This is a genomic window from Thermosynechococcus sp. NK55a (assembly GCF_000505665.1).
In the GTDB taxonomy this organism is placed as follows: domain Bacteria; phylum Cyanobacteriota; class Cyanobacteriia; order Thermosynechococcales; family Thermosynechococcaceae; genus Thermosynechococcus.
Window position 1 is genome coordinate 2,438,515 of the sequence record NC_023033.1, and the last position, 57,671, is coordinate 2,496,185.

Below are 57,671 nucleotides of genomic sequence, written 5' to 3' on the forward strand. Positions count from 1 at the left end.
ACATTATGGTGATGACTGTTCGGGTAATTGCGCCTGATAAAACTGTTTGGGATGCCCCTGCCGAGGAAGTGATTTTGCCTAGCACAACGGGCCAGTTGGGCATTCTCTCAAATCATGCCCCCCTCTTAACTGCTTTGGAAACGGGTGTCATGCGGGTGCGTCAAGACCGCGAATGGGTGGCGATCGCTCTGATGGGGGGTTTTGCCGAAGTTGAAAACAACGAAGTGACAATTCTCGTCAACGGTGCTGAGCGCGGGGACACAATTGACCTCGAAAAAGCCAAAGCTGAGTTTGCCGCAGCACAGGCCGCCCTCGCTCAAGCCGAACAGGGGGAATCCAAACAGGCTAAAATTCAAGCCACCCAAGCCTTTCGTCGTGCCCGTGCTCGCCTGCAGGCCGCAGGGGGCGTGGTCGAGATTTAGTTTTTTCTAATTTTTTCTCATTTGATTCTCATTTGATGAAGTTCAAGACCTCCCCAACGGCTGACGGGGAGGTTTTTTATTTAGCTGGCCTCCGCCGTTTGCTGCCGCAGGTAGGCGTGGATAAAAGGATCAAGGTCACCATCCATCACATCTTGAATGGCTGTCGTTTCCACCTCTGTGCGCAGGTCCTTGACCAGTTGATAGGGGTGGAAGACATAGTTGCGAATTTGGTTGCCCCAAGCCGCCTCAACAACATCGCCACGAATATCGGCAATTTCCTTGGCCTTTTGCTCTTGGGCAATCACCAATAGTTTCGCCTTGAGAATGGCAAGGGCTTTTTCCTTATTTTGCAGTTGCGATCGCTCCTGCGTGCAGCGGACGGCCAAGCCCGTTGGTTTATGGACAATGCGCACTGCCGTTTCCACCTTGTTCACGTTTTGCCCTCCCTTGCCACCACTGCGGGAAGTGGTAATTTCTAAATCGCTTTCGGGAATCTCAACCGTAACGGATTGATCCAGTTCAGGCATCACATCCACACCGGCGAAGCTAGTTTGTCGTTTGCCATTGGCATTGAAGGGAGAAATGCGCACCAGCCGATGGGTACCCTTTTCAGAACGCAGATAGCCATAGGCGTAGCGACCGCGAATTTCCAAGGTTGCCGACTTAATGCCCGCCTCCTCCCCTTCTGAAAGTTCTGCCAGATGGGTTTGGTAACCGTGGCGCTCCGCCCAGCGGGTGTACATCCGCAGCAACATTTCTGCCCAATCCTGGGCATCGGTACCCCCCGCCCCAGCATTGATTGTGAGAATGGCGTTGTTTTTGTCGTAGGGGCCACTGAGGAGTTGTTCTAGTTCCCAACGACTTAACTGGGTGTCTAACTCCCTAAGCAGCGTGGTTGCCTCTGTCACCAACCCTTCATCCGGTTCTAACTCCAGTAGTTCCAGGGCTGTTTCCACGTGTTCAATTGCTTTTTGCCACTGTTGGAGCTGGCTGAGGGTCTCCTTGGCTTCAGTGAGTTGTTGCAGCGTGGCTTGGGCTGTGGCCTGATCATTCCAGAGATCTGGCTGAGCGGCGGTGTGCTCAAGGTCATGAATCTTGGCCTTCAGTGCCGCTGGGTCAAAGATAGTCCTGGGTCTGACCCAGGCGATCGCGCAACAGGGAAAAATCGCGTTTGAGTGTGCTTAAATCAGTCATTTTGGGATGCAAAGAATGGGAATTCTATTGATATTTTACCAAAGCAGATCTACTGCAAATGCTGCTGCTATTGGCTGTGTCTAGGGCAGTTGAGGACGCCTAGGCAATAAATGTTAAAAGTTTCGCCCTTGCCCTAGGTCCCCTGCAAGTGTCACCATAATCCCTAGGTGAACTCTGGGGAAGCTAACCCATGGCCATCAAAAACTCGCCCGAAGTCCCGCGCAATCGTTGGATTGGCAATGCCTTACTCTTCCTCGGTTTGGGGTTTTTGCTCCTGAATATCTTCTTTCCCCAACTCTTTGCACCGCGCCCGCCCCAGGTTCCCTACAGTATGTTTATCCATCAGGTGCAAGAGGGGGAAGTGGCTCGCGTCTATCTAGGCCAAAATGAGATTCTCTATCAACTGAAGCCCGAAGGGAATAAACCACCCCAAGTTTTAGCAACCACTCCGATCTTTGATCTCGAGTTACCCAAGCGCCTCGAGGAAAAGGGAGTGGAATTTGCGGCTGCGCCGCCCCCCCGCAATAGCTGGTTGTTGAATATCTTGGGTTGGGTCATTCCGCCGATTGTTTTTGTCTTGATCCTTCAGTTCTTTGCCAGTCGCCAAGTAGGCGGTGGTCCCCAAGGGGTCCTCTCCATCAGTAAAAGTCGGGCCAAGGTCTATGTGGAGGGAGCAAACACCGGCATTCGCTTTGAGGATGTGGCTGGGGTTGAAGAAGCCAAAGCAGAACTGGTCGAGATTGTGGATTTCCTAAAAAATCCCCAACGCTATATCCAAATTGGGGCCCGCATTCCCAAGGGGGTGCTGCTGGTGGGGCCGCCGGGAACCGGCAAAACCCTGCTGGCCAAGGCCGTTGCTGGCGAAGCTAATGTACCCTTCTTCTCCATTTCGGGCTCGGAGTTTGTCGAGTTATTTGTGGGTGTCGGCTCTGCCCGGGTGCGGGATCTCTTTGAGCAGGCGAAAAAGCAAGCCCCCTGTATTGTCTTTATTGATGAATTGGATGCCATTGGTAAGTCCCGTTCCAGTGCCGGCTTCTATGGTGGCAATGATGAACGGGAGCAAACCCTGAACCAACTGCTCACGGAAATGGATGGCTTTGATGCTACGGGGGCAACGGTGATTGTCCTTGCTGCAACCAACCGCCCAGAAACCCTTGATCCGGCATTGCTGCGCCCCGGCCGCTTTGATCGTCAAGTCTTAGTGGATCGCCCCGATTTGAGTGGTCGTGAAGCTATTTTGAAAATCCATGCCAAAAAGGTGAAACTGGCCCCTGAGGTGGATCTGCACGCGATCGCTGCCCGCACACCGGGGTTTGCCGGTGCTGATTTGGCCAACTTAGTCAACGAAGCAGCTCTACTAGCGGCTCGTAATCAGCGGGAAATGGTGACCCAGCAGGACTTTGCCGAAGCCATTGAACGCATTGTGGCGGGTCTTGAGAAGAAAAGCCGCGTCCTCAACGACAAAGAGAAGAAAATTGTTGCTTACCACGAAGTCGGTCATGCCCTTGTGGGCTGTGCGCTGCCGGGCAGTGGTCGGGTAGAAAAGATTTCCATTGTACCCCGCGGCATGGCGGCGCTTGGTTATACGTTGCAGTTGCCGACGGAGGATCGCTTCCTCCTTGATGAGCAGGAACTGCGCGCCCAAATTGCCACGTTGTTGGGGGGGCGATCGGCAGAGGAGATTGTCTTTGGCACCATCACTACTGGAGCCGCCAATGATCTGCAACGGGCAACAGATTTGGCAGAGCGGATGGTGCGCAGCTACGGCATGAGCAAGGTTCTTGGCCCCCTTGCCTTTGAGCAACAACAGTCGAGCTTTTTGACAAATAATGGCATGATGCTACGGGCAGTGAGTGAGGAAACCGCTCAAGCCATTGATCGCGAAGTCAAAGAAATTGTTGAGTCAGCTCATCAACAGGCGCTCAGTATTCTTAAGGAAAACCGTGATCTTCTCGAAGCGATCGCCCAAAAACTCCTCGAAAAAGAAGTGATTGAGGGTGAAGAACTTCACGACCTACTGGCTCAAGTGAAAACCCCCGCCGCTGCCTGAGCAAGAGGGCTGCAAAAACCCAAAAAAAGACCAGCGAATTACTGGTCATTCAGTCCAATGTTTTTGTCTCAGAGGAGAAGTTAAGGCGTACACAAAACGTGAGGACGATCCGAAAGCGGCACTGCCTTAGCTTCCCTTCTTCTTTCTATGATAATGTAGCCAGAGTCACAAAAATTCACATATAAAATCTTTAGGTATTTCTACTCAAACCCATAACTGCAGGTAATTGGTTTAGCGGCCACCCACGGTAATGGCATCCACTTTGATGTGGGGTTGACCCACGGTGACGTAGATACTACCGCTAATCGAGCCACAGAAACCAGGGGCAAGGGCAAGATCGTTGGCAGACATGGAAATCCGCTGCATGATTTCTTTGGCTTCGCCAATCAGTGTGGCTCCTTTGAGGGGGTGTTTGATTTGGCCATTTTCAATCCAGTAGGCCTCCTCAACAGCAAAGTTAAATTGACCCGTGGCACCGACGCTGCCGCCCCCCATGCGTTTACAGTAAATACCGCGATCAACGGAGGCAATCAGATCCTCTACAGTGTACTTGCCAGGAGCAATGTAGGTGTTGCGCATCCGCGAAGCGGCAGCATAGGTATAGCTTTGACGTCGGCCACTACCGGTGCGGGGGTGTCCTGTGCGCATTGAACCTGCGCGATCGCTCAGAAAATTCTTGAGGATGCCATTTTCAATCAGTAATGTGCGCTGCGTTGGCATTCCTTCATCGTCCATATCAATACTGCCAAAGGCACCGCTGGTAATTCCCTCATCCCAAGCGGTCAAGTTTTCATGGGCAATTTTTTCACCTTTTTTATCGGCAAAGGGGGTCGTCCCCCGTTCAATTTGAGTGGTTTCCAAGAGATGACCACAGGCTTCATGGAAGATCACGCCCCCAAATTGGTTGGCCATGATCACTGGGTAAGTGCCCGATTCCACGTAGTTGGCATAGAGCATTTTGCCCGCCGCTTCGGCAACGGTATCGGCTAAGGTGGTGTAGTCCCACTGGCGCAAAAAGTCTGGATTACTGGTATCGCCATTGCGCTCACCAATGGAAGCGCGGTGCTCGCCATCAGCACAGAGCACAGAGCCCACTGCCGACTGAGTGAGGCGAATGTCCCGAGCAAAGGTACCATCACTGGCGGCCACCATCACCTCTTGCCAATCGCGAAAATAACTGAGGCGACGGGATTGCAGATGTTGGGTTTTCTGGCGCAGGCGATCGCTGCCTGCTAGGAGAATATCGGCCACCTCAGCAATGGAACTACAGGTGGCCAGCCAGCTTTCCTTCTGGCCTTGGGCATAGTCCCGCAGCAGTTCAAGGTGAATTTCAGGTACATAGGCTTGGGGACTGGGTAAGAGCAACCCCATTAAGCCCAGGGCCTTTTCGAGGGCAGTGCGCAGCCCGTTGAAGCTGAGGTCATTGGTGCTCACGTAGCAGTCACGAGTACCCCGAAAAACACGAATACCCGCCCCTAAGCTCAAGCGCGGAGAAACACTCGTCAGGCGATCCTCCTCGACAAGGGTACTGAGGTAATGACTGCGCTCAAGGAAAATCTCAACAAAATCAGCGCCAGCCGCTCGTCCAAGGCCAAGGAGTGTGGCAAGGGGAGCTTCCCAAGAGCCATCAAAGCGATCGCCTTCGGGGGAATAGCTAAGGTGGGCAAGATCCGCAGAACGAAGTAGCGTGGCTGGCATTGTTAACAATCACTTAACATATCCCCACTATAGCAAATTCCCCCTCGCAGCCTAGTTTTCAGCTTTGGCTAAAAAGGAGAGGTGGTAGAGGGTATCCTTGGCGGGGTGGGCTTGCACCTCTTGGAGTACCACCGTTCCCTGCCACGGCAGATCCGGGATCGAAAGCTGAATCGGAGTTTTCTGGGGACGGGCATCCCGCACCAACAATTCGGCGGCACGGGTATCCACCACCAGGGAAATCGAAGACTCGATGGTAGGGCCGTAGAGGACGGCAGGGATTTTGCCATTACGCCGCAGGGCATTGGGCTTGGCATCAGCAGGGCGTAGTTGCCCCTCAATCACTAAGGAACGAGACATCGCTGCAACTCCAATTAAGATAAAATCGGGTGGACTTGGGTGCCATCATCCTTGAGGAGTGCCCGTTTGGGGCCATGGATCGGATCCTCAACAATGATGGTTTGGCTGCGCTCTGCCCCCAGCGAAACAATGGCAATGGGAACAGACATAATTTCAGCCAAAAACTTAAGATAGTTCAATGCTGCCTTGGGCAGATCATCAAGGGAGCGACAATGACGGGTAGATTGCTGCCACCCGGGTAGGGTTTCATAGATGGGACGGCAGCGGGCAAATTTCAGGGCATTGCTGGGGAAATGTTCGCACCGCTCACCGTCAATATCGTAGGCCACACAAACTTTGATCTCTGGCAATTCATCCAAGACATCGAGCTTGGTAATTGCTAAGCAATCTAGACCATTAATGCGCACAGCGTAGCGGCCAATCACAGCATCAAACCAGCCACAGCGGCGCCGCCGTCCGGTTGTGGTACCGAATTCCGCACCGCGATCGCCCAAGAGTTCTCCCACCTCATCCAACAGTTCCGTTGGAAAAGGCCCTTCACCGACCCGCGTGGTATAGGCCTTGGCGACTCCAATGACGCGGTCAATCATCGTCGGACCAATGCCAGCTCCAACACAGGCACCCCCGGCCACAGGGTTTGAGGAGGTGACGTAGGGATACGTGCCGTGATCAAGGTCTAAGAGGGTACCTTGGGCCCCTTCAAAGAGAATGTTGCGCCGACGGCGGATGGCATCATCGAGGATGAGGGAACCGTCGACAATGTGCGATCGCAGCCGCTCACCGTAGGCAGAGTATTCTTCAATGATTGGCTGCGGTTCGAGGGGAGCCAGTCCGTAGAGCTTTTCGAGGATCAAATTCTTTTGGGCGATCGCCCACTCCAGCTTGGCAGCCAATTGATCCCGATCCAGCAGGTCCAGCATGCGGATCCCTGTCCGCTCCGATTTATCGGCATAGGTCGGGCCAATGCCACGTCCCGTGGTACCAATGCGCCGCGAGCCCCGCCGTTCCTCAGCAGCAATATCCAACTGGCGATGGTAGGGCATCGTCACATGGGCTGTTTCTGCAATCAGCAAATTCTCAGTGCTGACCCCCAACTGTTCCAGTTGTTCGAGTTCTTCAAGGAGCACCTTGGGATCCACCACCGTTCCTGCCCCAATGATGCACTGGGTATCGGGGTAGAGAATCCCTGACGGAATTAGGTGCAATTTCAGGGTCTGGTCTTTGACAACAATGGTGTGACCTGCATTGACCCCCCCCTGATAGCGGACTACCACATCGGCAGACTTACTCAGGAGATCGGTGATTTTACCCTTGCCTTCATCGCCCCACTGGGCACCAACAACGACGACGTTTGCCAAGTGATTTTCTTAACTCGTTAATTAACACAATCGTCTATTGTAACCCCTGCAGCAGATGCACACAAGCGCGCGATCGCAAAAATTTTCCCAGTGTCCTGCCCGTCCTAGGGGCGATCGTGCTACCATAAAAGATGCTTTGCATGCCGATGTAGCTCAGTGGTAGAGCACTCGATTCGTAATCGAGCGGTCATGAGTTCGAATCTCATCATCGGCTTGGTTAAGCTGTTTACAGCCGTCTGCCCGCGGGAACATACTGTGTTTGCCTACCTCAGAGGAACCGTTGTCGGCCATCAAGTGGAGGGTGGTCATCGTTCTGCCCTGATCCTAGAGGTGAATGGAGTCGGCTATCGCCTACTAGTGACGTCTCATCTTTTGCGGCAATACCCGCCGAGTGCTGAGGTGGTGCAGATTTTTACCCACCTCAGTATCCGTGAAGATCAGCTGCTCCTCTATGGCTTTGCCTCGGCAGCCGAGCGAGATCTCTTTCTCCGTTTGATCCGTGTCAATGGGGTTGGGCCGCAGATGGCACTATCGCTGCTGGATACACTACCCTTGCCAGAGCTTGTCCAAGCGATTGTTAGTGGCAATACTCGGCGTCTCAGCCGCGCACCGGGGGTGGGTCATAAAACCGCTGAGCGCATTGCCTTGGAACTCAAAGCTGCCCTGAGTGCTTGGCGACAGGAAACGGGATTGGCAACGACTCCCTCTGGCCTACCCACAGAGGCGATTCGTGAAGAACTGGAGTTAACGCTCTTGGCCTTGGGCTATAGCGATCGCGAGATTGAAGCCGCCCTCACTGCCGTCGGGCAAACGACCACCCTCCCTAAGAATAGTGATCCAGAGGCATGGCTACGGGAGGCAATTGCATGGCTAAGTGCCAATACATAGCTATTGCTGAGCCAATACCCCCCTTTAAACTAGCTGTAAAAAAGGGGGCAAGCAGCCCCCTATGAGTTGAATGAAAGATATTAATTTCCTAGGAAAACATGGGCAGGTGAGAATAGAGGGCTGCCCACAGGGGACTCCAAGGCCCAAGGTTGAGTACTAGAGCCGCAATCGCCACGGTGCTGCTGAGCCATGTCAGCCATTGGGAGTAGAGATTTGCCCCTTCCTTGCGTGTTTGCAGGTGTTCAACGGTTTGCTGAAGCTGCTCGACTTCTTGGTGGAGACCGGCAATTTCATGGTGTAACCCCTCAATTTCACAATCGCGATCGCTCACCGTGGCCTGGCAAGCCGCCAGCTCTGCTTCTTTTTCGCGGCAGGTGGCTTCCATTGTGGTTAAAGAAGCAATTAATCTCGACCTTTCACTGGCATATTCCTCTTCAAGGCTGCTGCTGCGCTGGTAGGCGGTTTCTAGCTCTTGGCGATAGCGATCGCAATTGTCCCGCAGGGCTTCGTTTTCCGCTTGGCTACTGTTGAGGGCATTCGTCAATTCTGCCACCTGCTGGCGATAGTCACTGACTTGAGTTTGCAGTTGCTGTTGCTGGTCCTCTAGCTCTTGACAGCGGTTTTGCAGCCATTCCACCTCTGAGCGCAATTGCTCAATTTCTTGGCGCTGGCGATCCCGCTCCTGTTCACTGCGGGTGACCCATTCCTTGAGCCCTTCGATACGCTGGGCCTGTTCGCCAACAATTCTGTGCAGGCGATCGCACTCTTCTTTCAAACGTTGGACAGAACCCTTGTACTGCCGCTGTACCCAAGCCCGCAAAAACGATAGGCCGGAGATGGTAAATCCAATCAGGGCATAGGTGCCCACCAGTGTATGACCCGTGGCCGACATCTGTAACATATTGAACCCCTGAACTTTAGTTGAATGTCAACGAAAAGCCGCAATTCAGAATATAGCCCTTTTCCCAAGGATGGAACCCGCCCAAAACAGCCAAAGCCGCTGTCGGACAGGTCTTTGTCTTTTTATCCTTTGGCGATCGCTCCCCTAGGCAGGCGCAGGGCGATAACTTTTGGGAATAAATGCAGAAACTTCTACTTCCTAGTCTAGCGAGGGAAAATGACTGCTGGGGTTAGCTTCTTGATAGCATTGGTAGAATAAGAATGCACTGGAATTTGCAAGGGGAAGACCAATGACTGAGGCAGCTGTATTGCCTATTCTGTTGATGGGGATTGCGAACTTTTTGCAGATCTACTTAATTATTCTGCTGATTCGCGTACTTCTGTCGTGGTTTCCTAATATCAACTGGTACAATTCGCCCTTCTCAATTCTGAGTCAGTTAACAGATCCTTACCTGAATATCTTTCGCGGTCTGATTCCTCCCATCGGGGGTCTTGACTTTTCGCCAATCATTGCCTTCTTCCTCTTGCAGTTTATCGTTCAACTGTTGGCGGGGTTCTCCAGTAGCGCCACGTTCTTTTAAACCACTTTCGGCTCATGAGGGTACAATCGCCATGTCAACGCTGCCTGCGTTTCAGGATGAATTTAATGTCATTGTTGTCGGTGCGGGTCATGCAGGCTGTGAAGCGGCCTTGGCAACGGCGCGGTTGGGCTGTCGTACCCTGTTGCTGACCCTCAACCTCGATAAGATTGCTTGGCAGCCCTGTAATCCTGCGGTGGGTGGTCCTGCAAAATCACAACTGGTGCACGAAGTGGATGCCCTAGGGGGCGAAATTGGGCGTGTCACCGATCGCACCTATCTGCAAAAGCGGCTCTTGAATGCCTCACGGGGGCCAGCGGTCTGGGCATTGCGGGCGCAAACGGATAAGCGCGAATACAGCGCCGTCATGAAACAGGTGCTGGAAAATCAGCCCAACTTGCTCCTGCGCGAGGGCATGGTCACGGATTTAGTCCTCGATGCCCATGACACAGTGATTGGGGTTGAAACCTACTTTGGCGTCGCCTTTCGCTGTCAAGCAGTGGTTCTGACAACGGGAACCTTCCTCGGTGGCCGTATCTGGGTAGGGAACAAATCCATGCCCGCTGGTCGTGCTGGCGAATTTGCCGCCGAGGGACTCTCCCAAACCTTAGCCCGCCTCGGCTTTGAGGTGGATCGTCTGAAAACAGGAACGCCTGCACGGGTCGACCGGCGATCGGTGGACTACAGCAAGATGGAACCCCAACCCCCGGATGAGCAGGTGCGCTGGTTTAGCTTTGATCCCACCGCATGGGTGGAAAGGCCACAAATGAACTGCTACTTGACCCGCACCACCCCTGAAACCCACCGGCTTATCCGTGAGAATCTCCACCTCACTCCTGTGTATGGTGGCTGGGTTGATGCCAAAGGCCCCCGCTACTGCCCCAGCATTGAGGATAAAATTGTCCGCTTTGCCGATAAAGAAAGCCATCAAATTTTCATTGAACCCGAAGGCCGCAATACGCCTGAACTCTACATCCAAGGCTTTTCTACGGGACTTCCAGAACCGCTGCAACTGCAACTGTTGCGCACACTGCCGGGGCTAGAAAACTGCATCATGCTGCGTCCGGCCTATGCGGTGGAGTATGACTACTTGCCGGCAACCCAGTGCTTTCCCACCCTGATGACCAAAAAATTCAGGGGCTGTTTTGTGCGGGGCAAATCAACGGCACCACCGGCTATGAGGAAGCGGCAGCCCAAGGGATTGTGGCCGGAATTAATGCCGCTCGCTTTGTTCAGGGGAAACCAATGATCACCTTGCCGCGCCAAGGGAGCTACATCGGTACTCTTATTGATGATCTGTGCACGAAGGAACTGCGGGAACCCTACCGCATGCTCACTAGCCGCTCGGAATATCGCTTGGTATTGCGATCCGACAATGCTGACCAGCGGCTTACCCCCTTGGGATACGAGATTGGCTTGGTGAGTGAAGCCCAGTGGCAGGTGTTTCAAGCAAAACAGCAACGCCTTGCGGCTGAGAGCCAACGCTTGCAAACCACGCGCATCAAAGCCCATGAACCCATGGGCGAAGCGATTGTGGTCGCGACGGGTCAAGGGATTAAAGGTGCCATTGCCCTTGCTGAGTTGCTGCGGCGATCGGGGATACACTACGAGCTATTGGATCGCCACGGCCTTGGCAATCCAGACTTGACGCCCCAAGAGAAAGAGGCGGTTGAAATTGCCATTAAGTACGCCGGCTACATTGAGCGACAACAGCGGGAAATTGAGCAGATTGCCCGTCAAGAACAGCGTCCTCTCCCTGCCGATTTGGATTACTTTGCTATCCCCACCCTTTCAATGGAGGCACGGGAAAAACTCAGCGCGATTCGCCCCCTCACCATTGGCCAGGCCAGCCGTATTGGTGGGGTGAATCCAGCGGACATCAATGCCCTTTTGGTCTATCTCCAGATGCAACAGCAGCGACGATCCCTAGTGGCGGTGGGGAGCTAAGACAAAGTGGCTGGCTGGTTAGGCAAATTGGCGCTGGCCTATGCTTGGCGACAGGGGCAAACGATTCCAGTGCGGTCTTATGCCTCGGCACCCCTGAAGCTACAACGCTCATTTTATCCTGAGGGAAAGCCGATTTGCCACAGTCTGATCCTGCATACGGCGGGGGGCTATGTGGGGGGCGATCGCCTGCACCAAAAGATTACCCTTGAACCCCAGTGCCGTGTCCTGTTGACAACGCCTGCCGCCGCCAAGGTCTACGGTCGTGCCCAAATCCCTGTGGAGCTAACGGTTAACTGCCATGTTGCCGATAATGCTGTTTTAGAATGGCTCCCCCAAGAAACGATTATCTTTGCGGGTGCTCAATTTCACCAACGCCTGCGCATTGATCTTACCCCTCAAGCACAGGTGGGCCTTTGGGAGATGACTCGCTTTGGCCGCACGGCTCGCGGTGAAGTCTTTAATCATGGGTATTGGCGTTCCCATACGGAGGTGTGGCAGGGGGGTGTGCCCCTGTGGATCGATCGCCAGCGGATTGAGGGTACGAAAACGATGCTAACAGCAATGAATGCCTTGCAGGGGTGTCCGCTCATGGGCACATTGGCTTGGGTCGGCAGGGAAGTGAGCAGCGAACAGATACAACGGCTGCGGGATTTAGCAATGGGGATTCAGGGGGAGATGGGTGTCAGTGCCCTGATTCGCGGGGTGGTTTGTCGCTATCGCGGTCACTCAATGGCGGAATTACGGCGGTGGTTTGTGGCGGCTTGGCAGTTGCTCCGGCAGGGGCAAGCTTCTCATCCTTCTGTTTGCTATCCCCGGGTGTGGCCACGATGACCCGCAATCTTCCTCTTTGGGATTACGAGCGGCAACAAAAGCGGCAACAAATTAGAAAAATCAGAAAAATCAGTGCTTGGCTGCGGGAAGAAACGCCCCTCTGCAACAGGTCCTGCAATCCGTCAATGCCACAGTTGAGCGCCATGTCGGTCGGATGTTGTCCCCTGAACACCTAGCGATTCTGCGCAAGGTGGGGGAGCTCGTGCTCGCCAATAGTGATCACGCTTGGCAACACCTGAAACAGCGATTGGGCAGCGGTCAGATTCCAGTCGATCCCTGGCAGCATCTTCAGGATCAACCCCTAATTGTTGAGTTTGCTGCATCCTTCTGAGGAAAACGAACGGGGGGCGATCGCCGGCCTCTTGGCGGATGGTGCCTTTCAGGTCTTTACCGACAACAGGGGGGCGGCGGTGTTGAGTCGTGCATGAGTGATGTTGAACAAGAATTGAGTGGCGAGTGAATCTCCATGCTTGGCATTGGTTTGGGGGTTCTCGAAAGGGGAGAATTTGCCCGCCGAGTGGCAACGACGGCCCGATATGTTGATATGTTAATCAGTTCCGCTGGCTCCTGCGTGCTCACGGTGGCAGCGGCGTTGATCGCGCTTGCAATTGATCGCCAATGCGCCGTAGGGCATCCATAGGGCCAGTGAGGAGGAGGCGATCGCCTGCCATTAAAGGACAATCGCTGCTAGGTTCAGAAAGAAGTGTTCCTTCTCGCCGCAGGGCACGAATCGTCACAGTCTCAGGCAGATGCAGATCCGCAATGGTGCGATGTTTTTCGCCAATCTCTTTGGGCAACATGATCCAAAGAAACAAGGTTTCCCCTTGGGGCACACTGACACGGCCATTGATCAGGGCTTCACAAGCCGCAAACTCCGCTGGCTGACCGACAATCAAGAGGCGATCGCCCCCTTGGAGGCGGGTTTGACCGCTGGGATAATCCACCTCAGTACCATCCGCCCGCACAATCGCCAAGAGCGTCACCCCCGTCAGCTGTCGCAGTTGGATTTCTGCTAAGCTCATGCCGCGAATGGGGGAATCCTCAGGGACACTCAGCCAGCGACTATTCATATCCTGAGCCGCTTGCCGCAGGAGACGGGCGGTTCCCTCCGGTGGAGTATCACCGCGCAAATTGGCGTAATGGCTGTCGCGCACCTGTTGTACCTGCTGTTGAATATGGCGCTCACCCATGCCGAGGCTAAAGAAGAGATGGGCAGCCAACTCTAAGCTGGCTTCAAACTCCGGTTGCACCACCTCCCGTGCCCCCAGTTGATAAAGCAATTCAATGTCGCGATCGCTGTTGGCGCGAACAATCACATCCAGTTCTGGGGCAAACTCGAGGGCGCGCTTGAGACAGAGGCGGGTACTCATACTATCGGGGAGAGCGATCGCCATGCCAAGAGCTTGATCGACCCCTGCTTTGGCCAGAATTGTTCTACTGGCGGCATTGCCATAAATGTAGGGCAGTTGAGCATCGCGTACTTCGTTAATGACCGTTTCACTTTGCTCAATCACCAACACGGGATAATTTTGTTTTTGGAGGAGTTTGACCAGACTCTTGCCGACACGACCATAGCCACAGACAATGACATGGTTTCGCTGGGGCAATCCCGTTAAATCCATGGCCAGGATGTCATCTTCCTTGAAGAGGCGGCGCAGTAGGGGCAGTTCCAATAGCACTGGCACTACCTTTAACAAAAAGGGCGTCACCAGCAAAGTGACTGCGGTGGTGCCCAGGGTGAGCAGGTAAACCTGTTGGGAAACCAACCCCAAACCCCGCCCTGCCGTCAGCAGCACAAAGGAAAATTCGCCAATCTGAGCAAGGCCAATCCCCACCAGCAACGACGTTTTCCATGAGTAGCCAAAGAACTTAACAATGGGGGTGGTGATCAAGAACTTACCGAGAATAACGAGGCTCACCAATTCAATAATGCGATCCAAGTGCTCCCACAGAAACACTGGGTCAATGAGCATGCCAATCGAGGCAAAAAAGAGCGTTGTAAAGATATCGCGGATCGATTCTACGTAATCGAGGGTTTGATCGGCATACTCCACCTCGGAGATCATCAGACCCGCAATAAAGGCCCCAATCTCAATTGAAAGCCCCAAATACTGGGTCAGCAGCGCAATTCCCAAGCAGAGGGCAACGACGCCTAAAAGGAAAAGCTCACGACTTTCGGTTTTGGCCAGTAGCCGTAGTAGGGGGGGCAGCAACCACATACCAGCAGCGATCGCCCCCACAGCAATCAAGGCAATGGTCAATACTGCTTGCCCGAGGGCGAGTCCCAACTCCTCTGCGGGTTTGTTCAGAGCTGGTAAGACGGCAATCATCAAGCCCACCGCCAAATCCTGCACTACCAAGATGCCCAGCATAATTTGCCCTTGGATCGACTCCAACTCATTGCGATCCATGAGGCTGCGCAGCACCACTGCCGTTGAAGAGAGGGAGAGAACAGCACCGAGGAAAACCCCCTGATTGGGGGAACTCACCCAGCCAACCCCCACGGCAATCAGTGTTGTGACTGCAATTGTAAGGAGAATTTGTAGGGCGCTGCCCCCCAAGCTAACCCCTTGGACCTTCCGAATTTCACCGAGGGAAAAGCTCACCCCTAGGGCAAAGAGCAAAAAGGCCACCCCCAGTTGTGCTAAACCTTCCACCTGAGGCACTTCCCTTAGGAGTCCCAGGCCCGTTGGCCCCACCAGCATACCGGCCAAAAGGTAGCCCAGCAGGATTGGTTGTCGCAGCAAAGCTGCCAACAGACCTCCCACTGCCGCTGCCCCCAGCACCACACTGAGATCAATGACAAGGCGAAAATCTTCCGTCATGGGATCTAATGCTAAGGCATGAGAGCTAGCAGCTGGGAAACAACAGCAAAGCTCTCACTGTAGAGAAAGTCCTGTCCCCAGCGCTGTAGCTCTTGACTTAGAAGGATCTCAGCGGTTTGATCACTCAGGGGTGTGACGTGGTAAGTGCGACACAACTGGGCACTGCCACCCGCTTCCATGCGCATACAGCCACGGGTTTCAGAGCAAATAATTGTACAGCAGTCTGCCTCTAGATTGGTGGAAGTGAGCTTCAAGTCAATGAGATCCCCGAGAACCTGTCCTGGATCCCCTGTTGGTACGCCCGCCAGTTCGGCGCGAATGTAGCGCTGATCAGCACTCACGAGTTCCACCTGGTAGAGGTCATAATCGCCACTTTCATAGACAACGTGTCGGGGCTGCCACTGCAGACGGGAGGCCAACCAGCCAAGGTACATTAAAGCTTGGGCGGGATTACCTTTTTCGTAGTCAATGACCACCTGGTCAATTTCCTGAATGGCCAAGCGGCGTTCGGGGGGATCAAAGGCTTCGGCAGCCAGTTCTTGCCAGGCCCCAAGACGTCGCCAGTTCAAATCCGTGAGGGGGAGGTTTTGTTCGAGTAAAGGAGCGATCGCCCGCAGACCCCGCAGCGGATCGAGAAATTCACTGGAATCCACAATCACGCGGCTAAATTGGGGGGCAAGGGTTTGAAACAACTCAAAGTTATGGAACAAATCCCCCTTCCACCACAAAAAGCGGGGTAACTCTTGAATGATCAGGGATTTCAAGAGGGGTTGGGCCCGCTGAAAAGCTTCATGGGTGCCCTTGAGCGTAATGTATTCACAGCAGACGAGGGAACTGCGTATCTTTTTGTTAATTGGACAATAGGCGGCCACTTGAGCGGTAATTCCTGTATCTTCGCCAAGGGTAGGACACAGGGCAATCACCCGACAGGGATTTTGGCTAGCGATCGCGTCAGCAATACCACTACCGCGCATATCCACCGCATAGCGATCGCTCCGAGGGATTCCCTGAGCATATTCTGCTTGCAAAGCCTGCCGCAATTGGGGCGTGACTCGACCCGTCAAGGGCAAGTTGTGATTCTTTTCAGCAGCACGAATTGCTGACTGCATCCGCGGACCAAGAATGCCATCAATGGGGCCAGTGTAATAGCCCAAGGCCGCTAGCAATTGTTGAGTATCATCCGCCTCATAGACAACTAGGGTAAAGGTGGTTGCCCGTACTGCTGCTGGAGCCGTGCCATCCCCGCCGTGGCTGAGCCAAATTTGCCGCAAACTTTGCTCAATATCATCAAGGGAGACATCCACGGGATCTTGGAGCGCTACGAGGGGAGTTGATTCAGTTGCCATACCTAGGTACCTAATCTGTTAATGGAGTTTGGCCTTGATTCCCATTTCTTCCCATGATGGGCAAAGATTACAGTCGCCGCCAGCGCCGGCCATCGGCATTAATCATCACCTCTGCTGCATCCGGCCCCCAAGTCCCCGCGTCATAGGTGGGTATGGCCTCTGGATCAGTGGGGGCATCCCAAGCCGTTAAAACCGGCATCACCACGCGCCAAGCCGCCTCCACCTCATCTGCCCGCGTAAACAGGGTTTGGTCCCCTAACATGCAGTCCAGTAATAACCGCGCATAAGCATCCGCGGTCGCCATCCCAAAGGAGGAGCCGTAGCTAAAGTCCATTTCCACCGTGCGTGTGCGCAGATCTGCACCGGGCATTTTTGCCTCAAAGCGCAGAGCAATCCCTTCATTGGGTTGAATGCGCATCGTTAGAACATTGGGATTGGTTTGGCGGGCGGCCGACTGGAAAATCAGTAAAGGCACCTCACAAAACTGAATTGAGATTTCTGTGACCTTTTTTGCCAAGCGTTTACCCGTGCGCACATAAAAGGGCACCCCCTGCCATCGCCAGTTATCAATCATGAGTTTTAGGGCCGCATAGGTGGGAGTGGTGGAGGTGGGACTCACGCCCGGCTCCTCACAATAGCCCACAACAGGTTTGCCCTTCATCCAGCCGGCTCGGTATTGGCCGCGGACAGCACAGGCATCGAGATTATCAAGATCCGCTAAACGGGTGGCTTGGAGGACCTTCACCTTTTCGCTGCGCAGACTATCGGCATCGAGGGCATTGGGGGGTTCCATAGCCGTCAGAGCCAGCAACTGGAGAATGTGGTTTTGCACCATGTCCCGCAGGGCACCCGAAGTTTCATAGTAGCCGGCCCGGTCTTCAACCCCGACGGTTTCGGCAACCGTAATCTGCACATGATCCACGTACTGGCGGTTCCAGAGGGGTTCAAAAATGGCATTGGCAAAGCGAAACACCATCAGGTTTTGCACCGTCTCTTTGCCAAGGTAGTGGTCAATGCGGTAAACCTGCTCCTCCTTGCACACCGACTGCACCACCTCATTGAGGGCTTGGGCAGAGGTGAGATCACGGCCAAAAGGCTTTTCAATCACGAGACGATGCTTTTGGGGATCACTCAATAGCCCCGCTGTCCCCAGTTGCTGAATGGCTTCAACGAAAAAGTTCGGCGAGACCGCAAGGTAAAAGACGCGATTGCCGCGAGTTTGGCGTTTTTCATCTAGCTCAGCTAGCAATGTTTTCAGCTGGGCGTAGGCGGCGGGATCATCGATATTGCCAGAGCAATAAAACAGACCTTGGGCAAATTCCTGCCACAGGGGCTCCGCCTGAATGCCGCCACCAAACTCCTCGACCCCTTGGCGGAGGTGCTCGCGAAAATAGTCATCACTCCAGTTGCGACGTGCCACGCCAACAATGGTAAGTTCGGGGGGCAGACGGCGTTCGAGTCTCAGTTGATAAATCGAAGGAATCAGCTTGCGCTGAGTAAGATCGCCACTGGCACCAAAAATCACCAAAATCAGTGGCTCTGGGGTTCGTTCTTGGCGTAGTCCAACCCGCAGGGGATTTTCAAACAAGGTTACCATGGGTTACACCTGTGTCACGGTTGGTTGGGCAGGGGTTTGCTGGATAAAGGATTCTACGAGGGCAACGTTCTCAGGACTGCCAACAATCAGCGGTGTACGCATGTGCAGATGATCGGGCACAACATCCAGAAGCGGTTGGGTACCGGTACTGGCTTTACCCCCTGCTTGTTCCACCAGGAAGGCAATTGGAGCCGCTTCGTAGAGGAGCCGCAACTTACCAGCGGGGTTCTTTTGGGTGCCGGGATAGAGAAAGACGCCCCCCTGCATGAGAATGCGGTGAATATCAGCAACAAGGGCACCACTATAGCGGGCGCTATAGCCGGGCTGACGATGCACATGGCGGACGTAGTTACGAATCGGTTCTTCCCATGCCCAGAAGTTGCCTTCGTTCACACTGTAAATGGCACCACTGGCAGGAATTTGCAGGTTCTCGATCGCCAGAATAAACTCACCGAGGCTGGGGTCAAGGACAAAGACATGGGTACCCTTGCCCAGGGAATAGACCAGCATCGTGCTGGGGCCATAGAGAATATAGCCAGCGGCAATTTGCCTGTGGCCATCTTGCAGGAGATCGGCAGCGGTACCGTCTAGATCGGTACCTTCCTGCTGGCGAATCGCAAAAATCGATCCCACATTGAGGTTGATATCCACATTGGAGGAACCATCGAGGGGATCGTACAGGAGAGTGTAGCGGCCAATGGGACAATTTTCGGGAATGTAGTACGGCTTCTGCATTTCCTCGGAGGCAAGGCGACATACCAAGCCACTCTGCTTGAAGGCGGCAATAAAGACCTCGTTGGCATAGACATCCATTTTTTTGACATCTTCCCCTTGGATATTTACAGCTCCCGTAAAGCCCAACACCCCCTCCATCAGACCCGCTCGACTCAAACGGCGGGCAATGAGCTTGCCAGCAAGGGCAATGCGATTCATCAGGGCACTTAGATCTTGGGCAGCAGCATCAAAGCTTTGGAGTTGCTGGAGAACGTGGCGAGATAGGGTCAAACAATCCCGATCGAGGGCCTGTTCGTGGGCTGCGTAGTCGGTCATTGCCCCTCCCTAGTGAGGATGTCTCTAGCCTCGATCCTAAACCGTCTCTGTTCAGAAGTGGTGAGTCTTTAGATCAACTAAAGATTCCAAGGAACACTGCTGGTGCTGATCCGGTGTATACCGGCAGCGGCAAACTCGGCAAAGGCTGCATTGGCAGCTTCACTAAAGTCCACGACCCCCGGCACCACCACAGGGGACATACAATCCTCAAGGAGGTAGACTCGTTGAGCCAGTTGGGCATCTCGCTGTTGAATTTCCCTGAGCAGGTCGGCCACTGTCCAAGCAACACAGTGACTTTTGGCCTGACCGGCAATGATCAGGCGATCGCCCGCCAGCAGATGCTCAATCAAGGCCCTATTCACCGCCCCGAGGGGACGTCCTTGGGGGTCATGGCTGACCTCTGGACGCAGCACCGAGTAATTTTCCGTCAGGGGATGGCTACCTTTGAGTTCGATGCGGGTTTGCTGCTGTCGCGCCACGGTGTGAAAGAAACAGGCTTCCTCCACAGCAGACACAAGGGCATGACCAATCCCCCCCAGCATCGAGTGGTAGGGCCAAATCGTCAGCGGAAACCTCCCCTTGGCAGCTAACTGTGCCACATAGTGCCGGGCATAGGTCTGAAGACTCGCCAGATCTCCTAGGGGCAATGAAGACAGCAGGTGGGGATTGGGTTGCCAATATCCCTCCTCAACGTCTTGGAGCGTGATGGTGGTTAAAGGTAGTGGATGCTCACCGGCAGGGTTAACCCAAAAGAGGGGATGGAAAATTTGACTTGCAGTGTGGGTATCAAGGGTAACAATGATCTCGCTAATCTGGGCAAGATGGGTGTAAATGAAGCGGCATAGGCGTTGATTATCCGCAACTGCACCAGGGACAAATAGCTCAAACTCTGGTAAGCAAAACGTGTTTTGGACATCAGTGAGCAAGAGAATCGTCCGCTGTGGATCGTCACTCGCGGGCGGAATCTGGTAGTGCTGTGCCCATTGGCGCGCCTGTGCTGCCCGTTCTTGGTAGGGGACACGCCACACCTCAGCGACCTTAGCAGGATTAAAGAAATCAGGAATAGGCAGTGCTGTTGCCGTGGCCATGGCTCCCTCCTATAGGGGGTAGGCGAAGAAATTGTAGTCAAGAATACAAATGTTAATTTTTAATAAACTACCCATCATATCAGCAATTATACGGATGAGCAACCATTGGTAACGTCTATAAAATTTACGATCAAAGTCTAATCTATCTTCCCTAGGAGAACCCATAATGTTGGTGCGCACGCTCAATAGTGTTTTAGAGCAACATATTGCCGGAGTGCCGGGCGTGTTAGCCGTGTTAATTGGCCGCATGACCGATGGGGCAACCATTGCCGAAATTAACTACAGTGGCACTTACTTTGAAAATGCCTCCCTCAGTTCTTTGGGAGCCTATGCCAGCGATCTGCTGCGAGCGAATAACCGCGTGTGTCAAGTGATGGATCCTGCCTCAGAGGCGGACTATTTGCTAGCGGGTTCGGCAGAGGTGCGGCTGGTGATTAAAGCCTTCAGCAAAACTCCCTACTTTGTACTGTTTCTCACGAAGGCGAGCACTAACCTGAAGCTGGTGTTTGAGCGCATTAAGGCTATCTTGGCCGATGGAAAACCCCTGCTGCCGCCGGTACAGGACAACGCTAGCTCGGTTGCCCAACTGCTGCTCAGCTATGCCCGTCGCTATGCTCCGGATCCCCACTTTGTGACGCTGCGGCTGTCGTTGAAAACGGGCTTGCACCGCGAGCGACTGGAAAAAGGCCAATTGGATGAGCGGGAAGTACGCATTCTCTACAAAGCGGTAGCCGATCTCGTGGGTATGGAACGTCTCCCTGTGCCGTCTCCCTAATGCTGTTCTATTTTCTCCAATGAGAAACCCCAGAAAGGATTTGTGCCTATGTTTGAGCGTCTGCGCATTGATCGCCCGCGGAAGCTGGTGGCGTTTTTTAACGAGCCAGTGATTTTCCACTGCCACCACTACAATCTATTTCTTCAACAAACCATTGAGGATCCTGACTGGATTGATGGGGTCAGTATCCTGCGGACCTCAGCCCAAGAGATTTTCTATAGCTTACTTGCCAATGCCTTTAATACGTTGGCAGTGCAAACACCAGCGGAATGCCTTGCCACTGCCGCAGAAATCTTTAGGTTTTTGGGGTTTGGCTGTCTCAACTTTGAGGTAACAGAGAAAGGGGGGCAAGTGGAGTTGACCCACTCCCACTATGCTGAGGCTTGGTTAGGGAAATATGGCGAGCAGGTGAACCGCACAAAACCAATGGATCACTTGGCGGTGGGCTATGTGGCGGCCGCTTTAGATGCCACCTTTGCCGAATTGGGCACCTACGTGGCCGAAGAAACCAGTTGTATGGCGGTGACGCGGCAGGATCACTGCCTGATCCAGGTGGCCAAAGCACCGGTGCGCCGTTCCCTAACGCCGAGTCCGCAAATGGGCAAGCTAATTGATCAACCTGTCCTGCTGCCGAAAGGGGAAACCAGCGTGGACTATGATGCGGTGAATGAAGCCCTCTGGGGGCTGCCCCTTGAAGGGGATGGGAATGGCCAAATTCGGGCGTTTAATGTGCTGCTGACGCGGATGCCTGCCAACTACTACAACCGCATTCAGTACCGTTTCCTTGATGAGCTACAAAAGGTTCACCCGGAGCTTTTAGAGGTGGGACAGGCCTTGATTCGTGAATCGGGTCATGTTTGTGTCTTTTACACCTTTGGCAATATCATGGAGTCGGTGGAGTGGGAAACGGTGGTTGGCCCCATGCTGAAGACCGACACCGATTGGATTCACGGCGGCTATGCCGTTGCCAGTAGCTTGGGATGGGGCCGTTGGCAAGCCCTAGAAGTGGTCCGGAACGAATCCTGTCGAGTGGCCATTGATGGTAACTACGAAACCAACTACTTCTTGGCCTCCTATCCCCATGCTGTCCAACCGGCCTGCTATTTTGCCCAAGGGGCGGTCCCTGCAATGATGAACATTGTCTATAACGGCCGCATTCAACAGAAACCCGTCTTGGATGAGGCTTTTTACAATCGTCTCTTTCAGCGGGGCGGTGTCTTTCAGGGGGTGGAGGTGAAGGCACGGGAAAAAGGTGATCCTTGGTGTGAATTTTATGCCCAACGCCTATAGGTTAGTTCTAAGGGATGCCGATTCAACTTTCTAAACGCCGCGAATGTGGCGGCACATGGGTGGTTGATCTGGATTTGGGGCGATCGCCCACCGATGCGGAACTTACGTCCCTTGCCCAACGCTATGGTGGTCGCTGTCGCCAGTTTCAACAGTTGATCTGGTTAGATTTGCCCAGCGGTCGGATTACGGCCTCACTGCGGCTGTCGCGTCTGACGATTCGCCTTGGGGATAAGACCCTAGAAGCAGCCATTATTGCAGACCTGCAGCAGCTTGCTGAGGATGCCGTGGCAGCTTGTGGAATCGATGTTTAGCGCTGGTTATGGCGGGCTGGCTGGGCACATACGATTTCTTGCTGGTTTCGATGACCCTGGGGGCGATGCTGGCACTATCGCTCTATTTGCCCTTAATGAGTGGCCAACTCTCCCTTGCCAGTCCAGCTTTTTATGCCATTGGTGGCTATATTGCTGCTTTGCTTTCCACCCGTGTTTTTACAGGACTGAACCCCTATCCGGTGCCCTTGGTGCTGGGGGAAATGGTTTTGGCGGCTCTTGTCTGTGGTCTGGTGGGATGGGGCTTGGGGGTACCAGTACTGCGGTTACGGGGCATTTATTTTGCCATTGCGACAATCGCTTTTTCTGAGGTGCTGCGGGTGTTGGCACTCAATTTGGAGGTTACCGGGGGGGCGGTCGGTATCTTTGGGATTCCCCAACCCTTTAGTACGCCCTTGGGCTATCTGTGGCTGACGCTGCCCTTGCTGATCATGGTGGCGATCGCCATCGGTCATTTGGAACAGACCCGTGCTGGCAAGGCAATGCAGGCCATTCGTAGCGATGAATTGGTGGCACAGACCTTGGGCATTGATACCACTCACTACAAGGTTTTGGGCTTTGTCTTGGGGGCTATTCTGGCGGGGGTGGCTGGGGTTTTGGCTGCTCATCTCTTGAATACTTGGAATCCCCGTCAGGGCACGTTTGATACCGGGGTGCTGGCACTGACGGCAGTGCTGATAGGGGGCAATCGGACATTCGTGGGGCCGATCGCTGGCGGTATACTCTTTACGGCCTTACCAGAACTCCTACGGAGCCTTGCCGATCAAGCCTATTTGCCACCACCAGTGGCCACTTTTTGCCGCGATGGGCGTCTTATGCTCTATGGCTTGCTGATTATCCTTGGCACGCGGTTTTTTCCGAGGGGCTTGTGCCAGCCTCTCCGCTGGCGATCGCTCTGGAGCATCCTATTGGGTCATCAAACACGGAAAATGTAGCTAGTCTTGACCTCGCCGCTGCTGCGCTACAACTGCACCTATGACCTTTCCCCGCGTGACTGTTTCCCTGACCTTGCCCAGTGACTTGACCCAGCTGGAGGCACTATTGGCATGGTTTAATCAGTACCGCCCGCCCACGCTGCCCCTTGAGGAGTGGTTGAAATTGGAACTGGCGCTTGCAGAGGGGTTTACCAACGCCGTTCGCCATGCCCATCGCGATCGCCCCCCGGAGACGCCGATTCGCATTGATCTGTGCATCGCCGAGACCCACATTGAATTGCGCATTTGGGATCGGGGTGACCCCTTTGACCTGGGGGCAAAGTTGCAAACGCTGCCGCCGCAAATTTCCACTGATGCCGAAGGAGGACGGGGTCTACGCCTTTTGGCAACGATCATGGATGAATTGGCCTATCAAGCCATAGAGGAGGGTGGCAACTGTTTGATTCTGCGCAAAACCGTGAAGCCGACCCCCCAATAACTCTATTCCTTGTGGGGAAAAAGGCGGGCTGCCAATTCCTCGTAGGTGGCATCAAAGGGACAGCGATCGCTCCTTGGGCACTGCCGACAGTATTTGCCATCGCTATAGCGTTCCAGGTTTTGGCGGTTAAAAAAGTAGGGCTTGTGGCTAAAGGTACTGGCGACCCACTGCCATGAGAGGTTATTACTTGCCGGATCGCCATCGAGCAAGTGCTGCAGAAACCAAGCGGCGCCCGCCTGCCAGCGCACCCGACACCAATGCACCACATAGGCAGCCAACCAGAGGCGAACATGGTTGTGCAAGTAGCCGGTTCGTTGCAGGTCGTAACTAAAGGCATCCATACAGGCTAGCCCCGTTGCCGCAGCGATGAGAGCAGGGGGCAATTGCGCTTGATAGTCGGTTGCCTGCCAGCCCGTCTTGTAGGGTTCAATGTCCTGCCACAGGCGATCGCCCCAATGGGCATAGAGGCGCTGCCAATAGTCTCGCCACGCCAATTGTTGCAATAGCGCCTCCGCTTGAGAGGGGTCATCTACCGATTGCCGTACGCGATCGCGCACCGCCGCTAAACTGATTACCCCATGGCGCAAATAGGCCGAAAGGCCCGTCACTGCCCCCGTTAAAAAGTTGCGACTTTTGCCATAGCGTAGGGGCTGAATTTTGGCCAAACGCTCTTGGGCTGCTCCTAAGCCACCATAGGTTTCACTAACCGTGTCATCTTCCCCCACGACATCGGCAAACACTTGGCGCAGATAAGGCACATAGGCATCACGGTTTCCCAACCGTCGCTCCACGGCAGCCGCCGCAAGAAGGTCTTTGGCAGAATGAGTCATCGGTCTAAGGGCTGAGCAAACGTTCCAGGCGATAGCGATTATCCAAGCGTCCCACAAGGCGGCGCACTGGTCGGGGATACACCCGCACCAATGTTGGCGTGGCTTGGACTTGATCCTCCTCCGCCAGATCTGGTTGCTTAGTGACATCCACCACTTTGAGCGTGTAGGGCACCTTAAGGGAGCAACTGAGCAAATCATGGAGGTTTTTGAGGGCAACCTCAGCCGCATGGGTTTCGCCGCGCACATAGAGGCGAAAGATATAGCGATCGGGTTGCGAAGGACGCGGTGCAAAACTGCTCGGGGGCGTGGCTTCCTGCAAATCATAGATCAGTTGGTGGTGCTCCCACAGTTGCGGAAAGCTGCTGCGGTAGGCCTCTAGGGCTTGGGCATCGCAGGGATGCTGCGGATCCTGTATCAACTGCCACGGCAACGTGGGCTGATGAGCAGGGGCAAAGAGGGCATTCAATAGGGGACGATGGGGCCATGCCAAAGGATAAACCTCCGCCGCCACCCGCAGGCAGTGCTGTTCTTCATCAAACCAGTAATCGACGGCCGCCGTATAACAGGGAGAGAGAAAAAGGGGCGGCTCCTCTAAATCCAAGAGTTGTTGCAGGGCTTGACAGAGTGACTGATGCCAATGTCCCTGCTTTGATGGGTCACGGCAAAAGACCACATCCTCCCCCGGCGTAAAGAGCGCCAACCCCTTGTATAGGATAGGCTTGAGGCCAACCATTGCCCTAGATACGTCCCCGCAGAATTTGCGCCATTTCGTTGGGTTTGGGGGAGTTTTCGATGGCGGTTTCTTCGTCAATGCGCCCTGCCTCATAGAGTTCGTAGAGGCACTGGTTCATCGTGCACATACCGTCGTAGGTACACTGAGGAATAATCGCCTCAATTTCCTCCACTTCACCCCGCAAAATGTAGTCCTTGATGGCATCGGTGTTGATCATGATCTCGTGAATGGCCGCCCGCTTGCCATCCGTGGTGCGCACAAGGGCTTGGGCAATCACCGCCACCAGGGATTCCGCCACCTGCATCCGCATCGGCCCTTGTTCATCGGGGTTGTAGAGGTTGAGGATGCGCTCAATCGTTTTCACGGCACTGTTGGTGTGCAGGGTACCAAAGACCAGGTGACCGGTTTGGGCGGCTTTGAGGGCGGTATTCACTGTCTCGCGATCGCGCATCTCGCCAATGAGAATAATGTCGGGGTCTTCCCGCAGGGAGGCCTTGAGGGCATTGTCAAATTTAAGGGTATGGATGCCCACCTCCCGCTGGCGGATGAGGGAACGGCGGCTTTGGTGCACAAACTCAATCGGGTCTTCAATGGAGATAATGTGCTTTTGCATTTCAGTGTTGATGTAGTCCACCATGGCCGCCAGAGTTGTGGACTTCCCAGAACCCGTTGGTCCTGTCACCAGAATCAGACCCTTGTGGTAGTGGCACAGATCCTTAAAGACGGGCGGCAAATTCAACTGCTCTAGGGTCAGAATCTTCACGGGAATTAGCCGCAGCACCATGGCGGGTCCTTTTAGGGCGACAAAGATGTTGATCCGTACCCGACACAGTCCTTCATACTGGTAGGCGCCGTCGTATTCCAGGTGGGTGCGAAACTGCTCGATTTGTTGGGGGGTGAGCAGTTCATTGAGCCAGTAGTTAAAAGTTTCTTCGTCAGTAACGGGATAGTTAGTAATCTCTAAACGTCCGCGATCGCGAAAGCGTGGCGCTTCGCCAACTCCCACATGAATATCGGAGTAGCCGTGCTCAAAGGCCTCCCGCACCAGTTGCTCCATCGTGGGGCCAGAAATGCGAGCAGCCGGTGTCGGCATCGGTTGGGTTGCCACCACCTGTTGGGGCATTGCCGGCTGCGGCGGCATGGGGCGTGGGGGCATCCCCGGTTGGGCGGGTATGGGACGGGGAGGCATCCCTTGGGGAGGCGGGGGGGTGCAGGACGGGGGGGCGCCATTCCCGGTTGGGGGGGCAGCGGCGGAACAGCCGCACCCATTGGCGGACGGGGGGGCACCGGGGGTGAATTGGGAACACGGGGCGGTGGCGGAGGACTTTGGGGATTAGTCATAGGGAGACTCGTTAGAGGGCTAGGAATGGATCAGGTATTTCCAGTGTGCCACTGTTTTAGCAAAACCATAGGCTCGTTAGCCCTATGTTAAAACTTGACGGCACAGGACAACCCAAAAGGGAAACACCGCCACGAAACTCAGGGTACTTAGGGCAATTACCGCAGGGGGCAAGTCGGTGTTCAACTCGTATTCCTCCGCCAAAATCAAGGCAGCAAAGGCGGTGGGCGTACCGGCCATAATGGCGATCGCTAGTAATGTGTCCCCCCGCAATCCCAAACCATAGGCGATCGCCATCATCGTCAGTGGCAGCAACAACGTCTTGACCAGCATAGGCAGCAGTCCCACACGCAAGCTCTGCCAGCCGGGGAGCCGACTGAGGCGAATTCCTATAAGAACAAAGGCGAGGGGAATCACCAAGTGAATATCTATCTCACACAACTTTTCGATCGTCTCGGGAAATGCAAGATCATGGGTAGCAAATCCTGCCACTGATGCCCAAAGGGTCGGTACCGTTGGAATCACTGCCAAAGCTTGCCACCAAGGTTGATGATTCCCTCTGCCGTAGTACTGACCAAGAAATGAACCCAAGCCGTAGGTACCGAGGGCATTTTGGGTAATTGCATAGAAGGTCGCCCAGGGCAATGCCGTCGTACTCAGGAGAGGAATGGCAACCCCCAACCCGACAAAGCCCGTGTTGCCGAGAATGCTCGCAATCAGATAGCTCCCCTGCAAGCGGCGACTTTCTCCTTCCGGAACTGTACTGGTTAGGAAGGGAGGGGTGTATTGGAGCCACTGGGGTTGAAAGTAGTGCTTCTGCAAATTGTAGAGGCCCTGGGCAAGGATATAGCCGACAATGAGCGCCACAAAGGCCAGCACCGGTGCCAACCAAATGAGTCCTGCGAAGTTGGTGTGCCGCACCAAGGCAAAAATTTGAATGGGTACCCCCACCCAATAAAGGCCGCGTCCCAACCATTGGGGAATCACTGCCGGCAACCAACGGCCACAGATGAACCCCAGACTTGTCCAAATAACTAAGGGGCTAGCTGCGCTGAGTGCATCCGCCATCGCGATCGCCCGTTCACAATTCCTCATCACTATACTGTGAACATTCTGGCAAGGAGAAGTTAAGCATGCTGGGCAAAAGAGGATCAGCCCTGAGTTTTGTGGTGCTACTGGGAGTTGTCTCCCTGTGTGCCGATGCCACCTACGAAGGCGCACGCAGTCTCACGGGGGTCTATTTAGGGGTCTTAGGCGCCAGTGGTACCGTTGTCGGCTTAGTGGCTGGCTTGGGGGAATTCATTGGCTACGGTCTGCGTCTTGTGATTGGCTATGTGAGCGATCGCACCCGTGCCTATTGGCGCATTACCACCCTCGGTTACGCCATCAATACCATCGCTGTGCCCCTGATGGCCTTGGCCAATCGTTGGGAAGTCCTAGGGGGATTCATGATTGCTGAGCGCACTGGCAAAGCGATTCGTACACCCCCCCGCGATGTTTTGCTCTCCTATGGTGCTAGCCAAGTGGGGCGTGGCCTTGGCTTTGGCCTCCATGAAGCGATGGATCAAATTGGTGCCGTTGTTGGACCGCTGATGGTGGCTGGGGTCTTTGCCCTCACCCAGCATTATCAATGGAGTTTTGCTATCCTCGCCATCCCTGCTCTGATTGGTTTGGTCGTTTTGCTGGCGACGCAGCGGCAGTACCCAGAGCCACGGAATTTTGAAACAGTGATTCAAGATCTCGATACCAAAAGACTACCAACGCTATTTTGGATTTATCTATTGGCCGTGGCCTTTCTGGGTGGGGGTTATGTGGATTTCCCCTTAATTGCCTTTCACTTACAGCAGGGAAACAGTCTGCAAACCAGTCAAATTCCGCTGCTCTATGCTCTGGCAATGGGGGTTGATGCGGTGGCGGCCCTGCTCTTTGGGTACTTACTGGATCGCATTGGCATCATGGCCTTGATCCTTGCTGTGGTGCTGTCAGTGGGCTTTGCGCCCTTGGTTTTCCTCAGTTCTGCGGTAATTTGGGGCATGGTTCTGTGGGGCATTGGGATGGGTGCTCAAGAATCTATTGTGCGGGCGATCGTCGCCAACCTCGTTCCACCAGAACGGCGGGGGTCGGCCTATGGTATCTTTGCCACTGGCTATGGTTTAGCCTGGTTTCTAGGAAGTTGGCTCATGGGGGTGCTCTACGATCGCTCCTTGGGGCTGTTGGTACTGGTGTCGGTGGTGCTGCAACTCCTGGGGCTGACGCTGTTATTGTGGGTGAGGCAAGGGTCTAGGCTTCCTGTTTAGGGGCTACTTCTTCGGTGAGGGCCTGCAACCGGTAGAGATGGGCGTACACGCCATTGCGAGCCAACAGTTCACTGTGGGTGCCCTGCTCCACCAGTTGTCCCCGTTTGAGCACAAAAATGCGATCCACATGGCGGATTGTGGCGAGGCGGTGGGCAATAATAATTGCGGTTCGATTCACCAAGAGACGGTTCAAGGCCTCCTGAATCATTACCTCGGTGCCCACATCCAAATTGGCCGTTGCCTCATCAAGGACAAGAATTTCTGGATTGCGAATGGCGACCCGCGCAAAGGCCAAAAGTTGTCGCTGCCCTGCCGAGAGATTTGTGCCCCGCTGCCGCAGGGGAGTGTCATAGCCTTGGGGCAACTGCTCAATGAACTCAGCAATATTCATTTCTGCGGCCACCCGCTGAATGTCGGCAAGGGTGTAGTTGTCGCCAAGGGCAATGTTGCTTTTGATATCCCCAGAAAAGAGAAAGCTCTCCTGCAAAATCACGCCAATGTGCTGCCGCAGTTCTGCTTGGCTAAAGTCGCGCACATTGCGATCACCAACGAGGACTTCACCGCGCGTTGGATCATAAAGACGACAGAGCAAGCGAATAATCGAACTTTTGCCCGCCCCCGTGGGGCCAACAATGGCCACTTTCTCGCCAGCATGAATTTGAAAGGAAAGCTGCTTGAGGACATAGTCATCGTCTTTGTAGGCCAGCCAGACATCACGAAACTCAACGGCAGCCGCTGTATTTTCTGTCTGGGGCAAGCGCAAAAAGGTGCGATCGGGATCCTGAATTTCAATGGGTTCTAAAAGCAGATCATGGATGCGCTCAATGGCGGTTAAGCCCGCTTGCACGATGGTAAATTTCTCCGCCAACTGCCGCAATGGATCAAAGACGCGCTGCGAAAAGAGGATAAATGTGGCTAAGGTGCCAAAGTCAATCGTGCGCTGCTGCACCAAGCCACCGCCGAGCCAGAGAACCCCCGCGATCGCCACAAAGGCAATCCACTCTAAGGTCGCCGATACCGCTGAATCATAGAAAATTGTCCGATCCACCTCTTTGATGTAGCGTTGATTGCGCCGCCGAAACAGTTGACTATTAAAAGCCTCACGGCGAAACAATTGCACCACTGTAATGCCAACGATGTTTTCCTGCAGATCGGCATTCAGTAGCGACAGCTCCTCGCGGGACTTGTAGTTGGCGACGCGATAGCAATGTTGAAAATAGATAATCAGGGCAGCGATCGGCAGAACCAAGGCCAGCAGCAGCGTTGCCAGCAGGCGGTCAATGAAAAACATCGTCAGGATGACCACCAGCATCGAGAAGACATCACTGAGAACCCCCACAGCGCCAGTGGCAAACACATCCCCCAAGGCATCCACATCACTGGTCAAGCGGGTAATGAGCTTACCGACGGGAGTGCGGTCAAAGAAGCGGGAGGAGAGCCGCAGTACGTGGTCAAATAAGTCATCGCGAATATCGGCAGTAATGTTTTGGCCAATTTTTTGAATCCAGTACCCCTGAGCTGCCTGCACCCCAAAGCGCAGTACCACGGTCACCAACAGTGCAATGCTCAGTAGATCAATCCCTTGGGTCAGCGTTAAGGCTTTCAAAAAGCTGTAGGTACTCTCTTCCCCCTTAAGGAGGGCGATCGCCTGACCAATAATGATCGGTTGTAATGCTGCTGCTGCCGCCAAGGGAATCAAAAGCAGGCCACTGCCTAGCAGTCCCCAGCGATAGGGCTTAAGGTAAGGAATCAGTCGTTGTAAAAGTTGCCAATCCGTAGAGCGTGTTGCTGCTGTCATGCCCTGCTAAAACTTGTGAACCTCTTTTTCCCAGTCTAGGGCGCACTCGCAATTGTTTGTAACAATTTACACGCTCCAGTGGGTTGTCATTTAGCCATCCCTTAGCTAGACTAAGAGTAGTTCGGGCTATTCTATCCCCCGCATAGCCCCACTGAAATCCCCGAAAAGGTAAGTTACGCCGAAAGGGTAACACACAAATCAAGGATCCTGTAGCCGCCGCTTCAGAAAAGGGTATGGATGTCCTTGATGCCGAAGGGATTTTTTCCAAGCTTTGCAGCGGCTCTAGATTTAGGGTATAGATTGCACTGCGCTTTGGTAGATAGGATAGGGGAGTGATCGCGAGCAGTCAGCCATCACTCTCTTGAAATCGCAGTAGGCTAGAAGGAGCGGCACCCCAGTTCATTCCATTCATCCGTTTATGAGTGACTCCCGTTTGCTCGATATTGCGCGGCAGGGCGACCCCCGCGCCATTGCCACACTGCTGAATGCCGTCCTCTTGCCCAAGCGGGTAAAGGCCACGGTGGTGCGTCAGGCCGAGGAGCTAATGATCACCCTGCATTCAGAAAAAATGCTCAATCAAGCGGCAGCCGCAACCCTGATCCGCACCGCCTTAGAAAAATTGCACTTGCCAGAGATTCAACGGGTTTTCATTGAGTCACGGGTGTTGGGCGTCCCCCTCTGGGAAACTCATTTTGCATTACAGGTCATGCCTGCCGTTCAACCCCCGCTGCCGGCGATCGCCGATCCATGGTCCCCTGAAACAGCACCCCCTGAGCCATCCCCGCCTGAACCGACACTGCGGGATTTGATGTCCACTTTTATGATCTCCGAGGCGCCTTCTACATCTGAAGGTCAGGATGCTGTGGCGCGATCGCCCCAAGAAGAGGAACAGCCCATTCCAGTAGAGACGACACCGGGGGATATTGTTGCCCCTGAAGCAGCTCCCCCCCTAGAGCCAGTCGCCGAAAATGCTGAGGAGGGGATAGTGGCAGAACCGATCAGTGGGTCGCAAGAGAGTTTCCTAGATGAAGTTCCAGAAATTGATCCTGATGAGGACATTAGCTTGGCAGATTTAGCTGCCGCCTTTGACCCCAACTCCCCCTCAGAATCGCCAGATGCCAGTTTTGACAGTGAAGAACTGACATCCGCCATTGAGCTGCCCTCCTTTCAAGAAGAAGGCACGGAATCCGACACCTTTAATGGATGCTCGGGGGAATTGCCAGTCCTCGAGGCTCCTGCTGAACCACCCCCAGCGTCCCTAGAACAGAGCACTGCACCACCAGAAACCCCAGACAGTGTTGCTGAAATACCCGAACCCCCACTGGCGTTTTTTGAGGCCACCTTAGAACAATCGACCCCTGAGGCATACGACTTCCCAGAACCGACGACTGAGGAGATTGCTGCCCTAGAAGCCTTAGAGACTGAGATCAGCCCACCAACCGCAATCACCTCTGAGATAGCCGCTGCAGCTGAATCCTCGCCTGAGGGGGCGATCGCCCTAGACGCTGCCTCCGTTGTTGCGGATCCTTGGGCCGCCCCAGACACTTTGCCCCCTGCACCCACAGCCCCCCAAGCTCAAGAACCCGTTAGCTATCCGCCTCTACGGGATCCTTGGTTAGAGGCCGAGCCTGCGCAGCAAATTAAGGCAGATAAGACACAGGAACCCCCGGCCACCACAGAACCCCCACCGCCCGCCTCTGAAGAGGAAATTTACACCACGCCAACAATTGAAAAAGTGCCCCGCGATGACCAGTCAAAGGTGGCAGGTATTGCTGGGATGGTTATGGGGTTAGGCTTTTGTGCTACGGGGTTAGGAATGATTATTGGCTTGCCGATGGTTGTGGGCAGTATGTGGATGCTTGGGGATGAGGAAGTGTGGAGTGGTGAGTGCCCCCATTGTCATCAGCCTCTAAAAATTCCTGTGGGTAAGCTCTGGCGCTTTAGCTGCCAGAAGTGTCAGGGATTGATTGAAGTAAAGCATGGCCGCTTCTACGCACGCCAGGCTCCCCCTGGGTCCTAACCCAAATCTAAAAATCTAAATGATTTATCTGACCCCGTTGGCGACGAGCTTCAAGGGCTTGGGCGATGAGATCCAATAGCCCCGGTGCCTCTTCCTGAATCGTCAGCAGTAGGCGTTCACCCATGGCTAGATCCGCATCTGGAGGGAAAGGGTCTTGTTGAACCAACTGCCGCAGCCGCGGCACCGTATTGTCAACGATTTCCACGAGTGCCCCCAAGCAGCGAAAAAATTGCCGTTCGGTCAGGGTGCTGTCCTCAATGGGGAATTCAATCATCGCCCGCACTTCACCCGCCTTGGGATCGTACTCCCACTGCAGCATTTTTGTCTGCCACGAAATGCACAGCAGCGTTTGTAAAATGGCATCCCGAAAGGGGTGGTTTTTAATGCCCGGCAAGAGATTGGGGGCATAGAGCTTAAAGAACTCGCCCCCCTCATCTAACTCAATGACAACGATAAATCGCTCAAGGTGATCACCATTGACGCCGGTAATAATTTGGTGGTTGGGCGCATTCAACCGATAGTTCAGTTGGTGCCGCTGGAGATAATGGGCAATTTGGCTAAGGGCGATCGCCATGCCACAGTCATCCTAAAGGGCTGCTGAGGGCTGAGGATTAATCTTGGTGCCTAAAACCTCCAAAAATGCTGCCAACCACCGCGGATGGGCAGGCCAAGCCGGTGCCGTAACCAGATTGCCATCTACCACCACCGCATCCGCTGCCACATTGGTAAACTTGCCGCCGGCACTGACGACCTCAGGACCACAGGCAGGATAGGCCGTACAGGTTTTGCCAGCCAGCACACCCGCTGCTGCCAACAGTTGCAGCCCGTGACAAATCGCGGCAATGGGTTTTTGGGTCTCGCCAAAGTGCTTGGTGATTTCCAGTACCTGTGGATTGAGGCGCAAGTATTCTGGGGCCCGTCCTCCCGGCACCACTAGGGCATCGTAGGTTGTGGGGTCAATCTCTGTAAAGGTGGCATTGAGTGTAAAATTATGCCCCCGTTTCTCACTGTAGGTTTGATCCCCTTCAAAGTCGTGAACGGCTGTGCGCACGCTGTCGCCAGCCACTTTATCCGGACAGACGGCATGCACGGTATGACCCACCATTTGTAAGGCTTGGAAGGGGACCATCACTTCGTAGTCTTCGACGTAGTCGCCCACGAGCATCAGAATGCGTTTGCCACTCATGATTGTTTGCCTCTCGCATGGACCTATGTTTGATCCTGACATAACGGTGCCCCCTGCAACCGTTAATCTGAGTAAGGGGAATGATCCGGTGCACTGTCGTGATAAGTAGGAATACTGCTGCTGGGGTTTACTTTGTGGGTGCTGGCCCGGGCGATCCAGAATTGCTTACCCTCAAGGGGCAACGACTCCTTCAAGAGGCCGATGTGATTCTCTATGCCGATTCCTTAGTGCCGACTGGGATTTTGCAGTTTGCGCCGCCGAGTGCCATCTGTATTCCCACAGCTGCAATGACCTTGGAAGAAATCATTCCACTGATGGTTGAAGCGGTGCAGGCGGGGAAGAAAGTAGTGCGGTTGCAATCGGGCGATCCCAGCCTCTACAGTGCCATTCATGAGCAGATCTGCCGCCTAGCGGAAGCAGGCATTGCCGTTGAAGTTGTCCCCGGCATTAGTGCCTATCAATTGGCTGCTGCTCGCCTCAAGGCCGAACTCACCCTGCCTGAATTGGTACAGACAATTATCCTCACCCGTGCCAGTGGCCGTACGCGAGTCCCGCCAACAGAAGAATTAGCCAGTTTAGCCGCCCACAAAGCCAGCTTGTGTCTTTATCTGAGTGCGAATTATGTCCAGCGTGCCCAGCAAGATCTGCTCCAGCACTATCCCCCAGAGACGCTGGTTGCTGTCGGCTACCGCTTGGGATGGCCCGATGAGCAGTTGTGGCTGGTTCCCTTGGTGGACATGGCGACGTTTAGTCAGCAACAGCGATTGACCCGCACGACCCTCTACTTGATCAGTCCAGCCTTGGCGGTGCAACAGCAGGGCAGTGATGCCTGGCGCTCCTGTCTCTATAGTCCAGAACACTATCACCTGTTTCGCTCTCATTAAGGCTGTGTACAATTTCCTGTAAGGATGTTGTTGGTAAATACGGTGGGTAACTGGCTCAGTAAAGCACTGATTGTTTTGATTCGCCTTTATCAACGCTGGATTTCACCGCTATTGTTGCCCACGTGCCGCTATACGCCCACTTGTTCTGCCTATGCAGTTGAGGCGATCGCCCGCTTTGGGGCTGTAAGGGGAACTTATCTGGCCATTCGCCGCATTTTGCGCTGCCACCCCTTTGCAGCGGCTGGCTATGACCCTGTGCCACACTTGGAGGAGCCGCCTGACAATCCTGATAATTATGGGCAATAGACGCCAGTCCTCGGAATCCCCAACTGAAGGCCAGCCCTCTCCCACTCCCAGGTGCCCAAGCTCCTGCAGACGCAGTGACGATATTTGCCGATGCGGTTGTTGCTAAACGCTGCCTTGCCCTTCATGAGGAGGTCCTATGGCGGCATTGTCGAGAACCGCCGCTTGTACTGTAGCAACAAGCGATCGCCCCAAAGCATCAAGGTTGTATCCTCCCTCTAAACCAATAACAATGCGGTGAGTAATCTGTAAGCACTGGTGCATCATCCAGCCATAATCGGCATCCTCTAGTTCAATACTGGAAAGAGGATCCTCACGGTGGGCATCATACCCCGCACTGATAATGAGTAAATCTGGGTTAAATTGCCACAAAAAGGGCATAACTTGATCTTGAAATGCGGCTCGATAGGCTTCTCCATTGGAACCTGTCGGCATGGGTAAGTTGAGGACGTTGTTGTAGCGCCCGCGATCGCCCCCATCACCGGTGTAGGGATAGGCGGGAAACTCATGGAGCGAACAATAGGCGATCTGAGGATTGTCTTGAACCAGTGCTTGGGTACCATTGCCGTGGTGGACATCCCAATCGAGAATTGCCACTCGTCTTATCCCCGGCAAACTGAGAGCATAATGGCCAGCGATCGCCCCATTCGCCAACAGGCAAAACCCCATTCCCCGCTCCCGGAGGGCATGGTGGCCGGGGGGACGCGCCAAAACAAAAATTGCTTGCTGTCGCTGTAGAGCCAGATCTACCCCATCGAGCCAAGCCTGTACGGCTAACCGTGCCACGCGATCGCTCTGGTCATTGAGGTAGGTATCGGGATCTAACCAGCCACCCCCTGCTGCGGCCATTTGGGCTAATTGGTCTAAGTACACCGGACTGTGGATCTTTTCTAGCCAAGGGGTCAAGCCTTCTGCGACAGGGGTGGGTTCGCGCCACTCTGCTGCTGGAAATGCGGCTTGCAAATGCCGACAAATGGCTAACAGGCGTTCGGGCCGCTCAAAGTGAAACTGAGGGCAGCGATGTTCTAGGAAGCGATCGCTATAGATAAAGACAGGGGAAAACATCATTTAACCAAGTCCAGATCTGCCCCAAGTCTAGATCTGCCCATGGTTGATTGGCAAGAGATAGAGCCTATTGGCTAAGGCCAGAGGTCGAGCAGTTCCTCAAAAATTTGCGCTTCCAAAAAGGGGCAGGTTTGGGGCAATGCTTCAGGATTAAAGGGCATTTCTTGTTTTACCAGGTCAAGGGCAGTCTCGTAAGTAGGGCTTGAGTCTGGAGCTTTCCTTGAGCTGGCCTTCTAGGGGATGCCGTTGCTCACGACGGGGGTAACACTTCAAGGCAGTGGCACAATTCCCGTTTCTTTTTTGCCCAAGGAGTCAATCTCCTCACGCCAGTTCTCAAGATCGAGCAATTCAAGTTGCCTTGGCGGAGGTATGCGGCTTGCTGTTGCATCCACGGATAAAAGTTGGTTTCATACAGCGTATCCATGGCTGGTTCACCTCCAGATGCATCTAGCACATCCAGGAATGCAGTCAGACTATCGAGTTTTTAGGGTATGCAGGACCTGCTCAATATCCACGATAAAGATGGGAGGGAGCTCCTGGTCGCCTTGATGGGTGACCATGAGGGAGCTAACGTTGTGAATACTTCCCCAGTGGAGATAGTTGCGGGGAATCGGATGAATGGCCTCCTGGGGAATGCGCTCAATCATGGGGGGGTCTGTGAGGGGCAGGCCAAGCCATTCCTGTCGGGGTTGGAGGATAAGCAAAAACCTGAGCTTTTCGGTTTCTGAGGTTGAAAGGGGGGCATCAAAAAGACAGCGGCCAATATCAATAACTAAAATTTCCCGATTCTCATAGGTGACAAGGCCAATACCCCGCTGGTATGGATCGCCGTGAATAGGGGGTAACGGAATCACTCGATAGGCCTGTGCCATCGGCACGGCAAACTGCTCTTGGCGCACGATAAATGTCAAGAACTGCTCTAAAACAACAGGTTGGCTCTGGCGACGGCGACGGCTTTTAAGCATGGTGGATCAACTGATCAAGGGTGGCCAAGAAGTCACTTTCGCGGAAGGGTTTGCTAAAGTAGGCCGCTGCCCCCAGGCGTTCTGCAAGCTGGCGGTGTTTTTGACCCGTGCGGGAGGTGAGCATCATCACGGGGGTGTTTTGGCATTGGGGAATGCGGCGAATTTGAGTGAGGACGCCAAACCCATCGAGGCGGGGCATTTCAATGTCGCAGATCACAGCGTTGACCTGCAGTCCTCCTTGGAGTTTATCAATGGCTTCCTGACCATCTTTAGCCTGCTCAACCCGATAGCCGGCTTTTTCGAGGGTACTGGTGAGGAAACGCCGCACGTTCACTGAATCATCAACCACAAGGACGGTGTCTTGCCTAGGGGCAGTGGAGCTGGCCACGGGGGCAGGGGGACGCTCCTGTTGCGACCAATCAAAGAGAGCAAGAGGATCTAATAGGGGGACAATGCGGCCATTTCCTAAAATTGTGCAGCCACTAAAGCCCTTGGGTAGGGCTAGTTCTCCTTCGACTTGGCGAATGGTGACTTCCTGCTCGCTCCAGTGGCGATCAACCCGCAGGGCAAGGGCACTGTCCCCTTGACTGATAATCATCAGGGTTGGTTCGTTAATGGTGGGTGCTCCCTCCATTTCCACGGGGCGATGGGGACGCTGAAAGTGAAAAATCTGGGTCAGCTCAATCAAGGGAATGAGATAGCCTTCCCAGTCAATGAGGGTTGAGCCAAGGGTTTCAATGGCAGGGTAGCGATCGGCTAGCACCATTTCTTCGATGTCTTCGGTTGGTACTGCCAAAAGCATGCCGGCAGCCTCTATCAAAAGCGCCCGCACCACTGAGAGGGTGTAGGGAATTGTAATCGTGAATTGCGTCCCTTGGCCGGGAGTACTCTGGATCTGGATGTCCCCGCGAATTTGACGCAGATTAGTGCGCACGACGTCCATTCCTACGCCGCGTCCGGAGAGGCTGGTCACCTGCGCGGCCGTTGAAAAGCCCGGCTCAAAAATCAGTGGCCAGAGGTCGCGATCGCTAGCAGTTTCCAACCAATCTTGGGCTAAGCCCAATTGCCGTGCCCTTTGGCGAATTTTCTCTGGATTGAGACCTCGGCCATCATCCGCCACAGTAATCACGGTTCGGTTGCCGCGATAGGCTGCCTTTAGAGTAATGGTTCCCACGGCGGGTTTGCCAAGGGCTTGGCGTTCCTCTGCAGGTTCAATGCCATGGTCAAAGGCATTGCGGACAAGGTGCAAGAGGGGATCCGCCAAGACACTCAACACAGTACGGTCAATGAGAACGTGGCTGCCCTCAATCACAAGATTGACGTTTTTGCCATGCTCGCGGCTCAGTTCCCGAACTAACCGTGGATACCGGTTGGCCAAGTCGGCAAAGGGACGCATCCGCACTTGGGTAAATCGAGCTTGAAGTTGCTTGGCAGTGCGGTTGAGATCACGGCCAGTGCGTTCGGTGTCCTCTAGGCTCAGTTCCAGATCGGTGGTGATTTCCTGCACTTGAACAATCGTTTCCATCACCTCTTGGGAGAGCAGATGCACATCCGTGTAGCGATCGAACTCGAGGACATCAAAGCCATGCTGGTTTTGGGGACTCAAGTAATGGGGGGCACTGACACGGTCATACTCTGTGCGCAGACGAAAGTTGGCACGCTCAAGGGCACGTACTTTTTGCTTGAGACCCGCTAGTAGGGTGTGGAGGCGTTGCCGTTGTAAATCCAGACCGTTACACTCAATGAGCAATTCCCCCATCAGATCACCGAGTTGATCCAATTGATACCCCGGCACCCGCACGGTCATTTCCTTGGGTTCTTGGGTTAGAAGCTGGGGAGTCACCGGGGTAGTCTCAGCTTTTGGCGCAGGGGAAGGTGCCTCTGTGGGGGTGGGTGGGGGGGACAATAAATCCCCCAAGGAGAAAGCCTCCACTTCGGCACTGGCAAAGTCCTCAACCCCTAATTCCTGATTTAGGTTTGCCAGCGGTAAATCAATAATGGTTTGATCCTCGTCCTCGGTTTCAGGGGTTTCCAAGCGGGTGGGCAAAGCCGCCAGTTGCCCAGTGATCACAAGGGCTTGGCAGCGCCGCCATTGCTGAATAATGCTGGCACCAACCTGGCTGACATCACAGTTGGGTTGCTCCAGATAGGCACCGACGGAGGCACAAAACTCAGCAAATTGAGAGAGTTCGAGCATTTGCCCGAGGGCTTCCAGTTCTTGGGCGGCGATCGTCAGCTCCTCCCTGAGGCAGGGTTGCCCAGGGGTTTGCAGCACGGTCTCCAAGCGTTGCAGACAGGCCTCTACCTCGGTTTCAAAAAGAACCACCCGCATCTGCTGGCCATCCTCACCACTGAGGAGTGTCAGATCATCCTCCGCCGTCGGATCCCCCAACCGTCCCTGCAACTCATTCAAAAGCGGCTCTACCTGAGTGCGCCACCAGCCCTCATTGGGTTGAACGCCTTGACGGTAGAGGATCATAACTGCTTGCAGTTGATCTACCGTCTTGAGCAGCAGGTGCTGTACCTCGATATCGTCGCAGGGACGGGATTTCAAAATCTTGAAGAAATCCTCAAGGCGATGGGCCAGTTCACTCAGGGACGTAAAGCCCATCATGGCCGCGCCGCCTTTAATGGAGTGCGCTGCCCGCAGCACCTCATCTACCCGTCCCGGCTGTTGAGAGAGGCATAGTACCCCTGCCTCAATCGTTTGCAGGTAATCCTGGGCCTCTTCTAAAAACTGGAGGCGGATGGTTTCCTCGACGCCAGATTCGGGCATGGTTATCCCTGAGCAGTCACCTTAAAGATGTTGACAGAATTTTGTAGCTCCTGAGCCCGATCCACAGTACTTTGGAGAGACTCAGAAATCTGTTTGGAGGTGGCGGAGATCTCCTCCGAGACCTTGGCAAAATCGCGCATCAGGGTATTGACTGTATTGGCTGTGCGGGCTTGGGAGACGGTGGCTTGGGAAATGGACTGCACCAGCTCGTCAATGTGCTGCGATACCTGGACAATTTCGTTGAGGTTTTTCTTGGCAGCTTCCACAAGGCGGGTGCCTTCGACCACCTCGGCTGTCCCTGTTTCCATCGCACTGACCACTTCCTGGGTTTCCTGCTGAATGCTCTCTACGATTTGCTCAATTTCGCGAGTCGCTGCCGCCGATCGCGCCGCCAATTCCCCCACTTCTTCTGCCACCACAGCAAAGCCACGGCCCTCTTCCCCCGCGCGGGCGGCTTCAATGCTGGCATTAATGGCCAAGAGGTTAGTTTGCAGGGCAATCTGGTTAATGAGGGAGATCACTTTAGAAATCTGCTGCGAAGCTTCCCCCAACCGCTTCACCTTTTTGGCAGTTTCTGCAACGGTTTCCCGCAGGTGAAGGATACTGTCAACGGTGGCATCCATCGTTTCACCACTGGTGACTGCTCGCTCTGAGGCTTTGCGCGCCACTGCTGCCGCCTCGTTGGCGCTGTTGGCCACAGATTCAATGGAGATCGACATTGCCTCCACCGCTTCTAGCATCCGCTTCACCTTCTTGGCTTGGCGCAGTGATTCTTCGGCCAATCCTGTCATGGCCGCCTCATCGGCCAAAAGGGCTGTGTTCACTTTCTCTGTGGTGGCTTTCACTTCCATGACCACATCCCGCAGACTTTCAATGAGGGAGTTGAAAATATCGGCAACGGTCCCAATTTCATCAGCAGTGATGTCTGCCCGTACCGTTAAATCTCCCTGGGAAGCAGCCTCCACTTCGGTGAGTAGGTTAATCAACTGCCTTTGGATGCGCTCAGTGCGCTGCTGTTGCTCCTGAGCAAGGCGCTGTGCTTCTTTTTGGGCAGCGGTGATCTCCTCAAGGAAGCGGCTGCGCTCCAGTACCAATCCTGCTTGGTTGGTTAACTGGACGACGGCATCAATTTCAGACTCTTGCCATTGGCGTGGCCCGCTGCACTGGTGGGCAATTAATAGTCCCACCAGTTTTTGGCTGACGACTAAGGGAATCACTAGGTTGGCTCGCACCTTGAGGGGAGCAAGTTGTTTGAGATGACACTCTGTTAAACCGGCATTGAGAATGTCGGTTGTGGCTTGTATCCGCCCCTTGGTGTAAGCTTCTACCCAATTTTGCCGGAAACAGGGATCATCAATGACCTGTTCGAGGGCTTGGGGCCAGCCTGCGCCCACTGATTCAGCAACAACTTTGCCCACATAGTTCTCATCAAATTCATAGAAGATCACGCGATCGCACGCCAACAGGTGGCGACCATCATTGACGAGGCAATTGAGAATCTCCTGGCGATCGCTGTGTTGGGTTAAACGCAATACACTATCGCGCAATTGCTCAGCACGCTGAGTAGCGAGTTGAGACTCGCGGAGGAACTTTTCTAATTGTTCTGCCATTTGGTTAATTGTGGAGCTGAGGGTGGCCAATTCATCTTCCCCCTCCACTGGTAGGCGGGTTTGGAGATCCCCTTCGCCAATTTTTGTCACCGCCTTGGTAGCTCGCAGCAGCGGCTGCACTCCCCGATTGCTCAGATAAATCGCGATCGCTGCCGTTAAAATTGTTGTGACCACCACCCCAGACAACAGTGTCCAGCTCAAGTTTTGCAGGGGCCTGAGGGCCTGCTCTTGGTTCCGACCCAGGATAAGGGAGGCAAACGGTTGCGTAACACTAGTGTAGGCAAGAAGTTGAGCTTTCCCATCGGGGCGGCGTTGTTCTGTTAGACTACCGGCTGGGCTATTGTTCCGCGCCTGCGCCAGTTTGGGAAAGACGGCGGCCAAGGGTTTGCCTTGCACCCCTAAGATGGAGGAAGCAAAGATTGTTCCCCGCGGCTCTACAAGATAAAAGTCCTGGTTTTTCTGCTCATAGATATTGAGCACCCTGTGAACACCGCTTCGGGGGACTCGCAATCGCACCACGGCCATTATTTGCTGATTTTGCGGATTGATCAGCGGCGCTGCGGCAAACATCCCTAAGGGGCGCTCCGGCAGTGATAGCGTTGGCTCAACCGTTAGAACCGCTTTGCGCGTTTGGATGGCGAGCTTAAAGTACTCCTGATTTTGGAGAACATTGTTAGCCAGACGGTTACCAGCAGTGGATTGGGCAATCACAGTTCCTTGACCGTCGTTGGCAATGATTGCTGCACTGTCGTAGTCTGGGTAGGCCTTGATCAGTTGATCTAGGATGGCTTGCAGTGGGCGGCGATCGCGGCGCTGAATTTCACTGCCGTAGCGACTAGTCAAAAGAAAGGCCAAGGTGCTTGCGTCCCCCTGTCGCTCGCGAAGATATTGATCAAAAGAGAGGGATGAAGCCATACTTTCCTGTTGCTGGACCCCCAACACCTGACGCATTAACTGTTGACGGGCCACCTCATTTGCGGCTAAACCCACCCCAATCATGGGCACCGTTGCTAGGGCAACGGCACTGGTAATCAGTTTTGGACGTAGCCCCCAAAATTTGCGACGTGGCGGTGTCGGCGGCAGGGGGTTCCCAAGGGATTTACCGTTAGTGGCTGCTTTCTGCTCCTCTAGGGGAGGCAGTTGGTAGTTCAAAACTGAGGGTGGTAAAGGGGGAATGTCAATAGGGGGTTTGGCGGTTGTCATGGTTGGCACATCCTAAAAGTATCGATAGCACCTCTATCCAACATCAACAGCAAGAACACTTGAGCAGGACCTTTCCGCGATCGCCTTCAGTGTACCCTCGGCAATTGCCGCCCCATCGAGGATAAACACTACCTCTCCCGCTAGATGACAGCAGCCTTTGAGGTAAGGAACCAGCGCCGCACTCACCGTACCCACAGGAGACTGAATCGCTTCCTGGGGAAGTCGGACGATTCCCCGTACTTCCTGTAGCGCCAAGCCCAGGTATCCCTTAGGAGTTTGCAGCAGCGCAATCGTCACCAGAGATGTATCTGCCTCTAGGGGCTCTAGGTTGAGCAAGTGGGCCAAATCCAGCACCCACACAATGCGGTTACGAAAGTTGAGTAATCCCATTACCAGGGCCGGCATATTGGGAATTGCCGTGAGTTGCTGCGGTGGGAGCACCAACACCTGCTGAATTTCAGCCATCGCCAGCAGTGCGCTCAATTGCGCCTGTACCACCAAACGCAGGTAGGGCGCTCCTTGGGGGCGATCGCCCTGCCCCTCACCACTGTTGAACCAAGGCCCTCTCCCTAGCATCGTCATACCATCACCGACTTCAGCGCCCGCACCAGATCCTCACGACTAAAGGGCTTTGTCACATAGGCATCAGCCCCCTGCTTCATTGCCCAAAGACGGTCTAGCTCTTGGTTTTTGGACGTACAGACAACAATGGGAAGCTTTTCCGTTTCAGGGTTTTTCTTGAGACTGCGACAGAGTTCAAACCCGCTCATCCCTGGCATCACCACATCCGTAACTACCACATCGGGCTTATATTGAGCTATTTTCTCCAGTGCCTCCTTGGCATCGCTGGCTGCAATCACCCTATAGCCAGATTCCTGAAGAAACGAGGTAATCAGTGCCATTTCCGAAGAAACATCTTCTACTACCAAGACCGTCGTCATTTCCCTTCCCCAATCTCAATGCAAAGAATCAATCAAAGAATCAATCATTGTCAATATACTGCCATCCGCCACCCGTTGCCTGCCCCTAGGTCAAGTATTGAAACACCATTTTCAAGAGTTCTGCCTGGGTAAAGGGCTTAGTCATGTAATCCGTTGCCCCCACAAGACGGGCTTTTGCGCGGTCAATGAGTCCTGTGTTACCTGTAACCATAATTACCGGTACTGATTTAAGGCGTTCATGGTTGCGGATGACTTTACAAAACTTATAACCGTCAATATTGGGCATTCCCACATCCAAAAGAATGAGATCGGGATTAAGGCGCATCACCTCCATCAGGGCTTTTACGGAGTCATTGAGGGCAATTACCTCAAAGGCATCATCGGCTAAAAACCGCTTCATTTCATTGAGGATTGTTGGACTATCATCAATGCAGATAATCCGATAGGTGCGGTTCGCGACCTGGGAGGTAAAAAACCACTCCCTGAGTCGCCACTTTCCTCTACCACTGTGGGTGTTGTTTCCTGCCACAAACTGAGATCAAAGTTGGGCAGTAAGTCAAAGGGATGTTGGGGTTCCCGAACCACCACAGCCCCCTTATCAATTAAGGGCAAGAGGCTGCGCACCAAAGTAATTTCATTTTGATTGAGCAGCACCGCCAAGTGGCGAAAACTAAAGCCCCGCAACAGAGAGCCCAAACGTTGCTGCTGCTCAGGCGCTAAATTCACGTGGGCACTACTAAAAAAGTAGGGACGCTGAAAGGGCGAGACAATCTTGTGGCCAAGGCTTAACCACTGCTGAATTCGCCCCTTACAGGACTCAATGAGGCGATTGGCGTCAAAGCGACTCACAATTGGAACATCAATGTAGGGCACCAATTCGTGGTGACCCCTCTTGAGATAGAGAAAGGACTCCAGGACTTCAAGAATGAGCCCCTCCACCAACTGAGAAAACTGCGCTGGGGTAATGATCTTCTGGGTAAGCAACCAGCGCAAACTCTCATATTCATAAATAGGGGTGGGGGTGTTGGCCTGTTCCCATTGCTGGCGTACTTGGGCCCGCAATTCACGATCCAAGGCGGGGACACTGTGGCTCAGTTGCCGCAAATGTCGTTCAAAGCGATCGCCCGGCTCAATTGTGTGGGTTCCATAGATAATCTCCCCGCGATCAAAGTAAAGAAACCATTTCTGGTCCCCAACGCCGACCTTAAAGCAACCGGTACCCCCTGAGGTGCTCAGCTGCTGCAGCAATTCCTCAGGCTGAAGTGTTTCTGTAGATTCCAATGTTCCCCCGCCACTCAAACCAGAATCTGATGCCATTAGATCGGTCTCCATCAGCCCAAGTCCTGCTGAGCTTCGGCAACAGCCAACGATTACCGGATAGTTAAATTATATTTAACCGCTGCTGGCAAAAAGATGAAAGAAGACTTCAGAAAAGTTAATAACTTTGACAACGGCAAGTAAACGGCCCTGGAAAAAATAAAACCCATAAAAAATCCCCCTCCGCAGGGGAGAGGGGAAAGAGCTGAAGATAAACTCCGCGGCCCTAGAACGTAAAGGTGGTACGAATCACCCCTTGAAGAATTGGCTGGCCGGAAACGACGCCGCCACCGTTAGTATTGTTGGGGTTAATAATGGCCGTGAAGATGGGCGTGATGCTAATGTTGTCGCTGATCGGGAATTTGTAGAAGGCCTCCACATTCACTTGATCGGCATTGTTGATGGGACCACCCACAGGAGCACTGTTAATAAACGGTGCCCCCGCAGCGGCAGCTAAGACCGAGCCCGGTACCAGCAAGTCTTTGTAGCCAATGCCGGCCATAAAGTTGTAGGCCATCATACCTGCTGCTGGTGCGCCCAAAATAGAGAAAGGTAGGGGCGAAACCTGTGGAAAGTAAGTACTGGGAATCCCCGCGACACCGGCACGACCAAAGATGCCCAAACGACCAAGGTTCAGCTCAAAGTTAATGCCTCCCGCTTGGGCCTCAATGCCGTAGGTCTTGGAGTAGGTACCCTGCAGCTTGACGACATAGCTGTTTTTACCACCACCAAACTTATTGGCATACTCGAGCTCCAACGAGGCCTGGAAGGGATCGCCGCCAAAGCCACCCCCTGGACTTGGAGGAGCAATCCCAGCTGCAGCCCGTCCCGCTTCGGCCGCAACATACAATGCCCGCACCGTGAAGGGACCTTCCTTGGGATTCCATTGGATGGCGGCACCGGCGCCTCCTAGGAAGTTCATGGCATAGGGCACAATGAAGGGATTATTCAAGAAAAAGTAGGTACCAAAGTCACTGGCGGGAGAGTTGGCCCAGCTGTTGGTGTCGATAATATCACTGGGATAAAATTGAGGGCCGGCTGTAATTGTGATGTCCTTGGTGGGCTTAAAGCTATAGGCAAGGCGGAATAGGTTGACGCCTGGACCAAAACCCGACCAGTAATACTGACTGGGGCTAAAGTAGGGCAGTGGTACTGTGAAAGGATTGGGTGGGGCACCCAGTGTTGTGGCTATTTGCGAACCCAAACCATAGGTACTAATGGCATCACGGCCAGCATTCCCTGTAGAGAGAGTGGTTTGTAGTAGGTCGGTACCTGTGAAGCTGGTATTTAGGTTCAGCAAAACCCCCGCAATGACCGTGGGGTTTGTTCGGCCGGGAGCAGGCGCCAAATTACCAGCCACAGATGGAAACGGGCTAGAGGGGCGGCCACCATACTGAACGGACATCACTGCCGTTCCTGTGAGTTTTGTGGTTGTCGAAAATTGCTGGGCCTCCAGTTGGGCAGTGCGGGCCTCCAGCTTATCCACACGGCCTCGCAGGGTCGCCAATTCTGCTTTGAACTCGTCCATCAATTTTTGCAGAGTGGCCAAGTCCTCCTTGGTGGCAAAGCGGTCGCTAATCACGTCAAGGCAAGCATTCAAGGCCGCTGCCATTTCATAGCGCGTGGCGGCGCGGTTGCCCCGGAAGGTGCCATCGGGATAACCGGCAATACAACCATACTTTTCCACAAGGGAGGCCAGTGCTTGGTAGGCCCAGTCGGTGGGGCGCACATCCGAAAGTTGGGACACCGAGGTCACCTGCCCCATGGTGTCTTGATTGGCCAGCAATTCATTCACCGTGCTAATGGTGCTGGAGGCATCGGCGACGGTGCTGGGGGTAGGTGGGGCTTCAGCAGCTTGAAGATTTTGGGGTTCAGCAGGAATCGGGTTTTCAAGGGGAGCGGGTTGATTGGCAGTGGCAATGCCGGCCCCGGCAACCACCCCTAATAGACTTAAGCTACCTGCTAACAAGTAGGTCTTTTTCACGAGACTACTCCTCACTCACAACGGATTAGGCTCAGCAGAATCCTTCATGAATTCTGCTACTCCTTAGTACTAGCTTACACAATGCAGCCTGAATGTGTTGCAGGCTAGTTATGCAACGTTTGGTGGATTATAGTTGCTGCCGAGGTCATTTGTCAAATAGGTTGTTGTGATTTTTTTGACATTCTACTAGTTGGCGTATAGTTGGCCTGCTTGGGCGGCATGGTAGGAGCTACGCACCAAAGGTCCCGCTGCCACGTGGGAAAAGCCCAGTTCACGGGCAATGTTAGCCAAATTCTCAAATTCTTGGGGTGTCCAATACTTCACTACGGGTAAATGGTGCAACGAAGGAGGTAGATATTGCCCCAAAGTCAGGCGATCGCAGCCCACCGCCCGCAGATCCTTGAGGGTTTGAATAACTTCTGTTTCGCTTTCTCCCAAGCCGAGCATCAAGCCGGACTTGGTGGGAATCTGAGGATTCAGTTCCTTGACGATGGCCAAGACCCGCAGTGAGCTCTCATAGGTGGCGCCGCGCCGCACAGGACCCTGTAAACGGCGGACGGTCTCTAGGTTGTGGTTGTAGCAGGCGGGCCGAGCCGCCACAATTTGGGCAATACAGTCCCGTTGGGACACCCGGCCCCGGTCCAGGCGAAAGTCGGGGGTGAGTACCTCGATTTCTGCCTGGGGGCAGCGCTGGCGGATGGCGTGCATCGTCGCCACAAACTGACCTGCCCCCTGGTCAGCTAAGTCATCGCGAGCCACGGAGGTCAACACAACGTAGTGCAATCCCAAGGTGGCAACGGCGGCGGCAATTTTGGCCGGCTCCTCCGGATCTACGGCAGCGGGAGCCTGCCCCTTTTGCACCTGACAGAAAGCACAGGCGCGGGTACAAGTGGCACCCAAAAGTAAAAAGTGGCAGTTTTTTGGCTGTAGCACTCACCGCGATTGGGACAGCGCCCCTCTTCACAAATCGTGTGAATTCCGTACTGACGCACTAGGCGCTGAACAGTGGAGATCTCGCTGGCTTTGCCCAGGGGCTTGCGCAGCCACGGCGGCAGGGGTTGGCAGAGCGTCATAGAGTTGGGTTAATCCTAAAAATAGGCAAAAGGCAAGCTAGATACAAAACTTGATTAACTATCGAGTCCATTTATTAAGTAACTGTAAATGATCGCTGGGGGTGCTCCTAGGGGGCGATCGCTTCTATGGCAGGATCAATAGCGACGTTACCGCAGGTATGCCACAGAACCTATGAGTGATCAGCCACGCCCAACGGTCATAATTACGGGTGCATCCTCTGGAGTGGGATTGTATGCTACCAAAGCCTTAGCCAATCGGGGCTGGCACGTTGTTATGGCCTGCCGCAATCTTGAAAAAGCTGAGAAAACGGCCAAGGACATGCAGATTCCACCGGAGGCCTACAGCATTTTGCATTTGGACTTGTCTTCCTTAGCTAGCGTGCGCGGCTTCGTTGAGTCATTTCGGGCATTGAATCGCCCCCTGCGGGCTCTTGTCTGCAATGCTGCCGTCTATTATCCGCTGCTTAAGGAACCCATCTACAGTGTGGATGGCTATGAAATGACGGTAGCCACCAATCACTTGGGGCATTTTCTTTTGATCAATCTCTTGCTAGAAGACTTGAAAAATTCTCCCGAAAGCGATAAGCGCTTGGTGATTCTCGGTACGGTGACGGCCAACCGCAAAGAATTCGGCGGGAAAATTCCCATTCCGGCCCCCCCTGATTTGGGGAACCTCGAGGGCTTTGAAAAGGGCTTTAAGAAACCCATTGCCATGATTAACGGTAAGCCCTTCAAATCGGGCAAGGCCTACAAAGACAGTAAGCTCTGCAATATGCTAACGGCACGGGAACTGCATCGTCGCTTCCACGAGAGCACCGGAATTGTTTTTAGTTCCCTTTACCCGGGTTGTGTGGCCGACACGCCTCTGTTTCGCCACCACTTCCCCCTCTTTCAGAAGCTCTTCCCCCTCTTTCAAAAGTACATTACGGGTGGTTATGTTAGCCAAGAAACAGCGGGGGAGCGGGTAGCAATGGTCGTGGCAGACCCTGACTTTCGTCAGTCGGGGGTGCACTGGAGCTGGGGGAATCGCCAAAAAGAAGGCCGCAAAGCCTTTGTCCAAGAACTCTCGGCAGAGGGCAGCGATGAGCAAAAAGCCCGCCGTCTTTGGGAGTTGAGCGAAAAACTGGTGGGATTGGCCTAAAAGTTAATACCTTCTTCCATTCCACTGGCTGAGCTTGCCGCTATGGTGGAAGTGATCCTTGCCATTGCAGGACGGATGTATGTCACAGCAAGATTTCGGCGTTATTGGCCTCGCCGTCATGGGGGAAAACCTTGCCCTCAATGTGGAGCGCAATGGATTTTCCGTGGCGGTTTATAATCGCACACCCGCCCGCACCGAAGCTTTCATGGCCGAACGAGCCGCAGGCCGTCGCTTCAAGGCTACCTATAGTCTTGAGGAATTGGTTGCCTCCCTGTCGCGGCCGCGCCGCATTTTGGCAATGGTCAAAGCAGGGCAACCTGTGGATGATCTGATCCAGCAGCTCAAGCCCCTCCTTGAACCCGGCGATATCCTCATTGATGGTGGCAACTCCCTCTATACCGATACCGAACGCCGCGTTGCCGAAATGGAGGCGGCGGGACTTTGCTTTTTTGGTATGGGGGTCAGCGGTGGTGAAGAGGGTGCCCTCAATGGCCCAAGTCTCATGCCTGGCGGCAGTCGTGAAGCCTACCAAGCCCTCGAACCCATTCTCACCAAAATTGCAGCGCAAGTGGATGATGGCCCCTGTGTCACTTACATTGGACCAGGGGGGTCGGGTCACTTTGTCAAGATGGTGCACAACGGTATTGAGTATGGCGATATGCAGCTCATTGCCGAGGCCTATGACCTACTAAAAAACCTTCTTGGCCTTAATCACCAGCAACTCCATGAGGTCTTCAAAAGCTGGAATGAAACCCCTGAACTTAACTCATTTTTGATTGAAATTACCAGCCAGATTTTCACCTATATTGACCCAGAAACCCATTTGCCCCTTGTGGATGTGATTGTGGATGCGGCAGGTCAAAAGGGAACTGGTCGCTGGACGGTGGAAAGTGCTCTTGAGATGGGGGTGGCGATTCCAACCATTGCCGCTGCCGTGAATGCTCGCATCATGTCCTCTATCAAGGCCGAACGGATGGCGGCTGCCCAAGTGCTCCCTGGTCCTGCGGCTCACTTTAGCGGCAATGCCGAAGAATTCATTGCCAAAATTCGCGATGCCCTCTACTGCTCGAAGATCTGCTCCTATGCCCAAGGCATGGCCCTGATTGCCAAAGGCTCCCAGGAACTCTTTGATAACCAACTGAACCTGAGTGAGATTGCCCGCATTTGGAAAGGGGGCTGCATTATTCGGGCTGGCTTCCTGAATAAGATTAAGCAGGCCTACGGCGAAAATCCTCAATTGGCCAATTTGCTGCTGGCGCCGGAGTTTCGCCAGACCATCTTGGATAAGCAGGCGGCGTGGCGGGAGGTTTTGGTGGAAGCGACCCGTGCGGGGATTGCTGTACCCGCCTTTGGTGCCTCCCTAGAATACTTCGATAGCTATCGGCGCGATCGCCTGCCCCAAAATCTCACCCAAGCGCAGCGGGACTTCTTTGGTGCCCATACCTACGAGCGAATCGATAAACCGGGAACCTTCCATACGGAGTGGGTACCGATTCGGGAGGCGGGCAAAGCTTCTGTTTGAGAGGCAGGCAGTAGATTGCAGACGTAGTCCCCCAAGTGGACAGTTCTTTAGCCTATCTTAAGAATGAGGCGAGCTATCTGCTTGCTGCCGATTGTCCTGCACTTTGGGGAGACCAAGAAGCCTTGCATCCGTTTCTACGACTCCTACACCACAGCCAGCGCTACCAACGCCAAGTGGGGTTTGCCTCCCTCTCCTCTATCCTGAATAAAATTTTTGATCTGGCTCCCCCCGTTCTGATTGGGATTGCTGTGGATTTAGTGGTGAAGCGGCAGGATTCCCTCTTTGCTCGCTGGGGGCTAGCAAGCTTTGAGCAGCAACTCTTGACCTTAGCGGGTCTATCGTTTGTGATTTGGAGCTTGGAGTCGCTCTTTGAGTATGCCTATGCCCGCAGTTGGCGCAATTTAGCCCAGCAGATCCAACACGACCTGCGCCTTGAGACCTATGCCCATGTCCAAGAAATGGATTTGGCCTTTTTTGAGGAGCGCAGCAGTGGGGTATTGCTCTCGATTCTCAATGATGACATTAACCAACTGGAGCGATTTTTGGATGGCGGTGCCAATGAGGTGTTGCAGGTAACAACCACCGTCTTTGTTATTGGTGGCATTTTCTTTTATTTGGCACCCAATGTCGCAATCTGGGGAATGCTGCCGATGCCCCTGATTCTCTGGGGGTCGGTGATCTTTCAGCGGCGACTGGCACCTCGCTATGCAGAGGTGCGGGAAAAGGCGGGACTCCTCAATGAACGCTTGGCCAACAATATTACGGGCATTCAAACGATCAAGAGCTTTACGGCTGAGCTCTACGAACTGGAGCGCCTGCGCTGGGACAGTGAAGCCTACCAACAGAGTAATCGCCGCGCCATTCGCCTCAGTGCTGCCTACATTCCATTGATCCGCTTTGTGATTCTATTTGGTTTTACGGGAACCTTGGTACTGGGGGGCTTTGCTGCTTTTCAGGGACGCTTGGATGTGGGGGCCTATAGCACGATGGTCTATCTGATTCAACGCTTGCTCTGGCCGCTGACCCGTTTGGGGGAAACACTGGATCAGTATCAACGAGCCATGGCCTCAACGCAGCGGGTGCTGAATTTACTGGAAACGCCGATCGCGATTTGTCCGGGCGATCGCCCCCTTGATCCGCACCATGTCAAAGGGGAGGTACGTTTTGAAGCGGTCGGCTTTGCCTATGCTGGCCGTGCCTCCGTGCTGAAAAATGTGAGCTTACACGTCCCTGCAGGTCAAACGATCGCCATTGTCGGCTCCACGGGATCCGGCAAAAGTACCCTTGTGAAATTGTTACTGCGATTCTATGAAGTCCAAGAGGGGTGCATTCTCCTTGATGGCGTGGATATTCGCGAGTATCGCCTGCGGGATTTGCGCAGAGCCATTGGCTGGGTGAGCCAAGATGTCTTTCTCTTCCACGGCACCGTGTTTGAAAACATTGCCTATGGCAGTCCGGAGGCAACCCGTTCTGAGGTGATCCGGGCAGCAAAACTGGCTGAAGCCCATGACTTCATTGAGCAACTGCCCCAGGGCTATGACACGGTGGTGGGGGAGCGGGGCCAAAAACTCTCCGGTGGTCAGCGGCAACGGCTGGCGATCGCCCGTGCCCTTCTCAAAGATCCGCCGATTCTGGTGCTCGATGAAGCCACATCTGCCGTGGATAACGAAACCGAAGCTGCCATCCAGCGATCGCTAGCCCAGATTACTGCCCATCGCACCACCATTGCCATTGCCCACCGCCTCTCCACCATTCGCCACGCCAACTGCATCTATGTCCTTGAGGGAGGTGAAATTGTGGAGCAGGGGACCCACGAAGCCCTCCTGGCTCAGCAGGGGGTTTATTACAGCCTTTGGCAAGTCCAAGCAGGAATTCTGGAAACTTAGGACTTAAGGTTATAGCGGGCCCGCTCCGCCGCCGTCTTCTCACGATCCAGTTTCAAAATCAGCACCGCCAAGGGGGGCAAACACAGATCAAGGGAATAGCGGCGGTTGTGGTAGGGCCACTCATCCGCCCACTTGCCGCCTAAGTTACCCATATTGCTGCCGCCATACTCGCGGGCATCACTGTTAAACAATTCCCTATAGAAACCATGCTCCGGCACCCCGATACGATAGTGGCTATGGGGCTGTGGTGTAAAGTTACAGACGACAACGACAAAATCTTGGTAGTCCTTGTCCCAGCGGATGAAGGACACAACGCTATGGCGGTTGTCACTACAGTCAATCCACTCAAAGCCCTCCTGTTTGAAATCTTGGGTATAGAGGGCCGGTTGGGAACGGTAGAGGTGATTCAGATCTTGAAAGAAGCGTTTGGTTTGCTGATGGGGCTCGTATTGTAGCAGGTGCCACTCCAGATCGCTCCAGACATTCCACTCGCTCCATTGGGCAAACTCCATCCCCATAAACATGGTTTTCTTGCCGGGGTGGGTGAACATATAGGCAAACAAACAGCGCAGGTTCGCAAATTTCTGCCAGCGATCGCCCGGCATTTTGCCAATAATGTGACTCTTGCCGTGGACCACCTCATCGTGGGAAAGGGCCAGCATGAAGTTCTCGCTGTGGTGGTACCACATACTGAAGGTGACATTGTTGTGATGGAACTGGCGGAACCACGGATCCATGCTGAAGTAGTCAAGCATATCGTGCATCCAACCCATGTTCCACTTCAGGTTAAAGCCCAATCCCCCCATGTAGGTCGGCCAGGAGACCATCGGCCAGGCTGTTGACTCCTCAGCAATCGACAGAATCCCCGGAAAGTAGCTAAAGATCACGTGGTTGACTTGGCGCAGGAAGTTGGCCGCTTCTAAATTCTCCCGTCCACCGTATTCATTGGGTACCCACTCTCCCTCCTTGCGGCCATAGTCGAGATAGAGCATCGAGGCCACGGCATCCACGCGAATACCGTCAATGTGGTACTTGTCAAACCAAAAGAGGGCATTGGCCACCAGAAAATTGCGCACTTCGTGGCGACCATAGTTAAAGACTAGGGTGCCCCATTCCTTGTGTTCGCCCTTGCGGGGATCCGCGTGTTCGTACAGATGGGTGCCATCAAAGAACGCCAGCCCATGGCCGTCCTTGGGAAAGTGCCCCGGTACCCAATCGACAATGACGCCAATGCCGTTTTGGTGGCACTGATCCACGAAATACATAAAGTCGTGGGGACTGCCATAGCGGGATGTGGGGGCATAGTAGCCAGTCACTTGGTAGCCCCAAGAGCCATCGAAGGGATGCTCAGCAACGGGCAAAAGTTCAATGTGGGTGTAGCCCAATTCCTTGACGTAGGGAATAAGTTTGGCCGCCAATTCACGATAGGTGAGAAAGCGTGCCCAGGGCTTGAGTTCTGCCACCTGTACGGGTTCTTGGGGTTGGCCATCGGCCCCAATGGGGGGATCCTCCATGGAGGCATGGAGCCACGATCCGAGGTGCACCTCATAGACAGAAATCGGTTGGGTAAGGGGGTCGGTGTGGCGCCGTTTTTCTAGCCAGTCGTTGTCGCCCCATTGGTAGCTATTGAGGTCGGTGACAATGGAAGCAGTCTTGGGACGCGGTTCTTGGTAGAAGCCGTAGGGATCTGATTTTTCGTAGATGTGGCCCTCTTGGTTCTTAATTTCGTACTTATAGTGCTCGCCGACACCCAACCCGGGGATAAAGAGTTCCCAGATGCCATTGCCCCGTCGTGCCATTTGGTGTTTGCGGCCATCCCAGTGGTTAAAGTTACCAATGACAGAGACATTGCGGGCATTCGGTGCCCAGACGGCGAAATACACCCCCGCGACGCCATCGACTGTGAGCAGGTGTGCCCCTAGTTTTTCATAGATGCGGTGGTGATTACCCTCGGCAAAGAGATGAACATCAAAATCCGTCAGCTTTGGAGAGCGGAAGGCATAGGGGTCATAGATAACCCGCTCGTGGCCATTTTCGCAGATTTTTAGTTGGTAGTTATTGAGTTCTGCTACGGGAATATGGCACTCGAAGAAGTGGGGGTGGTGCACCGACGTCATCGGATATTCTTGCCGCTGCTCGGGACAGAGGACACTCACCCGCTCGGCATTCGGTAAGTAGGCACGTACCGCCCACACGGATTGGCCATTTTCCTGAATCTGATGACATCCCAAAATTTCAAAGGGATCGTGGTGCTGGTTGGAAACAATGCGGTCAATCTGCTCGGGCGAAACGGTCATATTTTTATACTTTCGTAAAATATAGGGACAATACTATAGAAAAGTTAACAATCAGAATGCTCCCCTTGACAAGGGTATGGAGGCTATTTCTCTGGTTTCTCTGGATCGGCTGCGTGGGCTAAGAGTCCTTTGAGTAGCTCCCGCAATAGGCTCGGTCCTTGGTAAATCCAACCGGTGTAGAGTTGCACTAGTGTTGCACCGGCCGCCAGTTTTTCAATGACATCCTCGGGCGTGAAAATCCCCCCTACCCCAATGATCGGCAGAGTGCCTTGGGTCTGCTTGTGGATAAAGCGAATCACGGCGGTAGCGCGATCGCGCAAAGGGGCGCCACTGAGACCGCCGGCCTCCGCCGCGGGCGATCGCCCCGTCTGAGGAATAGTCTGGCTTTTCAGCCCCTCCCGTGCCACGGTGGTATTGGTGGCTACAATCCCGGCAAGTTCATAGGCCTGCAGGAGATCAAGAATGGCAGCAATCTGTTCCCAACTCAAATCGGGGGCAATTTTCAGCAGCAGGGGCTTGCGGGGGTGATTGGCGGTTTGGAGCGTTTCCAAAATGGGTTCCAGTTGTTCCTTGGCTTGCAGGTCCCGCAGTCCCGGTGTGTTGGGCGAACTCACATTAATCACGAAATAATCCCCCAGGGGATGGAGGCGGCGAAAACTGGCTAAGTAATCCTCTTTGGCGGCCTCCAAAGGGGTAATTTTTGATTTGCCTAGGTTAATGCCGATGGGAATATTGGGTGGGGGCGATCGCTCTAAGGAGGCAGCCATCGCCTCTGCCCCAGCATTATTAAACCCCATGCGATTGATGACAGCGCGATCGGCCCCTAGGCGAAAGAGGCGCGGCCGAGGATTGCCCGGCTGCGGATGCCACGTAACGGTGCCCAATTCAGCAAAGCCAAAGCCAAAGGCCGACCAGACACTGCGGGCAACCCCATTCTTATCAAACCCCGCTGCCAAACCGATGGGGTTCGGAAAGCGCAACCCCCACACCTGCCGCTCTAGGCGGGGGTCTGAAAGGGCATACCGTTGCTGGAGTTGTTGCCGTAGCCAAGTGCCTAGGGAACGATCTTGATTGAGCCACCCACAGAGAGAGATAAACTGCTGATGCAAAAATTCTGGATCCGCCTGCAACCCAGAAAAAAGCAGTGGCCGCAGCAGGTGCCGATAGGGATCAATGGCCATCTAAACTGCCACTGCCTCACCTAAAAGGGCAAACTGGCAACACGGTCACCCTAGTCCAGATAGCCCATGAGGACAGGGGAATCATCAATGATATTGGAGGCAATGGGACGCTCTCCAGCGGAATAGTAGGTTTCAGCAATGTGTAGGCCACTGGTGGTAATCGGACGAATGCCCATCCAATTCACTGTCTCAACAATTTCAAAGTCATCCGCCGCCACTGGCCGCACCCCCATGATGTTGAGGGTTTCAACCACCCGGAAATTGGTTGCCACAATGGGGCGAATACCAGCGGAGTTGATGCTGTCGTAGATTTGCAGGCCACTGCTGAGCACAGGCCGCTCACCGGCATCTTTGATCATGTGCACCACTTGCACCGGACTGGCCTCAATGGGGCGTAGGCCGGCACTATTAAAGGTTTGCCACACCACAATGTCACTGGCTTGGGTGGTGCCGGCGGGGGCAAGCGCCGTTTTTTCGGCGAGGGAGACCATTTGACCGCTATTTTCCTTGGTGGGCGGATTGCTGCGACGGGCGGGACGACCAGCTTTGGCTGTGGGTTCTTCGGGGGGTGGGGTTTGGGGGGGTTCAGTCATGGCGATCGCTCCTAATGCAACAGTTCAATCCTACAGGTGAATTCCTATGCAAGTATTCTATATCTTTAGTTTTTGATCATAGCAGCCAAAGCAGGGGCCAGCGGTTTGAAAAATCGCTTTTGGTGAAGGAACGGTTGGCTCTTCAAGCGTGCAGCAGAGGAATCATATCGGTGGGTGCCCCTTGGCCAATCACTTTGCCGCGATCGAGAACAATGGCACCATCCGCTTGCGCTAGTTCATCGAGGCGATGGGTGACCCACAGCGCCGTCATCCCTTGAGTGTTGACCAGTTGGCGCACATAGCCCAAGAGTTCCCGCTGGCTATCGGGGTCAAGGAGTGCCGTGGGTTCATCGAGCAACAGCACCCGGCAATGGCGAGCAATCGCCCCGGCAATAGCTACCCGCTGTTTTTGGCCACCACTGAGGGCATAGATGGGACGGCGTTCTAACCCCTGTAAATTTACCGCTTGCAGAGCAGCACTGACGCGCTCACGCACCTGCCAATAGTTCAGAGCTTCACCATTGAGACTAAAGGCAATATCGGCACCCACACTCGGCATCACCAGTTGGTGATCGGGGTTCTGGAAGACAAAGCCAAGGGGCTGCTCTACATAGACTTCACCCCTTTGGGGCTGCAAAAGTCCCCCCAAAATACGCACCAGTGTTGACTTACCACTACCATTGCGGCCTAGGAGCATCCACAGTTGCCCCCGCGGGATTTCTAACGATACCTGATCCAGCACTAAAACCTCTGGCGACCAGCCAAAGGAGACCTCTTTGAGATGAATTGCT

The 57,671-nt window shown here is 54.1% G+C and carries 49 protein-coding genes, 1 tRNA gene and 2 pseudogenes (1 of these 52 running past the window's edge); 21 read left to right on the forward strand and 31 right to left on the reverse strand.

Features of this window, described 5'->3' with window-relative positions; translation table 11 throughout:
* The first annotated feature begins 5 nt into the window (after positions 1 to 5).
* On the forward strand, positions 6 to 422 hold the full coding sequence (gene atpC, locus NK55_RS11830; RefSeq protein ID WP_011056376.1) for an ATP synthase F1 subunit epsilon: 417 nt from the start codon (positions 6 to 8) through the stop codon (positions 420 to 422).
* An 80-nt stretch (positions 423 to 502) separates the two neighbouring features.
* On the opposite strand, the gene prfB is transcribed toward atpC, so the two are convergent.
* A protein-coding gene (prfB, locus tag NK55_RS11835) for a peptide chain release factor 2 (RefSeq protein WP_157869742.1) occupies positions 503 to 1,616 on the reverse strand; the annotation gives its coding sequence in 2 pieces (ribosomal slippage) (positions 503 to 1,540 and positions 1,542 to 1,616; 1,113 coding nt in all).
* Between the two features lie 190 nt (positions 1,617 to 1,806).
* Between prfB and ftsH4 the strand changes: the two genes are divergently transcribed.
* Complete coding sequence (gene ftsH4 / locus NK55_RS11845) at positions 1,807 to 3,666, forward strand: ATP-dependent zinc metalloprotease FtsH (RefSeq protein ID WP_024125932.1); 1,860 nt, start codon at positions 1,807 to 1,809, stop codon at positions 3,664 to 3,666.
* Between the two features lie 231 nt (positions 3,667 to 3,897).
* On the opposite strand, the gene NK55_RS11850 is transcribed toward ftsH4, so the two are convergent.
* Genes NK55_RS11850 through NK55_RS11860 form a run of 3 tightly spaced genes read right to left on the reverse strand, consistent with a single transcriptional unit; the run spans position 3,898 to position 7,079 of the window.
* Positions 3,898 to 5,364: a TldD/PmbA family protein gene (locus NK55_RS11850; protein ID WP_024125933.1), complete on the reverse strand. Its 1,467-nt coding sequence runs from the start codon at positions 5,362 to 5,364 to the stop codon at positions 3,898 to 3,900.
* A 51-nt stretch (positions 5,365 to 5,415) separates the two neighbouring features.
* Positions 5,416 to 5,721 carry a 50S ribosomal protein L25 gene (rplY, locus tag NK55_RS11855; RefSeq protein WP_024125934.1) on the reverse strand — a complete coding sequence of 102 codons (306 nt, stop codon included), beginning with the start codon at positions 5,719 to 5,721 and terminating at the stop codon, positions 5,416 to 5,418.
* A 14-nt stretch (positions 5,722 to 5,735) separates the two neighbouring features.
* Positions 5,736 to 7,079 (reverse strand): adenylosuccinate synthase, encoded by a 1,344-nt coding sequence (locus NK55_RS11860; protein WP_024125935.1) that lies wholly within the window; start codon positions 7,077 to 7,079, stop codon positions 5,736 to 5,738.
* A 142-nt stretch (positions 7,080 to 7,221) separates the two neighbouring features.
* Between NK55_RS11860 and NK55_RS11865 the strand changes: the two genes are divergently transcribed.
* Positions 7,222 to 7,293 (forward strand) — tRNA-Thr (locus tag NK55_RS11865).
* A gap of 41 nt (positions 7,294 to 7,334) precedes the next feature.
* Positions 7,335 to 7,967, forward strand: a complete 633-nt coding sequence (ruvA, locus tag NK55_RS11870; protein WP_024125936.1) for a Holliday junction branch migration protein RuvA — start codon at positions 7,335 to 7,337, stop codon at positions 7,965 to 7,967.
* An 88-nt stretch (positions 7,968 to 8,055) separates the two neighbouring features.
* On the opposite strand, the gene NK55_RS11875 is transcribed toward ruvA, so the two are convergent.
* Positions 8,056 to 8,868, reverse strand: a complete 813-nt coding sequence (locus NK55_RS11875; protein ID WP_024125937.1) for a hypothetical protein — start codon at positions 8,866 to 8,868, stop codon at positions 8,056 to 8,058.
* 289 nt (positions 8,869 to 9,157) lie between these two features.
* On the opposite strand from NK55_RS11875, the gene NK55_RS11880 reads away from it, so the two are divergent.
* From NK55_RS11880 to NK55_RS13610, 4 genes and pseudogenes are all read left to right on the forward strand, one after another.
* Positions 9,158 to 9,448: a YggT family protein gene (locus tag NK55_RS11880; RefSeq protein WP_024125938.1), complete on the forward strand. Its 291-nt coding sequence runs from the start codon at positions 9,158 to 9,160 to the stop codon at positions 9,446 to 9,448.
* A gap of 31 nt (positions 9,449 to 9,479) precedes the next feature.
* Positions 9,480 to 11,392 (forward strand): annotated as a pseudogene (mnmG, locus tag NK55_RS11885) (tRNA uridine-5-carboxymethylaminomethyl(34) synthesis enzyme MnmG).
* Between the two features lie 6 nt (positions 11,393 to 11,398).
* Complete coding sequence (locus tag NK55_RS11890) at positions 11,399 to 12,223, forward strand: urease accessory protein UreD (RefSeq protein WP_024125939.1); 825 nt, start codon at positions 11,399 to 11,401, stop codon at positions 12,221 to 12,223.
* A gap of 76 nt (positions 12,224 to 12,299) precedes the next feature.
* On the forward strand, positions 12,300 to 12,554 hold the full coding sequence (locus tag NK55_RS13610) for a hypothetical protein (RefSeq protein WP_051372859.1): 255 nt from the start codon (positions 12,300 to 12,302) through the stop codon (positions 12,552 to 12,554).
* Between the two features lie 244 nt (positions 12,555 to 12,798).
* Here the strand turns inward: NK55_RS13610 and NK55_RS11900 are convergent, their stop codons facing one another.
* From NK55_RS11900 to NK55_RS13615, 5 genes are all read right to left on the reverse strand, one after another.
* The gene (locus NK55_RS11900; RefSeq protein WP_024125940.1) at positions 12,799 to 15,048 is read right to left on the reverse strand and encodes a cation:proton antiporter; all 2,250 of its coding nucleotides are present in this window, start codon (positions 15,046 to 15,048) and stop codon (positions 12,799 to 12,801) included.
* An 11-nt stretch (positions 15,049 to 15,059) separates the two neighbouring features.
* On the reverse strand, positions 15,060 to 16,394 hold the full coding sequence (opcA, locus tag NK55_RS11905) for a glucose-6-phosphate dehydrogenase assembly protein OpcA (RefSeq protein WP_024125941.1): 1,335 nt from the start codon (positions 16,392 to 16,394) through the stop codon (positions 15,060 to 15,062).
* A 67-nt stretch (positions 16,395 to 16,461) separates the two neighbouring features.
* A complete protein-coding gene (gene zwf / locus NK55_RS11910; protein WP_024125942.1) occupies positions 16,462 to 17,991 on the reverse strand; it encodes a glucose-6-phosphate dehydrogenase in 1,530 nt (509 codons plus the stop codon).
* 3 nt (positions 17,992 to 17,994) lie between these two features.
* Positions 17,995 to 19,041, reverse strand: coding sequence for a class 1 fructose-bisphosphatase (fbp, locus tag NK55_RS11915; RefSeq protein WP_024125943.1), 1,047 nt, complete (start codon positions 19,039 to 19,041; stop codon positions 17,995 to 17,997).
* Positions 19,042 to 19,118: 77 nt separating this feature from the next.
* The gene (locus NK55_RS13615; protein WP_024125944.1) at positions 19,119 to 20,129 is read right to left on the reverse strand and encodes a nicotinamidase PncA; all 1,011 of its coding nucleotides are present in this window, start codon (positions 20,127 to 20,129) and stop codon (positions 19,119 to 19,121) included.
* Between the two features lie 166 nt (positions 20,130 to 20,295).
* On the opposite strand from NK55_RS13615, the gene NK55_RS11925 reads away from it, so the two are divergent.
* Genes NK55_RS11925 through NK55_RS11945 form a run of 5 tightly spaced genes read left to right on the forward strand, consistent with a single transcriptional unit; the run spans position 20,296 to position 23,936 of the window.
* On the forward strand, positions 20,296 to 20,904 hold the full coding sequence (locus NK55_RS11925) for a hypothetical protein (protein WP_024125945.1): 609 nt from the start codon (positions 20,296 to 20,298) through the stop codon (positions 20,902 to 20,904).
* Positions 20,905 to 20,952: 48 nt separating this feature from the next.
* A complete protein-coding gene (locus tag NK55_RS11930) occupies positions 20,953 to 22,194 on the forward strand; it encodes a hypothetical protein (protein WP_024125946.1) in 1,242 nt (413 codons plus the stop codon).
* Positions 22,195 to 22,208: 14 nt separating this feature from the next.
* On the forward strand, positions 22,209 to 22,505 hold the full coding sequence (locus NK55_RS11935) for a hypothetical protein (RefSeq protein WP_024125947.1): 297 nt from the start codon (positions 22,209 to 22,211) through the stop codon (positions 22,503 to 22,505).
* 8 nt (positions 22,506 to 22,513) lie between these two features.
* On the forward strand, positions 22,514 to 23,458 hold the full coding sequence (locus NK55_RS11940) for a branched-chain amino acid ABC transporter permease (protein ID WP_041429320.1): 945 nt from the start codon (positions 22,514 to 22,516) through the stop codon (positions 23,456 to 23,458).
* 40 nt (positions 23,459 to 23,498) lie between these two features.
* Positions 23,499 to 23,936, forward strand: coding sequence for an ATP-binding protein (locus tag NK55_RS11945; RefSeq protein WP_024125949.1), 438 nt, complete (start codon positions 23,499 to 23,501; stop codon positions 23,934 to 23,936).
* A gap of 2 nt (positions 23,937 to 23,938) precedes the next feature.
* Here NK55_RS11945 and NK55_RS11950 read toward each other — a convergent pair whose 3' ends face one another.
* From NK55_RS11950 to NK55_RS11960, 3 genes are read right to left on the reverse strand one after another with little or no spacing between them, the layout of a single operon-like run.
* Complete coding sequence (locus NK55_RS11950; RefSeq protein WP_024125950.1) at positions 23,939 to 24,766, reverse strand: FAD-binding domain-containing protein; 828 nt, start codon at positions 24,764 to 24,766, stop codon at positions 23,939 to 23,941.
* 4 nt (positions 24,767 to 24,770) lie between these two features.
* The gene (locus NK55_RS11955; RefSeq protein WP_024125951.1) at positions 24,771 to 25,499 is read right to left on the reverse strand and encodes a circadian clock KaiB family protein; all 729 of its coding nucleotides are present in this window, start codon (positions 25,497 to 25,499) and stop codon (positions 24,771 to 24,773) included.
* A gap of 4 nt (positions 25,500 to 25,503) precedes the next feature.
* Positions 25,504 to 26,655, reverse strand: a complete 1,152-nt coding sequence (locus NK55_RS11960; protein WP_051372860.1) for a type IV pilus twitching motility protein PilT — start codon at positions 26,653 to 26,655, stop codon at positions 25,504 to 25,506.
* Between NK55_RS11960 and NK55_RS14120 the strand changes: the two genes are divergently transcribed.
* Complete coding sequence (locus tag NK55_RS14120; protein WP_162147158.1) at positions 26,570 to 26,836, forward strand: hypothetical protein; 267 nt, start codon at positions 26,570 to 26,572, stop codon at positions 26,834 to 26,836. The genes NK55_RS11960 and NK55_RS14120 overlap by 86 nt on opposite strands.
* 86 nt (positions 26,837 to 26,922) lie before the next feature.
* Here NK55_RS14120 and NK55_RS11970 read toward each other — a convergent pair whose 3' ends face one another.
* Positions 26,923 to 27,933, reverse strand: a complete 1,011-nt coding sequence (locus tag NK55_RS11970) for an AEC family transporter (protein WP_225871759.1) — start codon at positions 27,931 to 27,933, stop codon at positions 26,923 to 26,925.
* 41 nt (positions 27,934 to 27,974) lie between these two features.
* Between NK55_RS11970 and NK55_RS11975 the strand changes: the two genes are divergently transcribed.
* Positions 27,975 to 29,135, forward strand: coding sequence for an MFS transporter (locus NK55_RS11975; RefSeq protein ID WP_225871815.1), 1,161 nt, complete (start codon positions 27,975 to 27,977; stop codon positions 29,133 to 29,135).
* Here the strand turns inward: NK55_RS11975 and NK55_RS11980 are convergent.
* Entirely contained in the window at positions 29,119 to 30,933 is a 1,815-nt protein-coding gene (locus NK55_RS11980) for an ABC transporter ATP-binding protein (protein WP_024125954.1), read from the reverse strand. The genes NK55_RS11975 and NK55_RS11980 overlap by 17 nt on opposite strands.
* Positions 30,934 to 31,351: 418 nt before the next feature.
* Here NK55_RS11980 and NK55_RS11985 point away from each other — a divergent pair, with 418 nt between their 5' ends.
* Positions 31,352 to 32,953, forward strand: a complete 1,602-nt coding sequence (locus NK55_RS11985; protein WP_024125955.1) for a hypothetical protein — start codon at positions 31,352 to 31,354, stop codon at positions 32,951 to 32,953.
* Positions 32,954 to 32,960: 7 nt separating this feature from the next.
* Here the strand turns inward: NK55_RS11985 and NK55_RS11990 are convergent, their stop codons facing one another.
* Both NK55_RS11990 and NK55_RS11995 read right to left on the reverse strand, forming a co-directional pair.
* Positions 32,961 to 33,527, reverse strand: a complete 567-nt coding sequence (locus NK55_RS11990; protein WP_024125956.1) for a hypothetical protein — start codon at positions 33,525 to 33,527, stop codon at positions 32,961 to 32,963.
* Positions 33,528 to 33,539: 12 nt separating this feature from the next.
* Positions 33,540 to 34,139: a DJ-1/PfpI family protein gene (locus NK55_RS11995; RefSeq protein ID WP_024125957.1), complete on the reverse strand. Its 600-nt coding sequence runs from the start codon at positions 34,137 to 34,139 to the stop codon at positions 33,540 to 33,542.
* Between the two features lie 80 nt (positions 34,140 to 34,219).
* Between NK55_RS11995 and cobM the strand changes: the two genes are divergently transcribed.
* Both cobM and yidD read left to right on the forward strand, forming a co-directional pair.
* Positions 34,220 to 35,023 (forward strand): precorrin-4 C(11)-methyltransferase, encoded by an 804-nt coding sequence (cobM, locus tag NK55_RS12000; protein ID WP_051372862.1) that lies wholly within the window; start codon positions 34,220 to 34,222, stop codon positions 35,021 to 35,023.
* Positions 35,024 to 35,065: 42 nt separating this feature from the next.
* The gene (yidD, locus tag NK55_RS12005) at positions 35,066 to 35,329 is read left to right on the forward strand and encodes a membrane protein insertion efficiency factor YidD (protein WP_157869819.1); all 264 of its coding nucleotides are present in this window, start codon (positions 35,066 to 35,068) and stop codon (positions 35,327 to 35,329) included.
* Between the two features lie 102 nt (positions 35,330 to 35,431).
* Here the strand turns inward: yidD and NK55_RS12010 are convergent, their stop codons facing one another.
* From NK55_RS12010 to lipA, 10 genes and pseudogenes are all read right to left on the reverse strand, one after another.
* Positions 35,432 to 36,394: a histone deacetylase gene (locus tag NK55_RS12010; protein WP_255325271.1), complete on the reverse strand. Its 963-nt coding sequence runs from the start codon at positions 36,392 to 36,394 to the stop codon at positions 35,432 to 35,434.
* 470 nt (positions 36,395 to 36,864) lie between these two features.
* Positions 36,865 to 37,356 carry a chemotaxis protein CheW gene (locus NK55_RS12015; RefSeq protein ID WP_024125961.1) on the reverse strand — a complete coding sequence of 164 codons (492 nt, stop codon included), beginning with the start codon at positions 37,354 to 37,356 and terminating at the stop codon, positions 36,865 to 36,867.
* Entirely contained in the window at positions 37,349 to 40,132 is a 2,784-nt protein-coding gene (locus NK55_RS12020; protein ID WP_024125962.1) for a hybrid sensor histidine kinase/response regulator, read from the reverse strand. The genes NK55_RS12015 and NK55_RS12020 overlap by 8 nt, the downstream gene beginning before the upstream one ends.
* Before the next feature lie 2 nt (positions 40,133 to 40,134).
* Entirely contained in the window at positions 40,135 to 42,945 is a 2,811-nt protein-coding gene (locus tag NK55_RS12025; RefSeq protein ID WP_024125963.1) for a methyl-accepting chemotaxis protein, read from the reverse strand.
* Between the two features lie 33 nt (positions 42,946 to 42,978).
* Positions 42,979 to 43,527 (reverse strand): chemotaxis protein CheW, encoded by a 549-nt coding sequence (locus tag NK55_RS12030; protein WP_051372864.1) that lies wholly within the window; start codon positions 43,525 to 43,527, stop codon positions 42,979 to 42,981.
* Positions 43,524 to 43,886, reverse strand: a complete 363-nt coding sequence (locus NK55_RS12035) for a PleD family two-component system response regulator (RefSeq protein WP_041429325.1) — start codon at positions 43,884 to 43,886, stop codon at positions 43,524 to 43,526. Before NK55_RS12035 ends, NK55_RS12030 begins: the two co-directional genes overlap by 4 nt.
* Before the next feature lie 85 nt (positions 43,887 to 43,971).
* The gene (locus NK55_RS13890; RefSeq protein WP_255325272.1) at positions 43,972 to 44,286 is read right to left on the reverse strand and encodes a response regulator; all 315 of its coding nucleotides are present in this window, start codon (positions 44,284 to 44,286) and stop codon (positions 43,972 to 43,974) included.
* Entirely contained in the window at positions 44,283 to 45,203 is a 921-nt protein-coding gene (locus tag NK55_RS12040) for a DUF4388 domain-containing protein (protein WP_225871760.1), read from the reverse strand. Before NK55_RS12040 ends, NK55_RS13890 begins: the two co-directional genes overlap by 4 nt.
* A 226-nt stretch (positions 45,204 to 45,429) precedes the next feature.
* Positions 45,430 to 47,187, reverse strand: a complete 1,758-nt coding sequence (locus NK55_RS12045; protein WP_024125966.1) for an iron uptake porin — start codon at positions 47,185 to 47,187, stop codon at positions 45,430 to 45,432.
* Between the two features lie 186 nt (positions 47,188 to 47,373).
* Positions 47,374 to 48,260 (reverse strand): annotated as a pseudogene (lipA, locus tag NK55_RS12050) (lipoyl synthase).
* 172 nt (positions 48,261 to 48,432) lie between these two features.
* Between lipA and NK55_RS12055 the strand changes: the two are divergent.
* The 3 genes from NK55_RS12055 to NK55_RS12065 all read left to right on the forward strand — a co-directional run bounded on the left by NK55_RS12055 (position 48,433) and on the right by NK55_RS12065 (position 52,809).
* Entirely contained in the window at positions 48,433 to 49,401 is a 969-nt protein-coding gene (locus tag NK55_RS12055; protein WP_041429327.1) for a protochlorophyllide reductase, read from the forward strand.
* A gap of 79 nt (positions 49,402 to 49,480) precedes the next feature.
* Positions 49,481 to 50,923: an NADP-dependent phosphogluconate dehydrogenase gene (gndA, locus tag NK55_RS12060; RefSeq protein WP_024125968.1), complete on the forward strand. Its 1,443-nt coding sequence runs from the start codon at positions 49,481 to 49,483 to the stop codon at positions 50,921 to 50,923.
* A gap of 77 nt (positions 50,924 to 51,000) precedes the next feature.
* The gene (locus tag NK55_RS12065) at positions 51,001 to 52,809 is read left to right on the forward strand and encodes an ABC transporter ATP-binding protein (RefSeq protein ID WP_051372908.1); all 1,809 of its coding nucleotides are present in this window, start codon (positions 51,001 to 51,003) and stop codon (positions 52,807 to 52,809) included.
* On the opposite strand, the gene glgB is transcribed toward NK55_RS12065, so the two are convergent.
* The 4 genes from glgB to NK55_RS12085 form a co-directional block, all read right to left on the reverse strand.
* Complete coding sequence (glgB, locus tag NK55_RS12070; protein ID WP_024125970.1) at positions 52,806 to 55,106, reverse strand: 1,4-alpha-glucan branching enzyme; 2,301 nt, start codon at positions 55,104 to 55,106, stop codon at positions 52,806 to 52,808. The genes NK55_RS12065 and glgB overlap by 4 nt on opposite strands.
* Before the next feature lie 83 nt (positions 55,107 to 55,189).
* Positions 55,190 to 56,287 (reverse strand): quinone-dependent dihydroorotate dehydrogenase, encoded by a 1,098-nt coding sequence (locus tag NK55_RS12075; protein ID WP_024125971.1) that lies wholly within the window; start codon positions 56,285 to 56,287, stop codon positions 55,190 to 55,192.
* Positions 56,288 to 56,337: 50 nt separating this feature from the next.
* Entirely contained in the window at positions 56,338 to 56,880 is a 543-nt protein-coding gene (locus tag NK55_RS13725) for a hypothetical protein (protein WP_024125972.1), read from the reverse strand.
* Positions 56,881 to 57,022: 142 nt separating this feature from the next.
* Positions 57,023 to 57,671 carry the 3' portion of an energy-coupling factor ABC transporter ATP-binding protein gene (locus tag NK55_RS12085; protein WP_024125973.1) on the reverse strand. The gene runs 38 nt beyond the window's last position, so only the last 649 of its 687 coding nucleotides appear in the window; the start codon falls outside the window, past its right edge — the gene reads right to left on this strand; it ends in the stop codon at positions 57,023 to 57,025.

What these genes read in the sequence shown, in the direction of transcription:
- atpC (WP_011056376.1), top strand. Translation starts at nt 6, where the DNA reads ATGGTGATGACTGTTCGGGTAATTGCGCCTGATAAAACTGTTTGGGAT.
- ftsH4 (WP_024125932.1), top strand. Translation starts at nt 1,807, where the DNA reads ATGGCCATCAAAAACTCGCCCGAAGTCCCGCGCAATCGTTGGATTGGC.
- NK55_RS11850 (WP_024125933.1), bottom strand. Translation starts at nt 5,364, where the DNA reads ATGCCAGCCACGCTACTTCGTTCTGCGGATCTTGCCCACCTTAGCTAT.
- rplY (WP_024125934.1), bottom strand. Translation starts at nt 5,721, where the DNA reads ATGTCTCGTTCCTTAGTGATTGAGGGGCAACTACGCCCTGCTGATGCC.
- NK55_RS11875 (WP_024125937.1), bottom strand. Translation starts at nt 8,868, where the DNA reads ATGTTACAGATGTCGGCCACGGGTCATACACTGGTGGGCACCTATGCC.
- NK55_RS11880 (WP_024125938.1), top strand. Translation starts at nt 9,158, where the DNA reads ATGACTGAGGCAGCTGTATTGCCTATTCTGTTGATGGGGATTGCGAAC.
- NK55_RS11900 (WP_024125940.1), bottom strand. Translation starts at nt 15,048, where the DNA reads ATGACGGAAGATTTTCGCCTTGTCATTGATCTCAGTGTGGTGCTGGGG.
- opcA (WP_024125941.1), bottom strand. Translation starts at nt 16,394, where the DNA reads ATGGCAACTGAATCAACTCCCCTCGTAGCGCTCCAAGATCCCGTGGAT.
- zwf (WP_024125942.1), bottom strand. Translation starts at nt 17,991, where the DNA reads ATGGTAACCTTGTTTGAAAATCCCCTGCGGGTTGGACTACGCCAAGAA.
- fbp (WP_024125943.1), bottom strand. Translation starts at nt 19,041, where the DNA reads ATGACCGACTACGCAGCCCACGAACAGGCCCTCGATCGGGATTGTTTG.
- NK55_RS13615 (WP_024125944.1), bottom strand. Translation starts at nt 20,129, where the DNA reads ATGGCCACGGCAACAGCACTGCCTATTCCTGATTTCTTTAATCCTGCT.
- NK55_RS11925 (WP_024125945.1), top strand. Translation starts at nt 20,296, where the DNA reads ATGTTGGTGCGCACGCTCAATAGTGTTTTAGAGCAACATATTGCCGGA.
- NK55_RS11930 (WP_024125946.1), top strand. Translation starts at nt 20,953, where the DNA reads ATGTTTGAGCGTCTGCGCATTGATCGCCCGCGGAAGCTGGTGGCGTTT.
- NK55_RS11935 (WP_024125947.1), top strand. Translation starts at nt 22,209, where the DNA reads ATGCCGATTCAACTTTCTAAACGCCGCGAATGTGGCGGCACATGGGTG.
- NK55_RS11940 (WP_041429320.1), top strand. Translation starts at nt 22,514, where the DNA reads ATGGCGGGCTGGCTGGGCACATACGATTTCTTGCTGGTTTCGATGACC.
- NK55_RS11945 (WP_024125949.1), top strand. Translation starts at nt 23,499, where the DNA reads ATGACCTTTCCCCGCGTGACTGTTTCCCTGACCTTGCCCAGTGACTTG.
- NK55_RS11950 (WP_024125950.1), bottom strand. Translation starts at nt 24,766, where the DNA reads ATGACTCATTCTGCCAAAGACCTTCTTGCGGCGGCTGCCGTGGAGCGA.
- NK55_RS11955 (WP_024125951.1), bottom strand. Translation starts at nt 25,499, where the DNA reads ATGGTTGGCCTCAAGCCTATCCTATACAAGGGGTTGGCGCTCTTTACG.
- NK55_RS14120 (WP_162147158.1), top strand. Translation starts at nt 26,570, where the DNA reads ATGCGAGCAGCCGGTGTCGGCATCGGTTGGGTTGCCACCACCTGTTGG.
- NK55_RS11960 (WP_051372860.1), bottom strand. Translation starts at nt 26,655, where the DNA reads ATGCCCCCACGCCCCATGCCGCCGCAGCCGGCAATGCCCCAACAGGTG.
- NK55_RS11970 (WP_225871759.1), bottom strand. Translation starts at nt 27,933, where the DNA reads ATGAGGAATTGTGAACGGGCGATCGCGATGGCGGATGCACTCAGCGCA.
- NK55_RS11980 (WP_024125954.1), bottom strand. Translation starts at nt 30,933, where the DNA reads ATGACAGCAGCAACACGCTCTACGGATTGGCAACTTTTACAACGACTG.
- NK55_RS11985 (WP_024125955.1), top strand. Translation starts at nt 31,352, where the DNA reads ATGAGTGACTCCCGTTTGCTCGATATTGCGCGGCAGGGCGACCCCCGC.
- NK55_RS11990 (WP_024125956.1), bottom strand. Translation starts at nt 33,527, where the DNA reads ATGGCGATCGCCCTTAGCCAAATTGCCCATTATCTCCAGCGGCACCAA.
- NK55_RS11995 (WP_024125957.1), bottom strand. Translation starts at nt 34,139, where the DNA reads ATGAGTGGCAAACGCATTCTGATGCTCGTGGGCGACTACGTCGAAGAC.
- cobM (WP_051372862.1), top strand. Translation starts at nt 34,220, where the DNA reads ATGATCCGGTGCACTGTCGTGATAAGTAGGAATACTGCTGCTGGGGTT.
- NK55_RS12010 (WP_255325271.1), bottom strand. Translation starts at nt 36,394, where the DNA reads ATGATGTTTTCCCCTGTCTTTATCTATAGCGATCGCTTCCTAGAACAT.
- NK55_RS12015 (WP_024125961.1), bottom strand. Translation starts at nt 37,356, where the DNA reads ATGCTTAAAAGCCGTCGCCGTCGCCAGAGCCAACCTGTTGTTTTAGAG.
- NK55_RS12020 (WP_024125962.1), bottom strand. Translation starts at nt 40,132, where the DNA reads ATGCCCGAATCTGGCGTCGAGGAAACCATCCGCCTCCAGTTTTTAGAA.
- NK55_RS12025 (WP_024125963.1), bottom strand. Translation starts at nt 42,945, where the DNA reads ATGACAACCGCCAAACCCCCTATTGACATTCCCCCTTTACCACCCTCA.
- NK55_RS12030 (WP_051372864.1), bottom strand. Translation starts at nt 43,527, where the DNA reads ATGACGATGCTAGGGAGAGGGCCTTGGTTCAACAGTGGTGAGGGGCAG.
- NK55_RS12035 (WP_041429325.1), bottom strand. Translation starts at nt 43,886, where the DNA reads ATGACGACGGTCTTGGTAGTAGAAGATGTTTCTTCGGAAATGGCACTG.
- NK55_RS13890 (WP_255325272.1), bottom strand. Translation starts at nt 44,286, where the DNA reads ATGAAGCGGTTTTTAGCCGATGATGCCTTTGAGGTAATTGCCCTCAAT.
- NK55_RS12040 (WP_225871760.1), bottom strand. Translation starts at nt 45,203, where the DNA reads ATGGCATCAGATTCTGGTTTGAGTGGCGGGGGAACATTGGAATCTACA.
- NK55_RS12055 (WP_041429327.1), top strand. Translation starts at nt 48,433, where the DNA reads ATGAGTGATCAGCCACGCCCAACGGTCATAATTACGGGTGCATCCTCT.
- gndA (WP_024125968.1), top strand. Translation starts at nt 49,481, where the DNA reads ATGTCACAGCAAGATTTCGGCGTTATTGGCCTCGCCGTCATGGGGGAA.
- glgB (WP_024125970.1), bottom strand. Translation starts at nt 55,106, where the DNA reads ATGACCGTTTCGCCCGAGCAGATTGACCGCATTGTTTCCAACCAGCAC.
- NK55_RS12075 (WP_024125971.1), bottom strand. Translation starts at nt 56,287, where the DNA reads ATGGCCATTGATCCCTATCGGCACCTGCTGCGGCCACTGCTTTTTTCT.
- NK55_RS13725 (WP_024125972.1), bottom strand. Translation starts at nt 56,880, where the DNA reads ATGACTGAACCCCCCCAAACCCCACCCCCCGAAGAACCCACAGCCAAA.